Source organism: Neobacillus notoginsengisoli (assembly GCF_003515685.1).
Classification (GTDB): domain Bacteria; phylum Bacillota; class Bacilli; order Bacillales; family Cytobacillaceae; genus Bacillus_D; species Bacillus_D notoginsengisoli.
In genome coordinates, this window is sequence record NZ_QWEG01000005.1 from 1 (window position 1) to 57671 (window position 57671).

57 protein-coding genes and 1 pseudogene (1 of these 58 running past the window's edge) are annotated in these 57671 nt (G+C 43.7%); 50 read left to right on the plus strand and 8 right to left on the minus strand.

What is annotated here, in order from left to right; all coding sequences use genetic code 11:
• The 3 genes from D1B31_RS24710 to D1B31_RS08450 all read left to right on the plus strand — a co-directional run.
• On the plus strand, positions 1-188 hold a 188-nt coding region (locus D1B31_RS24710), incomplete at its 5' end, for a hypothetical protein (RefSeq protein ID WP_204563005.1).
• 430 nt (positions 189-618) lie between these two features.
• A complete protein-coding gene (locus tag D1B31_RS08445; protein ID WP_118920344.1) occupies positions 619-759 on the plus strand; it encodes a YrzI family small protein in 141 nt (46 codons plus the stop codon).
• A gap of 19 nt (positions 760-778) precedes the next feature.
• Entirely contained in the window at positions 779-919 is a 141-nt protein-coding gene (locus D1B31_RS08450; RefSeq protein ID WP_118920345.1) for a YrzI family small protein, read from the plus strand.
• A 438-nt stretch (positions 920-1357) separates the two neighbouring features.
• On the opposite strand, the gene D1B31_RS24195 is transcribed toward D1B31_RS08450, so the two are convergent.
• Positions 1358-1519: a hypothetical protein gene (locus tag D1B31_RS24195; RefSeq protein ID WP_158587499.1), complete on the minus strand. Its 162-nt coding sequence runs from the start codon at positions 1517-1519 to the stop codon at positions 1358-1360.
• 206 nt (positions 1520-1725) lie between these two features.
• Here D1B31_RS24195 and sigK point away from each other — a divergent pair, with 206 nt between their 5' ends.
• The 3 genes from sigK to D1B31_RS08460 all read left to right on the plus strand — a co-directional run bounded on the left by sigK (position 1726) and on the right by D1B31_RS08460 (position 4692).
• A complete protein-coding gene (gene sigK / locus D1B31_RS08455; protein WP_118920346.1) occupies positions 1726-2457 on the plus strand; it encodes an RNA polymerase sporulation sigma factor SigK in 732 nt (243 codons plus the stop codon).
• Positions 2458-2603: 146 nt separating this feature from the next.
• Entirely contained in the window at positions 2604-2756 is a 153-nt protein-coding gene (locus D1B31_RS24610; RefSeq protein WP_192894758.1) for a hypothetical protein, read from the plus strand.
• A gap of 136 nt (positions 2757-2892) precedes the next feature.
• On the plus strand, positions 2893-4692 hold the full coding sequence (locus D1B31_RS08460) for a M3 family oligoendopeptidase (RefSeq protein WP_118920347.1): 1800 nt from the start codon (positions 2893-2895) through the stop codon (positions 4690-4692).
• A gap of 47 nt (positions 4693-4739) precedes the next feature.
• Here the strand turns inward: D1B31_RS08460 and pssA are convergent, their stop codons facing one another.
• The gene (gene pssA, locus D1B31_RS08465) at positions 4740-5279 is read right to left on the minus strand and encodes a CDP-diacylglycerol--serine O-phosphatidyltransferase (protein WP_118920348.1); all 540 of its coding nucleotides are present in this window, start codon (positions 5277-5279) and stop codon (positions 4740-4742) included.
• 192 nt (positions 5280-5471) lie between these two features.
• On the opposite strand from pssA, the gene D1B31_RS08470 reads away from it, so the two are divergent.
• A complete protein-coding gene (locus D1B31_RS08470; RefSeq protein ID WP_118920349.1) occupies positions 5472-6251 on the plus strand; it encodes a phosphatidylserine decarboxylase in 780 nt (259 codons plus the stop codon).
• A gap of 84 nt (positions 6252-6335) precedes the next feature.
• On the opposite strand, the gene D1B31_RS08475 is transcribed toward D1B31_RS08470, so the two are convergent.
• A complete protein-coding gene (locus tag D1B31_RS08475; protein WP_118920350.1) occupies positions 6336-6476 on the minus strand; it encodes a sporulation histidine kinase inhibitor Sda in 141 nt (46 codons plus the stop codon).
• Between the two features lie 638 nt (positions 6477-7114).
• On the opposite strand from D1B31_RS08475, the gene D1B31_RS08480 reads away from it, so the two are divergent.
• From D1B31_RS08480 to D1B31_RS08515, 8 genes are read left to right on the plus strand one after another with little or no spacing between them, the layout of a single operon-like run.
• Entirely contained in the window at positions 7115-7636 is a 522-nt protein-coding gene (locus D1B31_RS08480) for a YqeG family HAD IIIA-type phosphatase (RefSeq protein ID WP_118920351.1), read from the plus strand.
• Positions 7633-8745, plus strand: a complete 1113-nt coding sequence (gene yqeH, locus D1B31_RS08485) for a ribosome biogenesis GTPase YqeH (RefSeq protein ID WP_118920352.1) — start codon at positions 7633-7635, stop codon at positions 8743-8745. The genes D1B31_RS08480 and yqeH overlap by 4 nt, the downstream gene beginning before the upstream one ends.
• Before the next feature lie 17 nt (positions 8746-8762).
• On the plus strand, positions 8763-9602 hold the full coding sequence (gene aroE, locus D1B31_RS08490) for a shikimate dehydrogenase (RefSeq protein ID WP_118920353.1): 840 nt from the start codon (positions 8763-8765) through the stop codon (positions 9600-9602).
• Positions 9596-9886, plus strand: a complete 291-nt coding sequence (gene yhbY, locus D1B31_RS08495) for a ribosome assembly RNA-binding protein YhbY (protein ID WP_118920354.1) — start codon at positions 9596-9598, stop codon at positions 9884-9886. The genes aroE and yhbY overlap by 7 nt, the downstream gene beginning before the upstream one ends.
• A gap of 24 nt (positions 9887-9910) precedes the next feature.
• Positions 9911-10480, plus strand: a complete 570-nt coding sequence (locus D1B31_RS08500; protein ID WP_118920355.1) for a nicotinate-nucleotide adenylyltransferase — start codon at positions 9911-9913, stop codon at positions 10478-10480.
• The gene (yqeK, locus tag D1B31_RS08505) at positions 10470-11042 is read left to right on the plus strand and encodes a bis(5'-nucleosyl)-tetraphosphatase (symmetrical) YqeK (protein WP_118920356.1); all 573 of its coding nucleotides are present in this window, start codon (positions 10470-10472) and stop codon (positions 11040-11042) included. Before D1B31_RS08500 ends, yqeK begins: the two co-directional genes overlap by 11 nt.
• Entirely contained in the window at positions 11039-11395 is a 357-nt protein-coding gene (rsfS, locus tag D1B31_RS08510) for a ribosome silencing factor (RefSeq protein WP_118920357.1), read from the plus strand. The genes yqeK and rsfS overlap by 4 nt, the downstream gene beginning before the upstream one ends.
• Positions 11392-12144 carry a class I SAM-dependent DNA methyltransferase gene (locus D1B31_RS08515; RefSeq protein ID WP_118920358.1) on the plus strand — a complete coding sequence of 251 codons (753 nt, stop codon included), beginning with the start codon at positions 11392-11394 and terminating at the stop codon, positions 12142-12144. Before rsfS ends, D1B31_RS08515 begins: the two co-directional genes overlap by 4 nt.
• Before the next feature lie 78 nt (positions 12145-12222).
• On the opposite strand, the gene comER is transcribed toward D1B31_RS08515, so the two are convergent.
• Positions 12223-13044, minus strand: coding sequence for a late competence protein ComER (gene comER, locus D1B31_RS08520; protein ID WP_118920359.1), 822 nt, complete (start codon positions 13042-13044; stop codon positions 12223-12225).
• 83 nt (positions 13045-13127) lie between these two features.
• On the opposite strand from comER, the gene D1B31_RS08525 reads away from it, so the two are divergent.
• The 3 genes and pseudogenes from D1B31_RS08525 to D1B31_RS08535 all read left to right on the plus strand — a co-directional run bounded on the left by D1B31_RS08525 (position 13128) and on the right by D1B31_RS08535 (position 16764).
• Entirely contained in the window at positions 13128-13745 is a 618-nt protein-coding gene (locus tag D1B31_RS08525; RefSeq protein WP_118920360.1) for a helix-hairpin-helix domain-containing protein, read from the plus strand.
• A 73-nt stretch (positions 13746-13818) separates the two neighbouring features.
• Positions 13819-14259: pseudogene (locus tag D1B31_RS08530) on the plus strand (ComE operon protein 2); the annotation flags it as partial.
• Positions 14260-14409: 150 nt separating this feature from the next.
• Entirely contained in the window at positions 14410-16764 is a 2355-nt protein-coding gene (locus D1B31_RS08535) for a DNA internalization-related competence protein ComEC/Rec2 (RefSeq protein ID WP_118920362.1), read from the plus strand.
• A gap of 36 nt (positions 16765-16800) precedes the next feature.
• Here D1B31_RS08535 and D1B31_RS08540 read toward each other — a convergent pair whose 3' ends face one another.
• Positions 16801-16935 carry a YqzM family protein gene (locus D1B31_RS08540; protein ID WP_118920363.1) on the minus strand — a complete coding sequence of 45 codons (135 nt, stop codon included), beginning with the start codon at positions 16933-16935 and terminating at the stop codon, positions 16801-16803.
• A 309-nt stretch (positions 16936-17244) separates the two neighbouring features.
• Here D1B31_RS08540 and holA point away from each other — a divergent pair, with 309 nt between their 5' ends.
• Positions 17245-18264, plus strand: a complete 1020-nt coding sequence (gene holA / locus D1B31_RS08545) for a DNA polymerase III subunit delta (RefSeq protein WP_118920364.1) — start codon at positions 17245-17247, stop codon at positions 18262-18264.
• 63 nt (positions 18265-18327) lie between these two features.
• Here holA and rpsT read toward each other — a convergent pair whose 3' ends face one another.
• Entirely contained in the window at positions 18328-18588 is a 261-nt protein-coding gene (gene rpsT / locus D1B31_RS08550) for a 30S ribosomal protein S20 (RefSeq protein WP_118920365.1), read from the minus strand.
• A 237-nt stretch (positions 18589-18825) separates the two neighbouring features.
• On the opposite strand from rpsT, the gene gpr reads away from it, so the two are divergent.
• A complete protein-coding gene (gene gpr, locus D1B31_RS08555) occupies positions 18826-19950 on the plus strand; it encodes a GPR endopeptidase (protein ID WP_118920366.1) in 1125 nt (374 codons plus the stop codon).
• Between the two features lie 53 nt (positions 19951-20003).
• On the opposite strand, the gene D1B31_RS24200 is transcribed toward gpr, so the two are convergent.
• Complete coding sequence (locus D1B31_RS24200; RefSeq protein WP_158587500.1) at positions 20004-20162, minus strand: hypothetical protein; 159 nt, start codon at positions 20160-20162, stop codon at positions 20004-20006.
• Positions 20163-20635: 473 nt separating this feature from the next.
• Here D1B31_RS24200 and spoIIP point away from each other — a divergent pair, with 473 nt between their 5' ends.
• The 21 genes from spoIIP (at position 20636) to mtaB (ending at position 50085) form a co-directional block, all read left to right on the plus strand.
• Positions 20636-21820 carry a stage II sporulation protein P gene (spoIIP, locus tag D1B31_RS08560; RefSeq protein WP_118920367.1) on the plus strand — a complete coding sequence of 395 codons (1185 nt, stop codon included), beginning with the start codon at positions 20636-20638 and terminating at the stop codon, positions 21818-21820.
• A gap of 15 nt (positions 21821-21835) precedes the next feature.
• The gene (locus D1B31_RS08565) at positions 21836-22165 is read left to right on the plus strand and encodes a DUF3679 domain-containing protein (RefSeq protein ID WP_118920368.1); all 330 of its coding nucleotides are present in this window, start codon (positions 21836-21838) and stop codon (positions 22163-22165) included.
• A 173-nt stretch (positions 22166-22338) separates the two neighbouring features.
• Positions 22339-24177, plus strand: coding sequence for a translation elongation factor 4 (gene lepA / locus D1B31_RS08570; RefSeq protein ID WP_118920369.1), 1839 nt, complete (start codon positions 22339-22341; stop codon positions 24175-24177).
• Between the two features lie 310 nt (positions 24178-24487).
• Entirely contained in the window at positions 24488-26248 is a 1761-nt protein-coding gene (gene fdrA / locus D1B31_RS08575) for an acyl-CoA synthetase FdrA (RefSeq protein ID WP_118920370.1), read from the plus strand.
• A 113-nt stretch (positions 26249-26361) separates the two neighbouring features.
• Positions 26362-27636, plus strand: coding sequence for a YlbE family protein (locus D1B31_RS08580; RefSeq protein ID WP_118920371.1), 1275 nt, complete (start codon positions 26362-26364; stop codon positions 27634-27636).
• A 136-nt stretch (positions 27637-27772) separates the two neighbouring features.
• Positions 27773-28711 carry a carbamate kinase gene (gene arcC / locus D1B31_RS08585; RefSeq protein ID WP_118920372.1) on the plus strand — a complete coding sequence of 313 codons (939 nt, stop codon included), beginning with the start codon at positions 27773-27775 and terminating at the stop codon, positions 28709-28711.
• Between the two features lie 98 nt (positions 28712-28809).
• The gene (locus D1B31_RS08590; protein WP_118920373.1) at positions 28810-31452 is read left to right on the plus strand and encodes a sensor histidine kinase; all 2643 of its coding nucleotides are present in this window, start codon (positions 28810-28812) and stop codon (positions 31450-31452) included.
• A complete protein-coding gene (locus D1B31_RS08595) occupies positions 31449-32162 on the plus strand; it encodes a response regulator transcription factor (RefSeq protein ID WP_118920374.1) in 714 nt (237 codons plus the stop codon). The genes D1B31_RS08590 and D1B31_RS08595 overlap by 4 nt, the downstream gene beginning before the upstream one ends.
• A gap of 216 nt (positions 32163-32378) precedes the next feature.
• Entirely contained in the window at positions 32379-32996 is a 618-nt protein-coding gene (locus tag D1B31_RS08600; protein ID WP_118920375.1) for an RraA family protein, read from the plus strand.
• Positions 32997-33213: 217 nt separating this feature from the next.
• Positions 33214-34467 (plus strand): MFS transporter, encoded by a 1254-nt coding sequence (locus tag D1B31_RS08605; RefSeq protein WP_118920376.1) that lies wholly within the window; start codon positions 33214-33216, stop codon positions 34465-34467.
• Positions 34468-34600: 133 nt separating this feature from the next.
• Positions 34601-35839, plus strand: a complete 1239-nt coding sequence (locus D1B31_RS08610; RefSeq protein ID WP_118920377.1) for an amidase — start codon at positions 34601-34603, stop codon at positions 35837-35839.
• Between the two features lie 400 nt (positions 35840-36239).
• On the plus strand, positions 36240-38891 hold the full coding sequence (locus D1B31_RS08615) for a sensor histidine kinase (RefSeq protein ID WP_118920378.1): 2652 nt from the start codon (positions 36240-36242) through the stop codon (positions 38889-38891).
• 16 nt (positions 38892-38907) lie between these two features.
• Positions 38908-39600, plus strand: a complete 693-nt coding sequence (locus D1B31_RS08620) for a response regulator transcription factor (protein ID WP_275670712.1) — start codon at positions 38908-38910, stop codon at positions 39598-39600.
• 122 nt (positions 39601-39722) lie between these two features.
• Complete coding sequence (gene hemW, locus D1B31_RS08625) at positions 39723-40871, plus strand: radical SAM family heme chaperone HemW (protein ID WP_118920380.1); 1149 nt, start codon at positions 39723-39725, stop codon at positions 40869-40871.
• Positions 40872-40977: 106 nt separating this feature from the next.
• Positions 40978-42009, plus strand: coding sequence for a heat-inducible transcriptional repressor HrcA (hrcA, locus tag D1B31_RS08630; protein WP_118920381.1), 1032 nt, complete (start codon positions 40978-40980; stop codon positions 42007-42009).
• A gap of 385 nt (positions 42010-42394) precedes the next feature.
• Entirely contained in the window at positions 42395-42988 is a 594-nt protein-coding gene (gene grpE / locus D1B31_RS08635) for a nucleotide exchange factor GrpE (protein ID WP_118920382.1), read from the plus strand.
• Between the two features lie 40 nt (positions 42989-43028).
• The gene (gene dnaK, locus D1B31_RS08640) at positions 43029-44867 is read left to right on the plus strand and encodes a molecular chaperone DnaK (RefSeq protein WP_118920383.1); all 1839 of its coding nucleotides are present in this window, start codon (positions 43029-43031) and stop codon (positions 44865-44867) included.
• A 546-nt stretch (positions 44868-45413) separates the two neighbouring features.
• Positions 45414-46541 (plus strand): molecular chaperone DnaJ, encoded by a 1128-nt coding sequence (gene dnaJ / locus D1B31_RS08645; protein WP_118920384.1) that lies wholly within the window; start codon positions 45414-45416, stop codon positions 46539-46541.
• Between the two features lie 16 nt (positions 46542-46557).
• The gene (gene prmA, locus D1B31_RS08650; protein WP_118920385.1) at positions 46558-47499 is read left to right on the plus strand and encodes a 50S ribosomal protein L11 methyltransferase; all 942 of its coding nucleotides are present in this window, start codon (positions 46558-46560) and stop codon (positions 47497-47499) included.
• Positions 47500-47988: 489 nt separating this feature from the next.
• A complete protein-coding gene (locus D1B31_RS08655; RefSeq protein ID WP_118920386.1) occupies positions 47989-48735 on the plus strand; it encodes a 16S rRNA (uracil(1498)-N(3))-methyltransferase in 747 nt (248 codons plus the stop codon).
• 6 nt (positions 48736-48741) lie between these two features.
• Positions 48742-50085, plus strand: coding sequence for a tRNA (N(6)-L-threonylcarbamoyladenosine(37)-C(2))-methylthiotransferase MtaB (gene mtaB / locus D1B31_RS08660; RefSeq protein ID WP_118920387.1), 1344 nt, complete (start codon positions 48742-48744; stop codon positions 50083-50085).
• A gap of 98 nt (positions 50086-50183) precedes the next feature.
• Here mtaB and D1B31_RS08665 read toward each other — a convergent pair whose 3' ends face one another.
• Entirely contained in the window at positions 50184-51110 is a 927-nt protein-coding gene (locus tag D1B31_RS08665) for a Na/Pi symporter (protein ID WP_338036460.1), read from the minus strand.
• A 219-nt stretch (positions 51111-51329) separates the two neighbouring features.
• On the opposite strand from D1B31_RS08665, the gene rpsU reads away from it, so the two are divergent.
• From rpsU to D1B31_RS08710, 9 genes are all read left to right on the plus strand, one after another.
• Positions 51330-51503 (plus strand): 30S ribosomal protein S21, encoded by a 174-nt coding sequence (gene rpsU, locus D1B31_RS08670; RefSeq protein ID WP_015595024.1) that lies wholly within the window; start codon positions 51330-51332, stop codon positions 51501-51503.
• Positions 51504-51520: 17 nt separating this feature from the next.
• Positions 51521-51964, plus strand: a complete 444-nt coding sequence (locus D1B31_RS08675) for a GatB/YqeY domain-containing protein (RefSeq protein WP_048825597.1) — start codon at positions 51521-51523, stop codon at positions 51962-51964.
• A gap of 151 nt (positions 51965-52115) precedes the next feature.
• Positions 52116-52754: an NfeD family protein gene (locus D1B31_RS08680; protein ID WP_118920389.1), complete on the plus strand. Its 639-nt coding sequence runs from the start codon at positions 52116-52118 to the stop codon at positions 52752-52754.
• A 15-nt stretch (positions 52755-52769) separates the two neighbouring features.
• Positions 52770-53759 (plus strand): flotillin-like protein FloA, encoded by a 990-nt coding sequence (gene floA / locus D1B31_RS08685; protein WP_192894764.1) that lies wholly within the window; start codon positions 52770-52772, stop codon positions 53757-53759.
• Positions 53760-53802: 43 nt separating this feature from the next.
• Positions 53803-54255, plus strand: a complete 453-nt coding sequence (locus D1B31_RS08690) for a hypothetical protein (RefSeq protein ID WP_118920391.1) — start codon at positions 53803-53805, stop codon at positions 54253-54255.
• 91 nt (positions 54256-54346) lie between these two features.
• Complete coding sequence (gene yqfC / locus D1B31_RS08695; protein ID WP_118920392.1) at positions 54347-54646, plus strand: sporulation protein YqfC; 300 nt, start codon at positions 54347-54349, stop codon at positions 54644-54646.
• Positions 54646-55833 carry a sporulation protein YqfD gene (yqfD, locus tag D1B31_RS08700; RefSeq protein ID WP_118920393.1) on the plus strand — a complete coding sequence of 396 codons (1188 nt, stop codon included), beginning with the start codon at positions 54646-54648 and terminating at the stop codon, positions 55831-55833. Before yqfC ends, yqfD begins: the two co-directional genes overlap by 1 nt.
• 3 nt (positions 55834-55836) lie before the next feature.
• Positions 55837-56796 carry a PhoH family protein gene (locus D1B31_RS08705; RefSeq protein ID WP_118920394.1) on the plus strand — a complete coding sequence of 320 codons (960 nt, stop codon included), beginning with the start codon at positions 55837-55839 and terminating at the stop codon, positions 56794-56796.
• 553 nt (positions 56797-57349) lie between these two features.
• Positions 57350-57671, plus strand: the beginning of a protein-coding gene (locus D1B31_RS08710) for an HD family phosphohydrolase (RefSeq protein WP_118920395.1). The gene runs 1856 nt beyond the window's last position; 322 of the gene's 2178 nt are visible here — the first part of the coding sequence; its start codon is at positions 57350-57352; its stop codon lies beyond the right edge, outside the window.

The following is a 57671-nucleotide window of genomic DNA, read 5'->3' on the forward strand; positions in this document are numbered from 1 at the left end:
ACCTCACGTACGGTTTGATGAGGGGGAACAGGAAAAGGACTTGCCCACTTGTCTGGCTTAGTAAGGTGGAACACCCTGAAACCCGAGGACAAGAAGGGCAAAGTCTAATTCCTGTTTTCTACTCTACAGACAAGCTGCATGGCCTAAACTCCGATGCGTACCAATGCGGTTTCCCGTTTTCTTTTTAAATGATTGTCTCTGCAGAAACTAACCAAGTTCCCATAACTGGGTAATATATGAAAAATTTTCTTAATAAAGGGTTTACAAACACATGAATAGTGGTTATAATTACCGATGGAAGCAAAAATTACCTAACCTGAAAGGAGGCATTACCATGATCAAGTTTTACAACCACTTTCAAAAAACTTCATACAAAAATCATGCATGTTCTGCCTTCAGGGATTGGATTTCTTAACAGATTTTTTTAACATCAGCCATATCCATGCCGCGGGAGAACTGTGCCTGCGGCTTTTTTATGCCTAAATTCCCATACCACTGGGGCACTTTCTTATCAGGAAGGCTTCCAGTGGGAATTGGGGGACCGCAGGGATTATCAATTTCTCTGCGGCTTTTTTTGTGCCCATTTGGATATGAAATGACTATTAGGAGGTGAGACGAATGGTATTAAACATTTTCTTTTTGACAGTGACAATTAAAAAGCGAGTTATGAACCCGGAAGAAATCATGAAACGGGAACGCATTCAGAAAATTACTGAGGAGAACAAGGACCGTCAATTTTCGATGTACCGCCCGTTTTAATTAAAGGTGGTGATACACAATGACCCTTCATATTTTCTTTTTTATCATTACGATTCAGAAAAGGAAATACAGTCCGCGAGAACTAATCAACATGGAACATGTACAGAAAATTACCGAGGAAAATAAAAATCGGATGTTCAGTCTTTACAGGCCATTTTAATACTAATTGACGGAAAGGTGGTAATTTTAGATGGAAAGAGTATTCATATTGCAGAAAAGAAGAGGTTGCCTTTGGATTTTGAAGGATACTGGGTAATTAAAAGGTTCCAAGAGGAGGAACGACTATGCCGATTCATTGTTTTTTCTTACCATTCATCTTTCGGCGGAAGCAAAAGCGATAATGGCGGAAAGGGTCCAACACTGTACGGTATACAAGGTTTATACTATAATAAATATTAAGGTATTAAAAATGGACAGAGCGAGGGATGCTGGTTATGTTCTTAATGGTAATGGTACTCATTCTTACAGGCGCAATTGGCTGTATTATCGCGGCTGAAGTAAGCACAGAGGATTAAAAACACTTTATAAAGGGGCTGCAGAAAATCAGTTTATCTGATTATCTGCAGCCCCTTTTCCCAGGTGCGATTTGGTGAATCAATCAGTTTCGGCGCCGAGGTCTAAACAATAAATAGACAATCAGCAAGACGGCCGCCGCAGCTGCGACCAGCCGGGGAGCAGAAATGTCCCCAAAAATAATTTGGGCGGATGCTGCTGTTACAACAAGTATCAATACTAAAATTAGAACTACTTTTTCAGGCATAACGATCCCCTTCTTCTCTCTCTTATTTCTTTATTTTACCTGTGTGGATTGCCAAAGTCCATTTTGCCAAAATCCATGAAAGTTTTTTCGATAAATAGAAAAATGGGCGAACTTAGTAAAATACGGAAATTTTTAAGGACAGACACTTTCCTTCTTCTTAAAACATAGAAATTAGTTATAAGCTTAGCAGAAAGCGGGGAGAAAGTATGTCCGGTATTCTGACCGCCCTCGGATATTTAGTAAAAGAGTTTCTTTTTCTTGTTTCCTATGTAAAGAATAATGCTTTTCCGCAACCGCTGTCTTCTGCTGATGAAAAAAAATACCTCCAGCTTATGGCTGCCGGTGACTCCAATGCCCGGAATCTCCTCATCGAGCACAATCTTCGCCTTGTCGCCCATATTGTCAAAAAATTCGAGAATACTGGCGAGGATTCCGAAGATTTGATATCTATTGGAACAATTGGGCTTATTAAGGCGATTGAAAGCTATTCAGACGGCAAGGGGACGAAGCTTGCCACATATGCCGCAAGATGTATAGAAAATGAAATTTTAATGCATTTAAGAGCGTTGAAGAAAACCAAAAAAGATGTATCCCTTCATGACCCAATCGGCCAGGACAAAGAAGGAAACGAAATTTCGTTAATAGATGTGCTTAAGTCAGAATCCGAAGACGTAATTGAAACAATCCAATTGAATATGGAGCTTGAAAAAATTAAGCAGTATATTAGTGTCCTTGACCCTAGGGAAAAAGAAGTCATTGTCGGAAGGTTTGGCCTGGATATGCAAAAGGAAAAAACCCAGCGGGAGATCGCGAAGGAGTTAGGTATTTCCAGGAGTTATGTATCCAGGATTGAGAAAAGGGCGCTGATGAAAATGTTCCATGAATTTTACAGGGCCGAAAAGGGAAGGCGGAAAAAGGGAAAGGCAGCCGACACATAAGGTGCCTTTTCCTTTTGTGTTTTAGTCTGGCATCCGGTTTAAATTCCCCGTGAAATGACAATGTCAAATCCTCAAAGAATTTATCATTCGCCCATACAGCCTGCGGATAGGTACATACCCTGTAGTATGGGAAAGGGGTGATATCCATGTATGTTGGCTATCCATATTCGCCTTTTCCGGTTGGTTACCCTTACGGACCGGCAGCCGGCGGGTATGGTTTTGTGTATGCGCTTTTGATCATTCTTTTTATAATCATCCTGATCTTCGGGGGATGGTGGTATTTTTGCGGGAGACCGTGAAACTAAATGGGGCCTGCCATTGTTAGGCCCTTTTCACGTTTCTGAAAATAGAAATTTTCTGATTTTAAACTTATAATGAAAAGGCAGATGAGTAAGCCGTTTCACAATCAGGCAATACAGAACAGGGGGATACATAATGACAGTTTCTGCTTTTTCGGAAGTTTGGGATTTGGATGTTATTTTTCAGGGTGGCAGCCATTCACCGGAATTTGTGGAGCATCTTGATGTAACAAAGCAATTGATTGATTCATTCAGGGCTGAAGTGGAGGAGTGGAATCCAGAAGAAGACGGCGATTTTGCCGGGACACTATTCCACCTCATTTCTTCCTTTGAAAACACGGCGAAAAAAATCCGCCAGGCCGGGGCGTTCCTATCCTGCCTGAAGGCGCAGAACACAGAGGACAAAAAGGCTTTAGAATTTGACTCCACCGTCATCGGCCTTAGCGCTTCTTTCCAAACTGTGCTTTCTTCCTTTGATGGAAAGCTTGCCGCACTCAGCCAGGAACAATGGGACGATGTGCTTAAAAATGAGCAAATAGAAGAATTGGCTTTTATATTGACAGAGCGAAGGGAAAGGACGAAGGAAAAGCTGTCTCAAAAAGAGGAAGCCGTCATCAATTCGCTTGGAATTGATGGCTACCACGGCTGGGGCCAAATGTATGATCTTATTGTCAGCAACATAAAAATACCGTTTACAGAAAACGGAGAGGTAAAGCAATTATCTGTCGGCCAGGCGGCAAATAAGTACTCCAACAGTGATCGGAATGTGCGAAGGGAAGTCTTTATTGAATGGGAAAAAGCCTGGGGAGAACATGCCGATTATTTGGCAAAAGTCCTTAATCACCTCGCAGGGTTCCGTTTAAACGTGTACAAGTTGAGAGGCTGGGATGACTACCTTAAAGAGCCCCTTGATTTGAACAGGATGAAAAAGGAAACTCTTGAAGCGATGTGGAATGCGGTTGAGGAGAATAAACAGCCACTAAAGGAATATTTGGAGCGCCGCGCAAAATTGATGGGAGTCGAAAAGCTTAGCTGGTATGACCTTGATGCCCCGTTTGGAAGCGCGGAGTCAAAGGTTCCTTACCAGGAAGGCGCACAGTTCATACTCGAGCAGTTTGCCCAATTCGGCAATGAATTGACTTCTTTCAGCAAAAAAGCCTTGGAGAACAGTTGGATTGAAGCCGAAGACAGGCCGGGTAAAGCTCCGGGCGGCTTCCATACTTACTTCCCAGAATCAAATCAATCGCGGATTTTTATGACCTATTCCGGGACTTCATCAAATATTTCAACACTTGCCCATGAACTTGGCCACGGGTTCCATACGTATGCGATGAGGGATCTTCATCTATTAAACCGAAATTATGCGATGAACGTGGCGGAAACTGCTTCGACTTTTGCCGAAATGATTGTTTCGGATGCTGCGGTTAAAAAGGCGAAGACAAAGGAAGAAAAACTTGCCCTCCTGGATGAGAAACTGCAAAGGTCAGTCGCTCTCCTCATGAATATCCATGCCCGATTCCTATTTGAAACAATGTTTTATGAGGAGCGGAAGCAAGGGTTTGTCAGTGCTGGCCGGCTGAATGAATTAATGGAGCAGGCGCAGAAAGAAGCTTATCTAGGAGCGCTTGACGAGGTTCATCCATCCTTCTGGGCGTCAAAGCTTCATTTCTTTATAACAGGCGTTCCATTCTACAATTTCCCTTACACTTTTGGGTTTTTGTTCTCAATGGGGATTTATGTGCGAGCCCTTGAGGAAGGAAGCGGATTTGAGGAAAAGTATATCGCTTTATTAAAGGACTCGGCATCCATGCCTGTGGAAGAATTGGCCGAGAAGCATCTTGGTGTGGACCTCACAAAAGTGGATTTTTGGAAAAAAGCGGTGGACCTTTGCACTGAAGATGTAAAAGAGTTCCTCGAGCTGACTGAAACAAACTAATGCACAAAGAAAACCCGGCAGTTTTCGCTGCCGGGTTGGTTGTTGCCTTAAACCTTTTTAAGTTTAAATGGGCTGACCATAAGAAATGCTAAAATCATGACAATAAACAGGAAGCTTTGCGGGGGAATATAGGGAATCGCAAGAAAGCTCAATGTTACAAGGCAGCCGGCCGCTGTAATCGGAAGCCCTGTAAAATATCCGTTGCTTTCGGTAATATTGAACCGCGCGAGACGAAAAGCGCCGCAAGCAATGTAAAATACCGTGAAGAAGGAACCTGGTCCTCCAAATTCAAATAAAATTCCTTGGTATATTAATAGTGCGGGCGCTACCCCGAATGATATAATATCACTCATGGAATCCAATTGTTTCCCCAATTCCGATTCTATATTGAACTTTCTGGCAACCATGCCGTCGAACCGGTCAGCAAGAGCAGCAATAAAAATGAGAAGAAGACTGAGCCTTAAATTTCCATGAAGAGTAAAAATAATTGCAAAACCGCCCAGTGATAAGTTCATCAGCGTCAGGACATTGGCTGTTTGTGTCTTAAGCTTTTTAACCGTCTGGTCTACAACATCTAATAAAAACATTTCCTCACTCCTTTTCGGTGATCCTTATTTGTTTAAAAGGGACCCCGGTATAAAAGAAACAAAGGCTATGGCCAAGGTTCCTGTTCCGACCAACTTTGGAATAAATAGAATCATTATCCTATCTTACTTATATTTTAAGTCTTTTATGACGGTTCGTAAAGAGTATATTTACACTATTTGGAGGTAAGTACATTGTTCAAGCCTTTCTATCGGCTTCTGATCGAGTTAACAAACGGCAGATGGTCTTCCATTCTTCTAAAAAAGTTTGCCCGCTCACCAAGAAGCAAGCGTGTTGTCAACCGCTTTGCCAAAGCCTATCGGTTAAATACAGAAGAAATGGAAACAGAGCTTTCCGGGTTCCCAACCTTGCATGATTTATTCATCCGAAAACTGAAGCCGGGAGCACGCCAGGTTGATCCTGGGGAAAGTTCGGTGGTAAGCCCTGTCGATGCAGTCATTGAAGATGTCGGATATATTACCCCTTTAAGTGAAATGGAAGTGAAAGGGAAAATCTATTCGATTGTTGACATGCTGGGTGATAAAGAAACAGCAAAAAAATATATGGACGGAGTCTACATGATTTTTTACTTAAGCCCAAGCCATTACCATCGAATCCACAGCCCAATCAACGGTAAAGTGGAAAGGCAATGGACACTCGGAAAAAAATCATACCCTGTCAATAAATGGGGCCTTAAATACGGCGCGGATACACTTTCCAAAAACTATAGAATGATTTCTGAAGTACGGACTGACAGCGGAATGGTTGCGATTGTAAAAGTAGGAGCGATGTTTGTCAATTCAATTGAAACGACCCATACAGGCACTGATTTGAAAAAAGGTGAAGAAATAGCCTATTTCAGCTTCGGTTCAACCATTGTCCTGCTTTTTGAAAAAGGCTGTTTTTCTCCGGATCCTGCTATTTCAATTCCCCATCCGATCAAAATGGGCGAGAGAATTGGCGTGTTCCGATAAGATTATGCAGCGGCGCTTAACTGCGCCGCTGTTCATATTAATAGAAGTTATGGGTATAAAAAAGACCCCCTGGGGGGCCTTGTATCAGGAAGATACCCTGACTTTATGGGATAACGACCGGCGCTGGATTTCTTTTTCGATAAGGCGAATAAAATCAGGGCTAAGTTTCAGTTCTCTTGCTTTAAAATACGATTCAATCAGCAAATCATCTGACAGTTTGCGCATGCCAGAATTCACCCCCCTGAAAATTGTTGGTCTAAATTTATTTCGGATGGAATATAAATGTAAGTTCGTGATGTTTATATCACTAATTTAACAAAAAAGATACAGGAGAACAATCGTTCTTATTGTCCACAGCTATCGGTGGATAACCTGTGACTAAGTTGTTTATAATCTAGAAAAAGATGATAGTGGCAAGAAGGATAATGTGAATAAAGTTATCCACAACTTGTAAAAACGCCCTTTTTGTCGAAAATTATTTATTGAAAAACCCGGTTTTATTCAAATTTCTGGGCTGATGGGTAAATGTTATATAGTATAGATACAAGGAAATTGCCGATATTTGTTCGTTTAAGAAATAGGCTTTGTTATAGGCCAATGTTGATTTAAACCTACGTTGATTGTAGCGAAGGGCACCGACTCCTGCGGGATGTAGCGGCAAGGTGGAGACCCCGCAGGCGCTGACGCGCCGAGGAGGCTCCACTGACGCCCCGCGGAAAGCGTGTGCCCGTAGCGGAAATCAACAGCCAAATTTTATAGAGCCATAAATATATGGTTTTTAAATTTCTTTTTGAAACCTTACGCGAAATTGGTTATGATGAAAACATTGCCAACTTTACGAAATGAAAAATGAGGTGTGTACCATGTTGAATCTTTTCCTGCCCTCAGAGCATGTAAAGAGTATTTTTGCGATTACACCTGAACAACTAAAAGAGAAGGGGATTAAAGGGATCATTACTGACCTTGATAATACCCTTGTTGAATGGGACAGGCCAAACGCAACGCCGAAACTGATTGAATGGTTCGATGAAATGAGAAAGAACGATATACTAGTGACGATTGTATCCAACAATAATGAACAAAGAGTTAAATCATTTTCGGATCCATTAGGCATACCGTTTATTTTCCAGGCAAGAAAGCCGATGACAAAGGCTTTCCGGAAAGCGATTAAACAGATGGGTCTTAAGAGAGAAGAAGCTGTCGTCATAGGAGACCAGCTGTTGACAGACGTATTTGGAGGCAATCGGGGCGGATTCCATACGATCCTCGTTGTTCCGGTTGCCAAGACGGATGGCTTTTTCACTAAGTTCAACCGAAAAATAGAAAGAAGAATCCTGAATTTCTTTAGAAAAAAAGGGATGATCAATTGGGAGGATTCACTGTGAATACTGACCATGAAAAAGAAATTTGCATTGGTTGCGGAGTTGCAATCCAGACGGATGAACCAGGGGAACTGGGCTATGCGCCGGCTTCTTCCTTAGAGAAGGAGCAAATCATCTGCCAGCGTTGTTTCAGATTGAAGCATTATAACGAAGTCCAGGATGTCAGCCTCACGGACGATGACTTTCTGAAAATATTGAATCAAATCGGTACGACCGATGCTCTAATCGTAAAAATCGTGGATATTTTTGATTTTAACGGAAGCTGGATTCCCGGGATGCACCGTTTTGCCGGGAAAAATAAAATCCTTCTGGTTGGAAACAAGGTTGATTTACTCCCAAAATCAGTAAAGCAACAAAAGCTAATCAATTGGATGAAGCATGAATCAAGGGATTTGGGACTGCAGGCCGAGGATGTGTTCCTCATCTCAGCAGCAAAAGGAAAGTTCATACGAGAAACAGCGGCAGCCATTGATTCCCACAGGCAAGGGAAGGATGTTTTCGTTGTTGGCTGTACAAACGTAGGGAAATCCACATTTATCAACAGGATTATCAAGGAAGTGGCCGGCGGTCAGGATGTCATTACGACATCGCACTTTCCGGGAACGACACTTGATATCATAAAAATTCCATTGGAAGATGGCAGGTCGCTGATTGATACCCCTGGAATTATCAACCATCACCAGATGGCCCATTATGTAGGGAAACAGGATCTAAAAGTCATAACCCCAAAAAAAGAGATTAAACCAAGGGTTTATCAGTTAAATGAAGCTCAAACCCTTTTCTTCGGAGGGCTGGGAAGGCTTGATTATCTTTCGGGGGGCAGGAGGTCGTTTATCTGCCACTTTTCGAACGAGCTTGATATCCACCGGACGAAAACAGAAAACGCCGATGCATTGTATGAGCGCCAAGCTGGAGAAATCCTCACCCCTCCGAAAAAGGAAGAATTGAAGTCCTTCCCTGAGCTCGTAAAGCAAGAGTTTACGATTAAAGAAGCTAAAACTGATATTGTTTTTTCTGGCCTTGGATGGGTTACAGTGAATGAACCAGGCGCAAAAGTTGCGGCCTACGTTCCGCGTGGCGTGCAGACAATCCTCAGAAAATCGCTTATATAGATTCAGGGGGAGAAACGTTGAAAAAGTTTTTTGGCGTAATTGGGAATCCGATTGCCCAATCCATTTCGCCTCAGATGCACAATAATCTATTTGTTTATTACGGCATTGATGCCCATTACCATCCATTCTTAGTTGAAAGAGGAAAACTATCTGAAGCAGTACAAGGATTAAAGGCGCTTGGCGTGGCTGGTTTTAATGTGACGGTCCCATTTAAAACGGACATCATTCCTTTATTGGACTGGATTGACCCGCTTGCGCTTGAAATCGGCGCTGTAAACACCGTTGTAAACAAAGATGGAATACTTTTAGGCTACAATACAGATGGCCCTGGCTTTCTAAAAAGCCTCGAGGAAGAGCTGACACTCCCGAAACAGCCGGCCATTTTAATCATCGGGGCTGGCGGTGCGGCGCGCGCGATTTTTTTCACGCTTGAAAAAATCGGACCGTCAGCAATTGATCTATGCAACCGAAGCCTGGAAAAAGCGCAGTCCCTTGCCGCTGAAGCAAAATCTCATGTTCCTTCGAATGCATTGACTCTGGATGAAGCCGAGCGCAGGCTAAACGACTACGATCTTATCATCCAAACGACGACAGTTGGCATGTATCCGGAAATTGGCCAGCTTCCTCTTGACCCTGGCGGTATGAATAAACCTTTTTCTGCTGCTGATATTATTTATAATCCATATGAGACAGAATTCCTTAAGCGGTGCCGGCTTCGGGGAGCTAAAACCGTTAATGGCATCGGCATGTTCGTCTATCAAGGAGCACTTGCGTTTGAATTGTGGACAGGTGTTGAACCGGATAGCGAGAGAATGAGGCGAACTGTATTAAATCAACTGGGAGGTGCAACATGTTAACAGGAAAACAAAAAAGATTCCTCCGCTCAAAAGCCCATCACCTTTCACCGATCTTCCAGGTGGGAAAAGGCGGCGTGAATGAAAATATGGTTAAACAGATTTCTGACGCTCTTGAAGCTAGGGAACTGCTGAAGGTCAGTATCCTGCAAAATTTTGACGGGGACAAAAACGAAGCAGCAGAAAAACTAGCGCTTGGAACGAAAGCGGAACTTGTCCAATTAATTGGGAATACGATTGTCCTTTATCGGGAGTCTGTGGAAAACAAGCAAATTAAGCTCCCTTAATGAGCATAATAAGGAGGCGGCTTCGTGAAAAAAATCGGCATTCTGGGGGGAACCTTCAACCCTCCCCATCTAGGCCATTTAATCATCGCCAATGAAGTTTGCCATGCTTTAAATCTGGATGAAGTTTGGTTTTTGCCTAACCAAGAACCCCCTCACAAAAAAAAGGCGGGCGGGGCCAGTGATGAAGATCGTCTAGCCATGCTTGAAAGTGCGATAAAAGGGAATAAGTTGTTTAAGGTAGAAGCCATTGAGCTTGGCCGGGAAGGCCCTTCGTATACGATAGATACGATGAAAATTTTGGTCGACAGAAATCCGGACGCTGAATTTTACTTTATTATTGGCGCGGACATGGTTGAATATCTTTCGAAATGGCGCCAAATTGATGAGCTCCTGAATCTTGTCACTTTTGTAGGGGTACAAAGACCCGGATATGGATTAATAACTACATATCCAGTCCAGATTGTGGATATCCCCGCGATTGATATCTCATCCAGTATGATTCGGGAAAGATTGCATCAAGGCAGGACAGTGAACTATTTACTTTCTGAAGGCGTAATCAGGCAAATCAGGGAGAAGCATTTATATGGAACGTGAGGCAGCTCTGCAAATTGTTAAGGAACAATTAACGGAACATCGCTATATTCATACAGTAGGTGTAATGGAAACAGCCATCACACTCGCAAAAAGGTATGGGGCCAATCCAAAGCAAGCGGAACTGGCAGCAATTTTTCATGACTATGCGAAATTCCGGCCAAAGGAAGACATGAAAAAAATTATTATCGAACAAGGGTATCCCGAGGACTTGCTTGATTACAGCCCCGAACTGTGGCATGCTCCCGCCGGTGCCTATCTGGTGGAACATGAAGCGGGAATAACCGATTCGGAAGTACTTGATGCCATCCGATACCACACATCGGGAAGGCCGAGAATGCGGTTATTGGAAAAAATAATCTATCTGGCTGATTATATTGAGCCAGGGAGAAGTTTTCCCGGAGTGGAAGACACACGTATAATTGCAAAATCCGACCTTGACGGGGCACTGATCCACTCAATAAAAAATACGATTTCGTTTTTGCTTAAAAAGAACCAACCTGTTTACCCGGACACCTTTTTAACTTATAATGACCTCGTTAAAAACAGGAGGACTGATGAATGAGTAACATTGAGTTATTGCAAATAGCGGTTAAAGCCGCAGATGATAAACGGGCGGAAGACATTTTGGCCCTAAATATGAAAGGGATTTCCCTTATAGCCGATTATTTCATGATTTGTCACGGGAATTCCGATAAACAAGTACAGGCAATCGCAAGGGAAATAAAAGAGAAGGCTGCGGAGAATGGATTCGAGGCCAAAAGAATGGAAGGCTTTGATGAAGCGAAATGGGTGCTAATTGATCTTGGCGACGTTGTTGCACATGTTTTCCATCGAGATGAACGTACTTACTACAACCTGGAAAGGCTATGGGGAGACGCGCCATTGGAAGATATCTCGAGTGTCATTCAACAATGAGTTACGGTCACTTTGCCTATTTGTATGACCAATTAATGGAGGATGCTCCGTACGATGATTGGGCTGGTTTTGCTTTGAAAAACTGGCAAAAGCACGGACCAAAAAGCGAGAAATCATTCCTGGATTTAGGCTGTGGAACCGGTGAAATCTCTTTAAGGCTAGCCGATTCAGGTTTTCATGTTACAGGAGTTGACCTTTCTCCGGACATGCTTGCTGTCGCGAGGGAAAAGGCGGATAACACCGGCTCTTCCATTCGGTTTGTTGAGCAGGATATGTCTGAGTTAGAAATGGATGATAAGTATGGCATAATCGGCATTTTTTGCGATTCGCTCAATTATCTGGAGTCGGAGGAACAAGTACGCAAAACTTTCGGAAAAGCCGTAAAGTATCTTGTTCCCGGCGGATTACTTATGTTTGACGTGCATTCAATCGAAAAAGTAGCAAATGGGTTCATCAATCGTTCTTTTTCACTGAACGGTGAAAATGTAGCCTATATATGGGATAGCTTTAGCGGGGAAGATCCAAATAGCGTTGAGCATGAAATCAGCTTTTTTGTGCGGGATGAACAGGATGGCAAATATGACCGCTATGATGAAATTCATTATCAGCGTACCTTTCCCGTTGAAACTTACCGTAGCTGGCTTGAAGAGGTTGGCTTGGAAGTTGTTTCCATCACATCTGATTTTCTTACAATTGAACCCGCCGAGGAGTCAGAACGTGTTTTTTTCGTTGCCAAAAAATCGAAATAATAAATGGCCATTTCTAAAAGAAATGGCCATTATTTTTTTCTTGCTAGCAGGAGATTGATGATCGCTGTCGAATATTGTTTAGGAGCGGTATTGTTTTTCTACGTGTTCAAGATCCTCCTTAAACTTTGCGTGTGTCGCCCGGAATAAATCCCGGAACATGTCGCCTAAGCCGTTTTCAAGCACCTTGATTCCTTCACCAGTTATCCCGCCTTTAACACAAACCTTTTCTTGAAGCGCCGGTAATGTGTAATGCCCTTTCCTTAGGAGTTCACCCATCCCAATTAGCATCCCACTAGCCATATTTGTTGCTCTTTCTTCGTCAATATTCGTTTCATTTACAGCAGCTAAAACAAATTCCTGAAGTAGATAACTGAAAAAAGCGGGCCCGCAGCTGACGATATCAGAAGCTACCCTCACGTATTGCTGTTCAATTTCTATTGGTTCGGATATTTTCCTAATCAATTCGCCCAGTTTCGTTTTCCAATCCGATGAGCATTTTTCCCCATAGGTTACTAACGTCACCCCAGCCAAGGCCCTGTTGGTAATGCTTGGAATCATTCTAATCACCGAGCAGTCTGCGGTTGTTTCCAACTGATCTGTCCGAATAGGGCTTGTGATTGACACAAGACATTTTTCCTCTGCAAGAAAGGAGGCGATTTCCATCAGAACGCCCCGGCTTTCTAATGGCTTAACACACAGGAAAATGATATCTGCAAAATGGGCAACCTCAGCCGCTTTCTCTGCGACATGTATGCCCGGATAAACTTTTTTCAGTGCTTCGGCCTTTGCTAATGTCCGATTAACGGCCATAAGTGAACCTTCTTCAACCGCTCCGCTGTCAAGGAGTGCTTCTGCAAGAATCCGCCCCATATTCCCAGTCCCGATAATCCCGATTTTCATGAAGTTTTTCCCTCCTAGCCAAACGAATACCCACTATAACGTTATGAAGAGAACAAGCAACTTATACCAAAAGGAGAATGCCGATGAAAGCCTGGTTACTGGAAAACAAATATTATGCCGCTGCTGCACTTATTGTTTTGGCCGTTTTTGTTTACTTTTCGCAAAAAGATTCCCTGACGGAACCTCCCGGAGAAAATGAAATTCTTCAGGCTCAAGCTGCCGATCGTGAGAATGAAGGATTGGGGGTGAAAGAGGAAAATGACATACCTGAAATCATCCTCGTAGATGTAAAAGGCGCCGTGAAAAAGCCTGGTGTGTATAAAGGTGAAAAGGAAGAGCGGGTTGTCGATCTCATTCAACGTGCGGGAGGCCTGGCGGAGCATGCGGATGCGAGCCAGGTCAACTTTGCGCAGAGGATTGAAGATGAAATGGTGATTGTCATCCCGCTGCAGGGTGAAGTGGAACCAGCTGCCGTTCCGCTAGCATCCACGGGGGAAAAGGGTGGCGATAAAATTAATATTAATAAAGCGGATGTGGCTGAATTGCAGAATATACCCGGGATTGGCCCGGCAAAAGCCGTGGCTATTATTGACTATCGAGAAAAGAATGGGCCTTTCAAGAATCCAGAGGAATTAAAAGAAGTCAGCGGGATAGGTGAGAAAACTTTTGAAAAACTGGAGGGTGCCATAACTGTCCGTTGACCGTCAAAGAAGGAAGAAGGTAAACTAGAGAAGGCGGAAAGACTATGATGACAACCTATTAGGGGGAGAGAATGTGGAACGAATTTCATGGGATCAGTACTTCATGGCTCAGAGCCATCTGCTTGCCCTTAGGAGCACATGTACGAGGCTAATGGTAGGAGCTACAGTTGTAAGGGATAAAAGGATTATTGCGGGTGGTTATAATGGCTCGATTGCTGGAGGGGAACACTGTACCGACAATGGCTGTTACGTCATTGACCACCATTGTGTCAGGACCATCCACGCTGAAATGAACGCACTTCTTCAATGTGCAAAGTTCGGGGTGCCCACAGAAGGGGCGGATATTTATGTCACCCATTTCCCTTGCCTGCAATGCTCAAAAGCGATTATCCAAGCTGGTATTAAAACAGTATATTACGCAAGTGATTACAAAAACCATCCTTATGCGGCAGAGCTTTTTGAAAAAGCGAATGTAAAAACAGAAAAAGTCGAGCTGGAGCAAACAACGATTGACTTTACTCAAATTATTTCGCCTGCGGGCATCGTACAAGAGTCTAAATAATCATCCTTCACTAGGCATCCCTTTTCATGGGGATGCCGACCTTTAACCTCACAGCCAATAAACAACTTTTAAAAGCTAATATCCCCTTACTTGGAGGTATGTATGAAAGGAAAGCTGATCCTCCTGGCTCCTCCTGCCCTGTTGGGCACTATGCTGCCACTTCACGGTCCTCATACCATCATCGCTTTATTTTTTCCCTATCTAGTCCTCTTAAGTAAATACAAAAAGTTTTCATTTAAACAAATTCTTTTTGTATGCGCTTTATTTCTTGTCTTTGCTTTAACCGGGAAGCATTCCGTTGAGAACAATAAAACTTCTTTCTTTGGAAACGAGCGGAATTTCTCCCTTGTTTTTAATGAAGGAGCGGCAATTGACGGCGACCGGTTCAAAGCCATTGCAAAAGACCTTAGGACAGGGGAAAAAATTGCAGTCACCTATAAAGTTGCGAGTGAACATGAAAAGGAGAACCTGCAAAAGGCTAATTTTTTTGGTAGGCTGTGTGGTGTAAACGGGAGCATGAAACAACCGGCGTCTGCTAAAAATCCTGGTGGTTTTGATTACAATCTTTATTTGAAGGAACATCAAATTCACTGGATATTAACATTGGATACAGCTCCCTTAGGCAATTGCAGCGTCCGAAATGCAAGTATGGTTGAAAAACTTCGTATGATCCGCCAGGAAGGAATATCTCATATTACTGCTCAGTATCCATCAGAATCGGCCTCACTCGTTTCGGCGCTTATTTTCGGTGAGCAAACCCTTATTTCTGAAGATGTCATGGCCGCCTATAAGAAAATCGGAATCACCCATTTGCTAGCCATTTCTGGCATGCAGGTCACCGTCCTAGCAGGCTTGGTTTTCTTGCTGGGTGTACGGTTAGGAGTAACAAGAGAAAGAATGTCCATTTTGCTGTTGGCTGTCCTGCCTGCTTATGCGGTTATTGCTGGTGCCTCTCCGTCCGTCATCAGGTCTGTTCTAATGGCGGGAATCCTGCTGCTTACAGCCTTTAGATCCTCTTTCATCAGTCCTGCAGGTGCCCTGTCCCTGTCTTTCATGGCTTTTATCCTTATTGATCCTTATTCACTTTATGATCCGGGCTTTCAGTTGTCATATCTCGTTACGTTCTCACTTCTATTTTCGTCGGGAGCATTAAGAAATAAAAACTATGTCGGTTTAGAGATGTTGGCTGTGACAGCCCTCATCTCACAACTGGCTGCTTTGCCGATCCTACTTCTTCATTTTTTCGAATTGCCTCTAATCAGCATTGCGGCAAACATCATATTTATTCCCATTTACTCATTTATTTTAATGCCCGCAGTTTATCTGCTTTATCCTTTCTCTTTTGTTAAAGGATTGGCAGGTTTTGCGGGGGGAGTTTTAAACGGTGCCGTGATGCTGTCGGATAGGCTAGCTTTGTTCCTCGCAAAAATTCCATTACAAATGAATCCTGGAAAACAGACAGTAGCTATATTAGTTTTCTATACAGCGTCAGTTTTTTATTCATTCATAGCATGGGAAAGAGCCAAAACACAAAAAGTTGCGTATTTGGCTTTAATGCTTCCGTTTTTGCTGTTAATGATTCAGGAAGCCGGGGAGCTTGTTTCGAATCGGGCAGGAGAGGTGACGGTGATCGATGTCGGCCAGGGGGACAGTATTTTCATTTCCCTTCCGAATGGCAACGGAAACTACCTAATAGATACAGGTGGGAGCGTTGATTTTGCAAAAAAAGAATGGCAACGCCTCCGAAAGCCATATGATCCGGGAAGAGATACCGTTATTCCTTTCTTGAAGGCAAAAGGAATTGTGAAATTGAACAAACTGATCTTGACTCATGGTGACGAAGACCATATCGGCGGGGCGGCCGCTATAATGGAAAATATAAAAATTGACGAAATTCTATTACCCGCCTATAAGGAAAAATCGGAAGGCGAGGAGGAAATCATTAATTTGGCAGATAGGATAGGGATAAATATTAAGGAAGTGGCAAGGGGGGACGTCTGGAAGGCAGGGAATAGTACATTTTATGTTCTATCTCCAATACGGGACTATACGGGGGACAGAAACGGGGGGTCAATTGTTATTTATTCCGAATTTTCCGGGAACGGATGGCTTTTTACCGGCGACCTTCCGGAAGATGCCGAGAAAGAGCTTGTCCGCTTATATCCAGCAATGAAGGTGGATGTGCTAAAAGCCGGACACCACGGAAGCAAAACCTCTTCTTCGGCGTATTTCCTAAAGCATTACAAGCCGGCTGTCGCGTTGATTTCTGCAGGGGAGAATAACAGGTTTGGCCATCCCCACAAAGAAACAGTTGAGCGGCTTGATGAGGCTCGGGCGAAAATTTATAGGACGGATTTGCATGGGGCAATTACTTACTCTTTTAAAGGGAAATCCGGAACCTTTTCTACATTTTTGCCATACACTGGAGCATTGAATGAAAAGAAAAAGGCAAAATAAAAAGGCCGCGGCGGGCGGCCCTAAAGAAGGCATCCATTAAGATCCGAGTGCATGGATGACTGTCGCGATAATGAACATTGTTGCGAAAAATCCAAAAGACACAATAAAGCCTACCCCTGAGTCAATTGCATCGTTTCGTTTGTCCCGGACATTTTGTTCAAATTCGTTCACAAGCTACCCCTCCCTATTTTCCATAATAGTATAAGCGATACATTTAAAAAAATCCAGTTTTGCCGCCCTTCTTGCTTTTTGACAGGAGTTAACACCAATAGTTTATTTGTCTGGAGCGAAACCTAAAAGTAATAAGGCATTCCGCCGGCAAGATGAGGCCCGGGACTGATCAGGCCGGCGTTCATATAAAATGGGAATCGGGCAGAGAAAACCGGTTCCCCTTTGAATGCTTGTAAAATCGGACAGGCTTCTTTAGGATATAGATATAACAAATTAGTAACGAATTAGGGTTTGGGGAGATAAGAATATATGGCTATCGAGCTGTGGAAACAAATAAAAAACAAGCAATTTTCACCAGTTTATTTATTGTACGGAACGGAATCTTTCCTGATGAAGGAAACCGGCCAGCTATTGCTGGAAAATGTTCTTGGCGATGAAAGGGATTTTAATTTCTCGACATACGATTTAGAAGAAACGCCAATAGAAGCTGCTCTCGAGGATGCGGAAACCTTTCCGTTTATGGGGGATAACAAGGTTATTTTTATCCGAAATCCATTCTTTTTGACGTCGGAGAAACAGAAGGATAAGGTCATCCATAATCTATCTAGGCTCGAAACTTATTTGAATAAGCCAGCACCATATTCCATTGTCGTTTTTTTTGCTCCTTATGAAAAGCTCGATGAACGGAAAAAAATTACAAAGGAACTGAAGCGGCGCGCGAATGTGGCCGAGATGAAAAAGCTCTCAGAATCGGATTTGAAATCCTGGGTGGATGGCCGTGCCAGAAAAAGAGGGATCGAGCTTGACAGGGGAGCGGTGGAGACAGTTATTGCACTCGCGGGTACAAATCTGTTCATGCTCTCAAATGAGTTGGACAAGCTGGCACTATATGCAGGAGAAGGAGGAAGGGTGGATGCGCAAACAGCTGAATTGCTTATACCTAAATCACTGGAGCAAAATATTTTCAGTTTGACAGACAAAGTGGTTCAGAAGAAGCCTGCCGAAGCTCTCCGTATTTATTACGACTTGTTGAAACAAAATGAAGAGCCAATTAAAATCCTCGCTTTGCTGGCAGGCCAATTTCGCCTGATATACCAAATTAAAGAGCTGAGCCGGAAAGGTTATGGGCAGCAGCAAATAGCGGCTATAATAAAGGCTCATCCATACAGGGTTAAAATGGCCGCAGGGCTGGCATCGAAATTTTCAGACGGCGAGCTAGCAAGCCTGATTGGACAAATCGCCGAAGCGGACTACCAAATGAAAACCGGTGGAGCCGACAAATCTCTACTTGTGGAAATGTTTCTGATGAAGCTCGGCAAAACATCGTAATCAATTAAAAGTAAGTTATGAAGGTAAAAAAAGCCTGCTTCCGAATGGGAGCAGGCTTACCTCTTATAGAGCGTTAATTTTCTTCGCTAGGCGGGATTTTTTGCGGGCTGCAGCATTTTTATGGATAAGGCCTTTTGTAACAGCTTTATCAAGCTTGCTTACAGCTTCAACAAAAACTTCTTTCGCGGCAGCTGCATCGTTCACTGTTACAGCAGCTTCAGCTTTTTTAACAGCAGTACGCATCGAAGATTTCACAGCTGTATTTTGAGCGTTTTTAGCTTCGTTTGTTTTCACACGCTTAATTGCAGATTTAATGTTTGGCATTCCATTCACCTCCTAAAAAAAAGAACCGAGACACTTCTATGAACTCGAGTTTCACTTCCATAAACATAAATAGGAACAAAAGATATTTTATCAAACGCTTGCCCATAATGCAATACTCCACTCGTAAATTGTGTAAAACTGTTTCCCTTGACAGCCTGAATGGCCCAGCTCGTTTTGGGAAAAGATAGGGAATAGTTTTGCCATTGGATTAAGCAAAGGAATGGGAGGTAATTGAAAATGGATAATGAACTTGATTTGAGTCAGTACGCTGTTAGGACAGATTTAGCTGTCGAAGCTAGGGAAATGGCAATAGCAGGAAGGCAGAGTACTATAGGGCAGGAACAAAATGTGTCCCAGATTGAAGGAGTTATTATCAAGGAAAAAGAAGTTGACGGCATGAAGGTTTCGCTTGTTGAAGTAACGGATGCAGGAGAAGAGGCATTAGGTAAAAAAGCAGGCCGGTACTTAACGATTGAAGTTGCCGGCATTCGGCAGCAGGATACTGAGCTGCAGCAAAAAGTGGGGAATGTTTTTGCGAGGGAATTTGCAGGCTTCCTTGAAAGCGCCGGAATTGGAAAGGAGGAATCCTGTCTTGTAGTCGGGCTTGGGAACTGGAATGTAACGCCAGATGCGCTTGGCCCAATCGTTTGTGAAAACTTGCTTGTCACTAGGCATTTATTTAATCTGCAGCCGGAAAGCGTCAAAGAAGGCTACCGATCCGTAAGTGCCCTTGCACCAGGGGTCATGGGTCTGACCGGGATTGAAACGAGTGATATCATCTTTGGGGTCGTAGAAGAAACGAAACCTGGTTTTGTCATTGCCATAGATGCCTTAGCGTCGAGGTCAATTGAAAGGGTTAACGCAACTATTCAGATTTCCGATACGGGCATCCATCCCGGGTCTGGAGTAGGAAATAAGCGGAAGGAACTGAGCAAAGACACACTCGGTATTCCAGTTATTGCAGTAGGAGTCCCGACCGTCGTAGACGCTGTTTCGATTACAAGTGATGCGATCGATTTTGTCTTGAAGCATTTCGGAAAGGAATTAAAAGAAGGTGGGCGGCCGGCAAGGTCCCTTGTCCCCGCCGGGCTGACTTTTGGCAAAAAAAGAGTGCTGAGCGAAGAAGATCTTCCAGATGAGGAACAGCGAAAAACTTTTCTTGGCATCGTCGGAACCCTGGAAGAAGAGGAGAAACGCCAACTCATCCATGAAGTCCTGGCCCCGCTTGGCCACAACCTCATGGTCACCCCAAAAGAAGTCGACGTTTTCATAGAAGACATGGCCAACCTAATCGCAAACGGACTCAACGCATCCCTCCACACCAACATCGACAAAGACAACGCCGGCTATTACACGCGATGAGGCAGGGGACGGTTCCACTGCCTCACTATTTACGATAAGAACCTGATTTGTTGTTATGCAGAACCCGGATGGGTGACAACAAGCGCTCGAAAACTGGTTTCGTTGTCACTCAAAGCCGGATGCGTGACAACAAATTCTCGAAACCCGGTTTTGTTGTCACTCAAAGCCCGGTTGCGTGACAACAAATTCTCGAAAACTGGTTTCGTTGTCACTCAAAGTCCGGATGGGTGACAACAAGCGCTCGAAACCCGGTTTCGTTTTCCCACACAACCCGGATGCGTGACAACAAATTCTCGAAAACTGGTTTCGTTGTCACTCAAAGTCCGGATGCGTGACAACAAATGCTCTGAAACCGGATAAGTTGTCACTCAAAGCCCGGATGCGTGACAACAAATTCTCTGAAACCGGATAAGTTGTCACTCAAAGCCCGGATGCGTGACAACAAATTCTCGAAACCCGGTTTCGTTGTCACTCAAAACCCGGATTCATGACAACAAGTGCTCGAAATCCGGATAAGTTGTCACTCAAACCCAGGATGAGTGAAAGTCACCGGTTCATTCCTCTTTGATTCAGTACAAAAATAACCTAAGAAAATTAAAGTTCTACCATCTCTAGCGAACTCATATGATTTACTAGAACAACGGCCAACTTCCGCTTGTTCATGAGTGTCCAGGGAGGTGGAACGATGAAAAAAAGGGTAAATACCGCACTGATTCTATCAGGGACAAGCCTGGTGAAGGCTGCAGCGCTCATGGCGCTTTTAGTAATATGCACGTTTTCGGTCAGCGGCCTTCTCGGTTCCGTCAAACCGGGCAATAGCATTACTTCGTTACCATTAAACCAATCGTCCGAAAAAATGAGGGGAGAGCTTCTCTATCAATTTATCGGTTGGGAGAATCACTATTTCACCGAATTGAACGGAAAGGGAGCAAGCCCGAAGCTCACCAACCTGTTTCTCGGCTTGTTTGCAAACATTAATCTTGATGATCCAAGGAGTCTGTTAGGAAGGGAACTTCCGGGATTCTACCTATTCGATAGTAGAATAGTCGTAGCCGGTGAAGGAACCAATTATACCAATATGCCAATAGAATCCGCCCCGCCACTCGAGATCATGTTGGCTGAACGGGAGGCCGCCCTCCAAAACCTGAATGATATCCCCGCTCCCGAGGACAATAACGGAGCACCGCCGGTTAGATGGAAAGAAGGAGTCTTTATTTATTTTTCGCATAACAGGGAATCTTACCTTCCATATTTAAAAGGAGAGACTGACCCTAACCGTGCGTATCATTCAAAAATTAATGTGACACAATTAGGGGACCAATTAAAGAAAAGCCTCGAAGCAAGAGGGATTGGAACGCATGTGGACAAAACAGATATTAATAAAAACTTAGTGAACAAAGGATTGAAATTCGGAAACTCTTATATGGAATCAAGAAATGTCGTCAAGGAGGCCATGGCAAGAAACAAAGAACTTCTATATTTCATTGATGTCCATCGGGATGCGCATAGAAAGAAAGATACTACAAAAGTTATTAACGGAAAAAGTTACGCAAAACTGGCTTTCGTCATTGGCGGAGAAAATCCACATTACCAACAAAATCTTAAGTTAGCCAAAGAAATCCATCGGCTTCTTGAGAAAAATTACCCAGGCTTGAGCAGGGGCATTATGTTAAAAGAGGGTGCAGGCACTAACGGTAAATTCAACCAGGACTTATCAGGAAACGCCATATTGGTGGAATTTGGAGGCGTTGACAATACCTTTGAGGAGCTGAACCGTTCAGCTGATGCGCTGGCAGACGTATTTGCCGACTATTTCTGGCAGGCGGAAAGTGTCGAGAATCCAATCAGCCAGCCAACCGATAAAAAATAGGAGGAGGTGCTGGCCTTGAAACTTTTTATGCTGAAAAGCCTGCTGCTTGCATCTATCATGTTTGCATTGGCGCTTGGCGGAATGCAAGTGGCAAATGACGGGATCAGCCGTATGAGGGGGTATGATGATCCCGGTTTCGAGGAAGCAGTCTCTTTGAATAAAACGCAAAATGGCGAGCTGCAGGTCTCCATCATGGGCGGTGAGCTGAATAAAAGCACAATGGAAGAAAAGAAAAAGGAAATAGAAAAAACGCAGGTGTTTAACTTGTTTTCATCAATGGGCAAGGCATTGGCAAATATGATTTCCGGAGCGGCCCGGGGAATCCTCGATCTTTTGCGAAATTAATCCTGGCTACTGTAACCAAAATCCGGCTCCCAGCCGGATTTTTGTTTTAGCTGTCTTGTCTTAAGCCAGTCACCGCTGAACGAGCCGCTTCCGCTCTTCTTTATTGAAACTTGATTTTTGTGCTGTTATAATCAAAAATAGTCTACATGTGCGTAAAACAGGAGTGAACCCCATTGAATAGAGAAGACAGATTGAAAAGGCAATCGAAAATCAGGAACTTTTCGATTATTGCCCACATTGACCACGGGAAGTCGACACTTGCCGACCGGATCCTTGAAAAAACAAATGCATTGACTTCAAGGGAAATGAAGGACCAGCTCCTTGATTCCATGGACCTTGAAAGAGAGCGCGGCATTACAATCAAACTCAACGCCGTTCAGCTGAAATACAAAGCGAAGGATGGCGAGGAATACATTTTCCATCTTATCGATACCCCAGGGCACGTCGACTTCACCTATGAAGTTTCACGAAGCCTGGCTGCATGCGAAGGCGCGATTCTTGTCGTTGACGCGGCCCAGGGAATTGAGGCCCAGACGCTTGCGAACGTTTATCTTGCTATAGACAATGATCTTGAAATTTTGCCGGTCATTAATAAAATTGACCTTCCGAGCGCGGATCCTGAAAGAGTCAGAACTGAAATTGAAGATGTTATTGGCCTTGATGCTTCAGAGGCGGTCCTCGCTTCTGCAAAGGCTGGAATCGGGATCGAAGAGATTCTAGAACAAGTTGTCAAAAAAGTGCCGGCGCCTACTGGTGACCCGGAAGGTCCATTAAAAGCGCTAATTTTCGATTCCCTATATGACGCCTATCGCGGCGTTGTGGCTTATATCAGGGTTGTCGACGGGACTATCAAGGTCGGCGATAAAATCAAAATGATGGCGACCGGTAAGGAATTTGAAGTAAATGAAGTTGGTGTATTCGCCCCGAGAGCCGTTCCTCGAGACGAATTGACAGTGGGTGATGTAGGCTTCCTTACAGCTTCCATAAAAAATGTCGGTGATACCCATGTTGGTGACACGATTACAAACGCCAAAGGCGGTGTGACCGAGCCGCTGCCCGGGTACAGAAAATTGAACCCAATGGTTTTCTGCGGACTGTATCCAATTGATTCTGCCAAGTTCAACGACTTAAGGGAGGCACTTGAAAAGCTTCAGCTCAATGACGCCGCCCTTCAATATGAACCTGAAACCTCACAGGCGCTCGGCTTTGGTTTCCGAGCAGGTTTTCTGGGCCTTCTACACATGGAAATCATTCAGGAGCGGATTGAACGGGAATTTAAAATCGACTTAATTACAACCGCACCAAGCGTTATTTACAATGTAATGACGACGGATGGAAAAGAATTGAGGGTAGACAACCCTTCCGATATGCCGGACCAGCAAAAAATCGATCATGTGGAAGAGCCATATGTAAAAGCAACTATGATGGCACCGAATGAATATGTCGGTGCAATCATGGAGCTGTGCCAGAACAAGCGCGGTGTTTTCATTGACATGCAATACCTTGATGAAAAGCGCGTCAGCATTGTTTATGAAGTTCCGCTTGCGGAAGTCGTCTATGACTTCTTTGATCAATTGAAATCCAATACGAGGGGATATGCGTCCTTCGACTATGAACTCATTGGCTACAAGCCTTCCAAGCTGGTCAAAATGGACATCCTCCTGAATGCTGAAAAAGTGGATGCGCTCAGCTTTATTGTTCATAGGGATTTTGCATACGAGCGTGGCAAAGCAATTGTTGAAAAACTGAAAGGCCTGATTCCAAGGCAGCAATTCGAAGTGCCTGTTCAGGCTGCTATAGGACAAAAGATTGTCGCTCGTTCAACAATAAAGTCTATCGGGAAAAACGTATTGGCCAAATGTTATGGCGGGGACATTTCAAGGAAACGAAAACTTCTTGAGAAACAAAAAGAAGGTAAAAAACGGATGAAACAAGTCGGATCTGTTGAAGTCCCACAAGAAGCATTTATGGCCGTCCTCAAAATGGATGAAGGCGGCAGCTCGAAAAAATAATCAACCCAAAGGCAGGAAAGCTGATTTGCAGCTGTTTCCTGCCTTTTTTTGTACTTTTAAAAAAACAGCGGCTCGGAACATTTACGGTAAACGGTTTTTCGTCCAGAAGTGAATTTGACGCGATTTTACGAGAAGAGGAAAAGTTTAATTATTTTGTAATGTAACCCCTTGCAATTTTATTCGATTGTAATACGTGAAAGCTTATACTTTTAGTGGAACCTGGGCGCATTTGGTTAACCGAGGGTTTTTTTGCGGTCAAAAACGCCTTTTTAGGACATATCAGAAAAAATTATACCGGGGTGATAGGAAAGTGATTTATACAATAATTAAAAAGAATTCCTACCAGGATTCGATCAACCTTATGTTACTGACAAACGCAATATCAGCGACTGAAGGCGTAAACAAAGCCCAAATCATGATGGGAACTCCTGCGAACAAAGATATTTTCAAAGGGGCTGGATTGTATACAGAAGAACTTGAAGCAGCACAACCGAATGACATGGCTATTGTCGTCGACACTGATGATGAAAAGCTGATCGATGTTGTTTTGGAAAAAGTTGATGAATACCTGCAAAACCAGGCAACAACAAACTCAGGCAATGAATATGAAACAGTAAGAACCTGGGACAAGGCAGTCAAATCTATGCCAGACGCGACTGTAGCATTGATTTCCGTACCTGGTACGTACGCTGCGGAAGAAGCCGAAAAAGCACTTGACCTTGGGCTTCACCCGTTCATCTTCAGTGATAACGTCTCAATGGAAGATGAAGTGCGCCTAAAGAAAAAAGCACACGAAAAAGGCCTTCTTGTCATGGGTCCGGACTGCGGTACTGGAATTCTTGATGGTATTCCGATTGCTTTCGCAAACGTTGTAAATAAAGGAAAAATCGGCGTTGTTGGAGCATCCGGTACTGGTATCCAGGAAGTGACTGCGATCATCGACCGTCTTGGCGAAGGGGTGACCCACGCAATTGGAACAGGTGGACGCGACCTAAGTGATCAGGTTGGCGCAATTACAATGATGGACGGAATCCGCGCATTGGAAAGCCACAGGCAGACAGAAGTAATTTGCGTAATCTCCAAGCCGCCTGCAAAAGAAGTCCGTGATGAGGTTGTTGAGCTTCTTCATGCAGTATCAAAGCCGGTTGTAGCTATTTTCCTTGGCGAAAAGCCGACACAATACGAAGGGAATGTATACCAGGCTTATACACTTGAAGAAACAGCCCGCATTGCGGTTGACCTTGCTAAGGGCAACGATGTAAAGCCTAATTATGATGAAGGTTCATACGAAGTTGAAAATGTTGTTTTGAACTCAGAACAAAAAGCGATTAAAGGCCTTTACTCGGGCGGTACACTCGCATCGGAGGCAGCTGTATTAATTTCAGACGCTCTTGGCCTTGGAACAGATATTAAAAATGAAGATGGTTATGTCTTGAAAACTGATCATCAAGTAGTCGTTGACCTCGGGGACGATAACTATACACAAGGCAAGCCGCACCCAATGATTGACCCTGAAACAAGAGCGAAGTTCATTGAAGAAGCAGCGAAAGATGAGCACACTGCAGTCATCCTCTTAGATTTCGTACTTGGCTACGGTTCACACAACGATATGGCGGAAGCGCTCCTTCCATCAATTAAAAAAGCTGTTGCCTACGCAGGAGAGCAAGGCCGTAAGATTTACGTTGTTGCTTCTGTTTGTGGAACAGAAAATGATCCGCAAGATTACCAAGAGCAAAAGAAAAAGCTTGCTGAAGCGGGAATTATCATCAAAGACAGCAACAACCAGGCTGTACGCACAGCTCTATCAATTGTCGGCTTGAAAGTCAACGATGTTGAAAAAGCACATGTTGATGCTGCCAAGCCGACAAAGGAATACAATTTTGAAGTATCTAAAGAAATGGAAGCACTTGTAAACAATAAACCTAGCGTCATCAACGTAGGGTTGAAGAGCTTTACAGATTCCATCACAACTCTCGGCGGACGCGCGGTCCAGTTCGATTGGAGGCCAATCGCAGGCGGAAACGAGAGAATGAGAAAAATCTTAAACCTCTTAAACAACTATAGAAACTAGGAATACATGAAACAATTTTGCCGAAAGTGGTTTTCGCACCAGGTTCCTAGTGTGGAAACCCAACAGGCAAGCTTAAAAGTATAACTATTAATAACAGACTGGGAGGATTTCTAATGCAATTCAAATCGATTGATGAAGCAAACAGAGCGGTAATTGACAAGATCACTGGTTCAGCACCATTTCTTGTCGATGTTGTTCCTGCAAAAGAAAAAATCAAAGAACTAAACGAAGGTAAAGTCCTTCTTCATGCCGGCCCGCCAATCAAGTGGGAAGACATGACTGGACCAATGCAGGGCTCCTGCGTCGGTGCTTCACTTTTCGAAGGCTGGGCTGAGAACGAACAAGAAGCAAAGCGTCAGTTGGAAAATGGCGAAGTTACCTTTATTCCGTGCCATCATGTGAATGCAGTTGGCCCGATGGGGGGTATCACTTCTGCCAACATGCCTGTTCTTGTCGTTGTAGACAAGTCTGAAGGAAATGAAGCCTATTGCACAATGAACGAAGGAATTGGAGCAGTGCTTCGTTTCGGCGCGTATTCCGATGAAGTAATCAACCGCCTGAAATGGATGAAGAATGTTTTGGCGCCGACTCTTTCAAAAGCATTAGAGCTTTCTGGAGAGGGTCTTAACATCAACGTTATGATTGCCAGGGCGATCACAATGGGTGACGAATTCCACCAGCGTAATATCGCGGCTTCGCTTATTTTCCTTAAAGAAATCAGCCCGTACATTGTACAGCTTGATATCGATGACAAGGAAAAGAATGAAGTTATCCAGTTCCTTGCCGACACTGACCAATTCTTCCTGAATATTGCGATGGCGACAAGTAAGGCCGTTCTTGATAGTGCAAGAAAAATTGAGCATGGTACAGTCGTTACTGCAATGACCCGTAACGGAAAAGAATTTGGCATCCGTATCAGCGGCATGGGGGATGAGTGGTTTACTGCTCCTGTTAACACACCGCAAGGCCTATTCTTTACAGGATATTCCCAGGAACAAGCAAACCCGGATATCGGTGACAGTGCGATTACCGAAGCTTTCGGTGTTGGCGGTATGGCAATGATTGCTGCTCCTGGCGTAACACGCTTCGTAGGGGCTGGCGGCTTCAAGGACGCACTTTCAACAAGTAATGAAATGATGGAAATTTGTATCGATCAAAACAGTAACTTCACAATTCCAACTTGGGACTTCCAAGGGGCCTGTCTTGGAATTGATGCAAGGAAAGTAGTCGAAACGGGCATTGAGCCTGTTATCAACACTGGAATTGCCCACAAGCAAGCAGGTGTTGGGCAAATTGGAGCAGGTACTGTGCGCGCACCAAAGGAATGCTTCGAAAAAGCGATCGAGGCGTATGCAATCAAGCTTGGCCTTATTGAACCAGAAGCTTAAGAGATGAAACCAACAATACAACTGGATGCAGAGGAATATGAACAAAATATTCCTCTTTTCCTTGTGTAAAACCGAAACGGGAAGCTCCTAGCAATTTTACTTCTTTTATCAATTTATAAACGGAGGAAATAATCATATGTCACAAAAAGTAGTTATCGCTCTCGGCGGAAACGCCATTTTACAGCCTAAACAAGAGGCAACTTATGAAAATCAGCTTGAAAACGTACGCATGAGCAGCGAAATCATTGCTCGTATTGTAAAGAATGGCCACACTGTCATTGTTACTCATGGAAATGGCCCGCAGGTTGGAAATATTCTCCGCCAGAATGAAGAAGCGAAGGATGTCGTTCCTCCTTTCCCGCTTGATGTGTGCAGCGCTGAGTCACAAGGCTTCATTGGTTATATGATGGATCAGACACTTAAAAATGAATTAAACAAACTAGGCCTTGACAATCCAGTAGTCAGCATGCTGACACAAACCGAAGTTTCAAAGGATGATCCGGCTTTCGAAGACCTATCAAAACCAATTGGCGTTTTCTTCTCTGAGGAAGAAGCCAAGATATTGGCTGAGGAAAAAAACTGGGTTGTAAAAGAGGACGCTGGCCGCGGATGGAGGCGGGTTGTTGCTTCTCCAATGCCAAAGGCAATTCTTGGATCCGACATTATTAAAAAACTGACAGATGAGCGTGTCATTGTTATTGCCGCGGGTGGAGGCGGTATCCCTGTTGTTAAGAACGAGGATGGGACGCTGACTGGCATTGAAGCGGTTATCGACAAGGACCGCAGCGCCTTTAGGCTCGCTGAAGAAGTACAATCAGATGTGTTTATGATATTGACGGATGTTCAAAATGTTTACGTAAACTACGGAAAGCCGGACCAGAAAGCCCTTACTCACGTTACACTCGAAGAGGCAAAGAAGTATGTGGAAGAAGGCCAATTCTCGGCTGGAAGCATGGGACCTAAAATGGAAGCTGCCATGAAATTTGCTGAACAAGGCGGTCGGGCAATCATATGCTCGCTTGACCAGGCGGACCTTGCGATGGAAGGAAAAGCCGGAACACAAATCACGCTATAAACACACTTCCTTTAAATTGCGGTATCTGCTTGCGCTAAGATGTACATTAAGCAAGGGCAGATACCTTTTTCTATTTCGTTGTCAGGAGGAGGGTAGAGATGAAAAAATCCCGCTCATTTAAAAAAGAACTCATTTATTCGTTTTTACTCATCTCATTTTTTTCAATTACGCTTTTAGGGATTTTTCAAGTCTATCAATTATCTTCCTTAGTAAGAGAAAACCAAAAAAGTCAGGCAACAACGACAAAATACCTTGCTGATTATATTGGCAATTATGTTACCGAGCATAAAAAGGCCATTCAGACGAAAGCGCATAAAACTGCGCGCCATTTTGAAAACAAAGAAATGGATTTGATTGAACAGCAGTTGAAAGATATTAAAACAAACTATCCCGGATTTGTTAATTTGTACGTCGGAGATAAGAAAGGACAGTCCATCCTCTTTTATCCGGACGTCTATACAGATGGAGCTAAACGGGAAAACCTAAACTTCAGTGACCGCTCCTATTATAAGGAGTTAGTAAGAACAAAAGATACGGTTGTTTCTCCTGTATTACATGGGAGGGGCGGAACGGATTTATTATTAGTTACAATTGTTTCCCCTCTTCTTGACCACAACGGGGAAATGATTGGTTATGTTCAGGGAGCATTGGATTTGAATGCTTTAAGTGAACATATACAGAGAAGGAATTTTGGTGAGGAAGGGTATGCGGCTGTCATTGATAAAGATTGGAACGTCGTCGTGCATCCTCACGTTGATACACGCAGGGAATTGGTCAATCTTTCGAAATCCGAGATTAACCGTTTTATAGAATCAAGAGAGAAAGCCGGAGGAAGAAGTTTTTTTAAATCTATGAATCCAAATGAAGATATTTACATTACTTATGAAAAAATACCACCACTCGATTGGACGGTCTGGGTGGCAAAGCCGACCGATGCCGTTACAAAAACGTATAAAGATGCCCTCAGGACCATTTTAATTTTCCTCCTGCTAACCGCATTGGTATTGATTGGGGTAAGCCTTGTCTTGACGAACCGGCTTGAGAGGTCTATCCAAAAGCTGCTTGGCTATATAAAAGACTATACGAGGGACTTATTAGGAAAGCGTCCAAAGTCCAAGAGCATTCGAGGGCCGAAGGAAATGGAAGAGTTGTTTTTTTATTTCAACCATATGATTGATGAGGTTGAGAAAAACAGGAAGGAGTTATTAATACTGAACAAAGGCCTTGAGGCCAAGGTGCAGGAACGAACCGCCACCCTAGAGAGAAAGAACTCTGAGCTAAAGGCGATCAATAAGCTGATTACATCCGTTTCCACTGATAGAGATTTAGCTCAATTCATCCAATATTGCCTTCTGGAGATAGAACAGTTCATGAACTACTCCCTCCATGTTTGTTTCAATGACCTCGCCGTCACGAATAGGATGATTCATACAAATCAAAATTTGATGATGTACTTAAATGAGCATATGACTGGTGTTCAGCAGTATATGGAACCAATCCATATTGAAAAGAACAAAAGGGGCTTCCTCGTTGTCGACCTCACTGAACAGCAATCCATATCGGCCAGTGACCAGGAATTTTTGCGCACGTTTGCCGGATCGCTGGCTGTCATGCTGCAAAATAAATTTTTATTTGAAGAAACCCGCAATAAACATGCAGTTCTTGAAGCGGTCCTCGAAAGTATGTCAGATGGCCTTATTATGGTAAATAACAAAAAAGACGTTGAATATGTCAACGAGTTTTTCCTGAATGTAGTGGAAGTTGATGATGGGTTCGTTCATGTAGCAGATGAAGTAACACAGAGAAACGCCAGCCTGGACGATGTTTACAATCGATTTGTACATTTGTTTAATGTGGATAGGGAAGAGCTTAACGAGTTACTCTATGATAAAAAGATTGAACTAAAGCTTCACTATAAAGAGAAGAGCAAAAAGCCGAAGTATTATTTATTACATAACTTTTCTGTCTTGCTCGATGAAGAAAAAATGGGTGAAGGTCTGTTGCTTCGGGATATTACAAAGGAAGAAGAAATTGATACACTAAAAAACAATCTGATATCCCTCGCGTCCCATGAATTTAAAACACCTATTACGACGATAAAAGGAAGCGTGGAAACGCTGCTGCGCTCCGAGGTCGAGTGGGAACCTGAGTTTAAACAGGAATTGCTCGAAGGGGTTCATGAAGATATTGAGAGAATTCAGCACCTTATCAATGATTGGCTTGATATTTCAAAAATCGATTCAGGTGCTATGAACGTTGAACCTAACACGATACGCGCCGACCATGTCATTGAACTTTCGATGGAGTCAATTCCGAAAACTCTGAAGCACGATGCCATCCTTGAATTTAACAACTATGTAGAGGAAGGATTTACTTTTTACGCAGATAAAATGCGTGTTCAGCAGGTGTTAATCAATTTAATTACGAATGCGATTCGTTATAATGATTCAAACCGTAAAAAAGTGGATATTACACTCGATAAGGAAAATGGATATACAACAATTTCTGTTGCCGACAATGGAATCGGCATTTCAAAAGACCATCTTGAAAAAATCTTTAACCTCTTTTACCAGGTTGATCTCACTGCTACGAGAAGAACCGGCGGTACAGGGCTGGGACTGGCCATTTGCGCCGGCATTATGGAGGCCCATGAAGGAAGAATTAAAGTCGTAAGCGAACCTGGAATGGGAAGTAAATTTATCATCTATTTTCCTGATAGGAAAGGGGAAGATTTAATATGAAAAACCAGAGGATATGCGTTGTTGACGATGAGATGAAAATCCTTCGTTTCGTTTCGGCCAACCTTAAATCAATCGGCTATGATGTAACAACTGCAAGCTCAGGGGCCGAGCTTTTTGAAAAATTCGATCTGTTTTCACCTGATTTAATTTTACTTGATATCATGATGCCGGGCCAGGACGGATTCTATGTTCTTGAAAAGCTTCGTAAGTTCTCGGATGTCCCCGTTATTATGCTGACCGCCCGGAGCAACCCAAAGGACAAGGTGCAGGGGCTCAACATAGGGGCCGATGATTATTTAACAAAGCCCTTTTCCCTTGATGAACTATTCGCGAGGGTGAACGCCGTACTTAGGAGAAGCCAGGCCAGCCAATCTGAACTGAACACGAATCAAAAATCTGTCGTCCGTACAGGTGAACTGGCGATTGATATGGGCAGCAGCCGTTGCTGGATTCATGACAAAGAATTTAAACTGACTCATACCGAGTTTTCAGTTATGGAAATGCTCGCTTTAAATCTCGATAAGGTCGTCCCTCATGAAACGATTCTTTCAGAAGTATGGGGGCCGCAATATCGAGATGATATTGATTATTTAAGAGTTGGTATAGCAAGAATTCGCAGAAAATTGAAGGATGCCTTATCAACAAAAGAAGAGTACATTGTCACCTATCCCGGCCTTGGCTATATGTTAAGGAGCATACCCATCGAATAACGCGTTCCATTTTGCATTGAATATTAATGTTTTTGTAATAGAAACGCTCGTGAATTTATTCGCTTGTAATGGAAGCTACTCTATAGTCTAAGGGTATATGAACAATTTAAATATAATTTACCAACTATTTGTAAAGGATATTCTAGTAAGTAACTAGCTTCCCTTTGAAAGTTTTAGGTGACTATATTTGGATTTCTTAAAAAAAGGAGAATAACTATGGAAGATATTGTGATGAAATTCCGGGATATCCCGACTACTTGTGTCTCTGATGTGATGGACGGTCTATATAACCTCCATTCTTCGATTAAACCGTTAAAAGAAGATTATAAATTGGCTGGTAGAGCCTTTACTGTTAAAACTCCAGTCGGAGACAATCTCGCAGTATTTAAAGCAATCCGCGAAGCGAAACCCGGAGATATTTTGGTGATTGATGCCAAAGGCGATGAATATCGCGCGATGGCTGGCGATTATGTTGTCGGTATGGCAAAAAAAATTGGAATCGCCGGCTTTGTCTTAGATGGGGCAATTCGCGATATCGTTGGAGTAAAGGAATTGGATTTACCTGTCTTTTGCAAAGCTACGACAGTAGCTTCCAGTAAAAAAGCAGGGTTCGGGGTATTAAACGTGCCAATCTCGTGCGGTGGAATGACCGTACAGCCAGGTGATATTGTCGTTGGTGATGCGGACGGGGTTGTTGTAATTCCACAAATCATTGAACAGGAAATACTCGAAAAGTCATTAAAAAAATTCCAAGAGGACAAAGAGACTGAAGCAATCATTTCCGGTGATCGTGAGGCAATTATCAAGCATCTCGATCAATTGTTAGGGAAATAAGTATCCGCTTCTTGTTATCCCCCATGTTACCCATGGGGGAAGGATTGAAATAAGCATGCCATTTTCAGTTAATAATCTACATTTTAATGTTTTTGCAATGCAAACCTTTTCAATTTTATTCGAATGTAATGAGTTGTGTCTTATAGTTAGTTAGGGTTAAGTTTATTTCAAAATATTTGCTGTCGATCACAAATTAACAGACAGGAGGAAAATTTAGATGGCAAAACAAGAACAAATTAGTTCACATGATTCGAAAAAATTAATTCCATATTGGGTAAAAGTTGTTATAGTTTTCTTCTTTGGATGGATTGCTCTTTATGCTACTAGAACCATTCTAAACCCAATCATGAACGAAATCCAAGTGGAATTTGGGTTGAGTGCTTCACAACTTGGATTAATCAGCAGCCTCTTCTTCCTAGGCTATGCGGGACTTAACGTTCCATCTGGTATACTAGGGGATAAATTTGGCAAAAAACGTGTGCTTGTACCTGGATTTATTCTATTCGGTATCTTTGCTGCAATCACGGGCATGATGCCTACGTTCTTCCTATTCATTTCCTCATGGTTAATGGTTGGTATTTTCCAAGGGTTTTACTATGGACCGCAATACGGGCTATCAACTGAAGCGATTCCAAGAAATCGTATTACAGTGGGAAGCGCCTTCATCAACAGTGGAATGGCATTTGGTACGTCACTCGGTTATTACATCTCAACCTATACGGTCGATGTGTATGGAATGAACTGGAGAACTCCGTTCTTCATTATGGCAGTATTTGTTGTATTAGTAGGTTTAGCGATTATTTGGGTGATTAAAGACAGACCGAAAACATTAAGCGAACGTACAGCGGAGCAGGCTGGAGAGAAGTTCGAATTCAGCTCATTATTTAAAAACTGGAACTTAATAATGAATTACATTACAATTTTCACTTCTATCTATGGGTTCTTTGTTATCATCACATGGCTTCCATATTATTTGGAGCATGCACGAGGCGTAACAGGCGGTTCAATTGCTTTCGTTTCATCTCTAGTACCGTGGGCTTCCATTCCTGCCGCAATATTTTTCAGCTGGATTGCCGATAAAATGGGTAAACGCCGTCCGGTTCTGTTAATCATGATGCCTATGACTGTTTTGTGTGTCATTGCCATCGTTGCGTTTGATAGTATGGCGGTTCTTTACGCAGCATTAATCGGTTATGGAATTTTTGGTAAACTTAGCACCAATCCGATTCTGTTAGCCGTTACTGCTGATAACGCACCAAAAGGCTCATTAGGCACAGCATTTGGCCTATATAACTTTATTGGTATGTGTGGTTCCATTCTGGCTCCATATATCACAGGATACCTAACTGATTTAACAGGCAGCCTGAATTCAGGATTTTACTTTGCAGCTGGGCTTTTGGTAATCGGTACAATTGCAAGTTTCTTACTTAAGGAAGACAATAAGCCGAAAGTTGACCCAGCGACTGTATAATGTTTGCTCCACCTTTAGGGCTGTATGTCTCCAACGGAGGCAACTGACCCTAAAGGTTCGATTTATTTAAAACTAACAATCAGTGGATAACCCTGCTGCTTGAAGTCTCATTTTATACAAGGAGTGTCGAATTATGTCTATTAACACTATGCTCAATAACCCGCGTTTAAGTGTTTCTGATGAGCCTCCATATGATTTACTGCAGTCTTTTGTCAGAGATAACCATATTGCGCTGGAGGGATCTGGTGAAGGTCCTTTAAAGGGTTTGGTTTTTGGTGTAAAAGATGTTTTGAAAATTAAAGGCAGTACATGGGGGAATGGCCATCCTGAATGGTTAAGGACTTCTGATCCGGACGATTTCACCTCAAGTGCCATAACAAAATTACTAGAAGCAGGAGCCGATTTAGTAGGAAAAACGGTCTGTGACGAGTTGTGCTATAGTATTAGTGGGGAAAACTGGAATTATGGCTCTCCCGTCAATCCTCATGACCCTAGGCGCCTGACTGGTGGTTCTTCAAGCGGTTCTGCCTCTGCCACTGCGGGCGGCTTGGTGGATTTTGCCCTTGGGAGTGATTGTTTAGGGTCTGTTCGTGTCCCAGCAAGCTATAACGGAGTTCTTGGGATTCGTCCGACCTATAAGCGCGTTCCTACTGACGGAGAGGCTCCTTACTGTGAAAGCATGGATGTGCTGGGCTTTGTAGCGAATACACCTGACACTTTCAAAACAGTAGCTAGAGAAATGCTGGGTAACGATAAGGAAAATGTCCAATTCAAAAAGCTGCTTATAGCTGAAGATTGCTTCAATGCTGTGAATCAAGATGTTGCGGATGCCCTTAATCCTGCAATAAAGCATATTGGCAATGCCCTCACCTCGGTTGAAAAAGTTACTGTTAGCCCGGAAGGTTTAGATAAATGGGTAGAGATATTTAGAATCATTCAAGGCTACGAGGTATGGCAAAGCTATGGCGGCTGGGTGAGGAAATATCGCCCGAGACTGTCCCGTGGTCCAAAGGAAAGGCTGGAATGGGCTTCAACGATTACTTTGCAGGAATATAGAGAAGCTTACGCGCAGCGTCAAGGAATTATTGATCGGGTCAATGAACTCATTACACCAGATACTTTGCTATGTCTGCCAACAGCGGCATCTGTAGCGCCGTTGAAAAGCGCGCCATTAGACGAAATCAACGCGACTCGTTTGCAATCGACTTATCTGCTTTGTATCTCGCCATTGACCGGCACTCCACAAATTACGCTGCCAATGGTTAAGCAGCATGATGTGCCTCTTGGCATTTCTTTAATAGGCGCACAGGGAACAGATTTAACACTATCAGAGTTCTCAGCAGATTTGGTTGACAGTTTTTCGGCTAAGTAGGAATTTATAGCTTATAATTAGATGCTTTGCGTGGAGCCCTCGGCTATAAAAAATGTCCGAGGGCTTGATGCGTTTTCGTTATTAATCTATCTATATGTATTCCTATGCCCTTTCAATATAGGAGTTGCTTTTTTAACGATTGTAATGAAAGGCCGTATCTTCCCCTATTTCATCCTCGTATATCATTCCCGTATCAATTACATGCTTCATCTGTTTATCTGCATCGTCTGAATAAACGGCAGTTGTCCAATTGTAAGTATTGATTCGTTATCTTTAATGAGTAGAAATCTGTTACACTTAATAGTGGAAAATTGCTTAAGGTGACAGTTCATTCGGGGGTTTCCCGTTTATCCTAGTTTTTATTACCAATGAGTTGATAGCTGCCGTAAGGAGAATTAAAATGAATAAAAAGTCACGTTCGTTCAAAAAAGAACTAATCTATTCCTTTTTATCAATTACACTTGTCTCGATCATTCTTCTCGGGATATTTCAAATCATTCAATTATCCTCCTTGATTGAAGAAAACCAAAAAAGCCAAGCTCAAACGACAAAGTTCCTTGGAGATTACATTATTAACTATGTGCAAGAGTATCAAAGAGCCATTGAAGCAGGGGTTCCGGATATAAAAGAGGCATTTGCAACAAGGGACATTGCAAGTATTAAAAATCAGCTTAGTATCATTAAAGAAAAATACCCGGGCTTTGTCAGTCTGTATATGGGAGATGCTAATGGTGAGTCACTCGTTTTTTATCCGGAATTAAATAGTTATGGGAACCCTGTTAAAAACCAAAATTTCAGTGACAGGGAATATTATAAAGAATTGCTTGAGAATAAAGAAACGGTCATCTCTCCCGTGTTCCCCGGAAGAGGCGGTTCGGACAAGCTTCTCATTACAATTGCCGCCCCTATTTTAGGGGAAAAAGGAAAGTTAGATGGATACGTATTGGGGGCGTTAGATCTTACCGCATTGGAAGAGCATGTGAAAAATCGTAATTTTGGAAAAGAAGGCTATGCTGTTATTTTGGACCACAACAATAATGTGATCATCCATCCTGACATGAAAACAAAAACTGAATTAGTGAATCTATCTGACGACCCGATTGTTGAATATATTAATGCCCAGCCTACCACGCATGGGGGGGAATATTTTAATAACAGTAGCTACGGAAAAGTATTCATCACCTACGAAAAATTAGAAGAGGTCGACGGTTGGACAATTTGGATTGGTAAGCCAGCTACAGTTCTGACTAACACGTATAAAAACGCGATCATTACAATTATTGCATTTATCATTATTATCGCTGTCATTATGGTTGGAGTCAGTTTGTTTTTTGCTAATCGCCTAGAAAAGTCAATTAGGAATTTACTTGATTATATTAAGGATTATACAAATGGTTACAGAAACAGGTTTAATGTGATAAAGATAAGTGGCCCGAAAGAAGTTGAAGAGCTTTCGATCCATTTCAGCGGGATGATCGAGGAAGTAGAGAAGAATCGAGATGAACTCATTAAACTGAACACTGAACTCGAGACTAGAGTACAGGAAAGAACAGCTAGTTTAGAAAGTCGAAACACAGAACTAAGAGCTGTCAACAAATTGATTACTTCAGTCTCTTCCGAAAAAGATTTAGCCCATTTCATCCAGCATTGCTTACAAGAAATCAAACCATTAATGGATTATTCGATACATGTGTTTTTTCAGGATTTGGCTATTACAAGTGGGGAAATTTTTGCAAAACAAAATTTATTAGACTACCTAAAACAGAGGATGGTAGGTGTACAGCAGCATATTGAACCGATTCAAATTGAAAAGAACCATCAAGGGTTTTTAATTGTGGATCTTCGGAGAGAGCAGTCTATTAAGGCAAGCGACCAGGAGTTTCTCAATACATTCGCGGGTTCTTTAGCTGTTATGCTGCAGAATAAGTTTTTATTTGAACAAATCCGCAATAAGCATGCAGTTCTTGAAGCTGTTTTAGAAAGTATGTCGGATGGCTTGATGCTTGTAAACAATCAAAAAGAGATTGAATATGTTAATGATTTTTTCTTCAATGTTGTGTCGCCTGGCGATCTCTTTTTGAATAACCCGGACATTCCCGATGGTGAGTCCGCCCGTCTCGAGCTAGTTAACCTCGATGATGTATTCAACCGATTTGTAGAGTTATTTGATGTGGATAAAAAAGAATTACAGGCGTTCTTCACAGATGAAAAAGGTGACATAAAACTAGAATATGAGCAAAAGTCCAAGAAGCCGGTTTTCTACATTCTTCATAAATTTTCTGTTATGCTTGATGATGACATTATCGGTGAAGGTCTCATGCTGCGGGACATTACGAAGGAAGAAGAAATTGATACTTTAAAGAACAATTTAATTTCGCTAACCTCTCATGAATTTAAAACCCCAATTACGAATATTAAGGGCAGTGTAGAAACATTGCTTCGTTCCGAAGTGGATTGGGATCCTGAATTTAAGCAGGAGCTTCTCGAAGGCGTTCATGAAGATATTGAAAGGATTCAACATCTGGTCAATGACTGGATGGATATATCAAAAATTGAATCGGGTTCCATGTATGTTGAGCGGGACTTCATTTCCGCTGACCTCGTGATTGAAAAGTCAATGGAGCAAATTCCTTTGGGGCTAAGAGAGAATGCAGTACTTAGCTATCATAACAATCTCAAAAAGAATTTCCTTTTTTATGCTGATAAATTACGTGTCCAACAGGTTCTAGTCAATTTATTTACGAATGCATTGAGATACAATGATGCTGAAATAAAGAAAATTGAAATAATTCTGGACAGGTGCAACAATTACATGACAATTTCAGTTTCTGATAACGGAATTGGCATTTCCGAAGACCATATTGAGAAAATATTCAACCGTTTTTATCAAGTTGATGCTTCGGCAACAAGGAGGAGCGGCGGCACAGGTTTGGGTCTGGCAATTTGTGCGGGAATCATGGAAGCTCATGAGGGAAAAATAGAAGTAAAGAGTGAGCCGGAGCGTGGGAGCAGATTTATACTCTATTTTCCCTTCATGAAGGGAGAGAAGTAAAATTATTAATCAAAAGATTTGTGTTGTAGATGATGAGCCGAAAATTTTACGGTTTGTTTCGGCAAACTTAAGATCGATTGGCTATGAGGTAGCGACGGCGGCTTCAGGGGAAGAGTTATTTGATAAATTTGACCTTATTTCCCCAGACCTAATCCTCCTTGATATCATGATGCCCGGGCAGGATGGGTTTGAAGTAATGGAAAATTTGAGGAAATTTTCGAACGTTCCTGTCATTATGTTAACGGCTCGTAGCAATCCAAAGGATAAAGTCCAGGGGTTAAATGTCGGGGCAGACGATTATTTAACAAAACCTTTTTCATTAGATGAGCTTTTTGCCAGGGTAAATGCGGTCTTAAGAAGGAGCCAATCAAATCCCGTAAATTCGGCTATCGCCAATAGCCCTGTTGTCCGGACTGGAAAGCTTGCCATGGACCTTGGCAGTAAACGGTGCTGGTTGGGTGAGGAAGAATTAAAACTGACACAGACAGAGTATGCAGTTATGGAGATATTGGCATTAAATCTTGATAAAATTGTCCCTCATAAAACATTATTATCAAAAGTATGGGGGCCGCAATATCAGGATGATGTTGAATATTTGCGTGTTGGCATCGCCAGGATTCGCAGAAAAATCAAAGATCTAGCCGGAGAAGAAAAAGAGTATATTGTAACGTATCCCGGCCTTGGCTATATGCTTAGCAGCCAGTCATAGTGCAACAATGCTATATTCTTTAGAAGCAGGAAACGCACAGTTTCCTGCTTCTTCTTTTTTGGAATGCTTATAGTATAATGGTTTAATGTGTTTAGGCTTAGATTATAAATGAGGTGTTAATTTTGAATGAAACATCGCCGCAATCGGCGTATATCCATATTCCTTTTTGCCATCATATTTGCCATTATTGTGATTTTAATAAATTTTTCTTGAAAGGCCAGCCTGTGGATGAGTATCTCGATGCGCTGGATAGAGAAATGATGCTTACATTTGAAAGAGTACCCGCGGGGGAAATGAGAACGATCTTTGTGGGAGGGGGCACCCCGACTGCCTTGAGCGAGGGCCAGCTGGAGAAACTAGGTGAATCAATTAAAAATCGATTCCGTTTTGGAAACGATGTTGAGTTTACTTTTGAAGGGAACCCAGGTGATCTTTCCCCTGAAAAACTTGCTGTTTTAAAAAGCCTTGGGGTAAACAGGCTAAGTCTCGGTGTCCAGTCGTTCAATGACCAATTGTTAGAGAGAATTGGCCGCAGCCACCGTGCAAAAGATGTTTATGAAACAGTTGAAAATGCAAAAAATGCAGGATTTGAAAATATCTCACTTGACCTCATTTATGCTCTTCCTGGGCAGACATTACACGATTTTAAAGAAACACTTAAAACGGCTCTTTCACTGGACTTGCCCCATTTTTCTGGTTATTCACTTATTGTTGAGCCGAAAACTGTTTTTTACAATTTAATGAGAAAAGGACAGCTTCCTTTGCCGGGTGAAGATACGGAAGCGGCCATGTATGAAGTTTTAATGGATGAAATGCTGAAACATGGGCTGCATCAGTATGAGATTAGCAATTTTGCCAAAAAAGGATATGAAAGCAAGCATAACCTTACCTATTGGAAGAACGACGAATATTATGGATTTGGCGCAGGGGCCCATAGCTATGTTGCTGGTATCCGGAAGTCGAATATCGGGCCGCTCAACAAGTATTTAACGAAAGTAAGTGGAGGGGAACTCCCGGTACTCGAGGAGAATAAGGTAACAAGGGAAGAGGCGATGGAAGAAGAGATGTTTCTTGGCCTTCGTACGAATGGGGGAGTGCGAAAGGACGTTTTTAAGAGGAAATTCGCTGTAGAAATGGATCAGGTTTTCCCGAGCCAAATTGAAAAGTTGTCGAAAAATGGCCTCATTGAAAAGTCTTCGGACCGCATCTGCTTAACACGAAAAGGAAGACTGCTTGGAAATGAAGTTTTTCAAATGTTTTTATTGAAATAGCGCGTGGTTTTTTGAATCGTAATCATTGACACGACCTGGCTGTTTTGATACTTTATTAGTAGAATTAGCACTCGGGATAAATGAGTGCTAACAGAGGTGATGAACGTTGTTGACTGATCGCCAATTATTGATTCTACAGGTCATTGTTGATGAATTCATCCGGTCTGCGCAGCCTGTTGGATCGCGGAGTTTGTCGAAGAAGGGGAATATCTCATTCAGCTCCGCGACGATTCGAAATGAAATGGCGGATCTTGAGGAACTGGGCTATATAGAAAAAACCCATACATCGTCAGGGAGGATCCCTTCAGAAAAGGGTTACCGCTATTATGTGGATTATCTTTTGTCTCCTGAACAAATTGATGAACGTGATCTATCGAAGATAAAGTCGGTCTTTGCTGAAAGGATCTTCGAGTTCGAGAAAATCATTCAGCGCTCAGCGATGATCCTGTCCGAGATGACGAGTTATACGTCCATAATGCTTGGTCCTGCGGTGGATGAAAATCGGCTGAGGAAAATCCAGATTGTCCCGTTAAATAAAGAAACGGCCATCGCAATCATTGTGACTGATACCGGCCATGTGGAAAATAAGACGATTCAGCTTCCGGCTACGATGGATGCTGGCGACCTTGAAAAAATGGTAAACATTCTTAATGAGAGACTGGCGGGGGTTCCGCTTGTGGAATTGCGGGATAAATTGTATAAGGAAGTGGCGGTTTTGCTGAGGCAGCATATCAGCAACTACGATATCATGCTCCATATGATTTCGGACACGTTGAATATGCCCGTCAGCGAGAAGTTGTTTTTTGGCGGGAAAACAAACATTCTCAGCCAACCGGAATTCAATGATATTTCAAAGATTCGCAGTCTTATGTCCATGATTGAACAAGAGCAGCCTGTGTATGAATTAATCAAAAACAGCCCTGCCGGAATTACGATCCGGATTGGACGTGAGAATGATAACCTTGCGATGGAAAATTGCAGCCTTATTACGGCGACATACGCAATGGGTGAAGAGAAACTTGGGAGCATTGGCATCCTTGGACCTACCCGGATGGAGTACTCTAGGGTAATTAGTTTGCTGAAAGTCATGAGCCGGGATTTATCAACAGTCCTGACTAAGCTGTATCAAACAAAATAGAACGGGAAATATTGAGTATGGGCGGATGCCTTATCCCGCCCTTTTTCTTGGCGTTTTTTACATATTTATTCAAGCTGAACTAAAGAATTGTACATAGTTGATTGGAGTGGAAGGCACGTAGACTCCTCAAAAATCCTCAATTATGCTATCGCATAATTTCGTGCGATGTTAGTTCAGGGAAGCTGGTTGTCCTGCGGGATGTAGCGGCAAGGTGGAGACCCCACAGGCGCCAAAGCGCCGAGGAGGCTCCACTGACGCCCCGCGCGGCGCTGTGTGCCTCGTGACAGGCAAAAACCGCCTGCCCTGCGATGACTATTCTCAGAAGCTTTCCTTTGTGGAGCGCAAATCAACGGCAACGTTCAAAAATTAAGTTGGTTTATAATAGATGCCTTTAAGGGAGGTGAGCAAATTGACAGAAGAAAAGAAGACTGATGTTACCAACATGGAAGAAGAGCATAAAGAGGCGGAGTTTGCAAATGAAGAAACTGTAGCTGACCGCACCGAAACTCCAGAAGAGACTGATTTTGCAGCTGAAAAGTCTGCTGAACTTCAACAAATGCTGGAGGAAGTTGAAAACCGGTATGTTAGGCTACAGGCTGATTTTGATAATTACCGGCGCCGGGTTAAATTAGACGCGGAAGCTGCCGAAAAATACAGGGCCCAGAGCCTAATTACAGATATTCTTCCAACCCTGGACAATTTTGAAAGGGCATTGAACCTGGAAGTCGAAGGTGAACATGCCGCATCACTGAAGCAGGGGGTGGAAATGGTTTTCCGAGGATTGCTGGATGCATTAAAGAAAGAAGGGCTCCAGGCGATTGAGGCGGTTGGCAAACCGTTTGACCCTAATTTTCATCAGGCAGTTATGCAGGTGGAAGATGATGCGTTTGATTCAAATACAGTGGTTGAAGAATTTCAAAAAGGGTATTTGTTAAAGGATAAGGTAATCCGCCATTCAATGGTAAAAGTTAATAAATAGACTGCCTGTCTACATATATGGAATTGGAGGAATAAGGATTATGAGTAAAATAATTGGAATCGATCTTGGTACGACCAACTCATGTGTTGCCGTCCTTGAAGGGGGAGAACCGAAAGTAATCCCGAACCCTGAAGGGAATAGAACGACTCCATCTGTCGTTGCTTTTAAAAATGGCGAGCGCCAGATTGGTGAGGTTGCAAAGCGCCAAGCTGTTACGAATGCTGATACAATCATGTCTATTAAAAGGCATATGGGAACAACCCATACAGAAGAAATAGAGGGCAAGAAATATACGCCCCAGGAAGTTTCCGCAATCCTGCTTCAGTACTTGAAGTCCTATGCGGAAGATTACCTTGGAGAAGAGGTTACGAAAGCGGTCATCACCGTTCCTGCTTACTTTAATGATGCTGAGCGCCAGGCAACAAAAGATGCCGGCCGGATCGCGGGCCTTGAAGTAGAAAGGATCATCAACGAGCCGACAGCAGCAGCACTTGCTTATGGCCTTGATAAAACGGATGAAGACCAGACAATTCTCGTATACGACCTTGGAGGCGGTACGTTTGACGTATCCATCCTTGAGCTTGGCGATGGCGTGTTTGAAGTAAAAGCGACTGCTGGTGATAACCGCCTTGGCGGAGATGATTTCGACCAGGCTATCATTGACTATCTCGTTGACCAGTTCAAAAAAGAAAACGGAATCGACCTTTCACAGGATAAAATGGCCGTTCAGCGCTTGAAGGATGCGGCTGAAAAAGCAAAGAAAGATCTTTCCGGCATTACTTCAACTCAGATTTCACTTCCATTCATCACTGCAGGAGCAGCCGGACCGCTTCACCTTGATGTACAATTGACAAGGGCAAAGTTCGATGAATTGACTGCTGGACTTGTAGAACGGACAATGGGACCAACACGCCAAGCACTAAGCGATGCCGGCATGTCCGCTTCTGAAATCGACAAAGTGATTCTCGTCGGCGGTTCAACAAGGATTCCTGCTGTACAGGAAGCGATTAAGCAAGCAACGGGCAAAGAACCGCACCGCGGTGTAAATCCGGATGAGGTTGTCGCAATGGGTGCGGCCATTCAGGGCGGTGTCATCTCCGGTGATGTGAAGGATATTGTCCTCTTGGACGTTACTCCTTTGTCACTTGGTATCGAAACGATGGGCGGCGTCATGACAAGGCTAATCGAACGCAATACGACAATCCCAACTTCCAAGTCGCAGATCTTCTCGACTGCTGCTGACAACCAGACAGCGGTTGATATCCATGTCTTGCAAGGGGAACGTCCAATGGCGGCGCAAAACAAGACACTTGGACGCTTCCAACTGGCTGATATCCCACCTGCACCACGCGGAATACCGCAAATTGAAGTTACATTCGATATCGATAAAAACGGTATCGTAAATGTCCGTGCGAAGGATCTTGGCACGAACAAAGAACAGCAAATTACGATCAAGTCTTCAACAGGCCTGAGCGATGAAGAAATCGAGCGCATGGTCAAAGAAGCTGAAACGAATGCGGAAGCGGATAAGAAGGCAAAAGAAGAGGCTGATCTCCGGAACGAAGCCGACCAGCTTGTCTTTACGACTGAAAAAACGCTTAAGGACTTGGAAGGTAAAGTTGATGCTTCAGATGTGGCCCAGGCCAATGAAGCAAAAGACGCCCTTAAGGCTGCAATCGAGAAAAATGATTTGGACGAAATGCGTACCAAGAAAGACGCACTTCAGGAAATTGTCCAAAACCTTTCTGTAAAGCTTTATGAAGAAGCAGCAAAGCAGGCGCAGGCTCAACAGGGCCAGGACGCAGGAGCTGAAGGCGGCGCACGCCAGGACGACAACGTAGTCGACGCCGAATTCGAAGAAATCAAAGACGATAAATAAGAAAAGCGGAGGCGGCTCGCACAGGGGCGACAGGCTTAAGACGAGCCGGCCAGAAGGCGTTCTTTGCCTTCTTGCCGGATTGGCTTAAGACCCCGAGCCCCTGGCCGCCGCAGCTAGACAAAGAAAAGCGGAGGCGGCCGTTTAGCGCCGTATGGACTGGAGGGCTCCGAACGAGATAAAGGAAACACGATGAACGGAGTGAATCGATGTTGACTTATCGTAAGGAGGAGACCGAAGTCCACTAGGCGCTGGCCGCCACAGCTAGACAAAGAAAAGCGGAGGCGGCTCGCCCAGGGGCGACAGGCTTAAGACGAGACGGCCAGAAGGCGTTCTTTGCCTTCTTGCCGGATTGGCTTAAGACCCCGAGCCCCTAGCCGCCGTAGCTAGACAAATAGAAAAGCGCAAGCGACGTATTTTTAGAAAAAGTCAAAGTCACGATTACTGGCTTTGGCTTTTTCTGTGGCTTGCCATCTCTATCTTTATATTGTTTAACAGCCATCTGGATGGTACAATTATTTTTATGTGAGATTTTTCGGGAGTGGTTACATGAGCAAAAGGGATTACTATGAGGTTCTGGGCGTGGGCAAAGGTGCTTCTAAGGACGAGATCCGAAAAGCCTACCGCAAGCTTTCAAAAAAGTATCACCCGGATATAAATAAAGAACCTGATGCAGACGAAAAGTTTAAAGAATTATCAGAAGCATATGAAACGCTGAGCGACGACCAAAAGCGTGCCCATTACGATCAATTCGGCCACACCGACCCTAACCAGGGCTTTGGTGGAGGTGCTGATTTTGGCGGGGGCTTTGGCGGTTTCGAAGATATTTTTAATTCGTTCTTCGGCGGAGGCGCAGCAAGAAGGCGGGATCCAAATGCACCTAGGCAGGGTGCCGATCTTCAATATACGATGACCGTATCCTTTGAAGAAGCTGCTTTTGGAAAAGAAACCGACATTGAAATACCGAGGGATGAAACATGTGACACTTGCCAAGGCTCCGGTGCGAAACCGGGAACGAGCCCGGATACATGCGGGCATTGTCATGGAACTGGCCAGCTGAATGTGGAGCAGAATACACCTTTTGGCCGTATAGTCAATCGAAGGGTGTGTACTTACTGTAATGGAACAGGCAAGGAAATTAAGCATAAATGTTCAACCTGTGGCGGTGAAGGCAAGGTAAGGAAGCGCCGTAAAATCCATGTGAAAATTCCTGCGGGCATTGATGATGGCCAACAATTGCGAATGGCGGGACAAGGAGAGGCAGGCATTAACGGAGGACCTCCGGGAGACTTATACGTTGTCTTCCATGTCAGGCCGCATGAATTTTTCGAGCGTGACGGGGATGACGTATATTGTGAAATGCCGCTGACCTTCGTCCAGGCTTCATTGGGTGACGAAATTGAAGTTCCGACGCTGCATGGCAAGGTTAAATTAAAAGTTCCTTCTGGAACACAATCGGGTACTAAATTCCGGCTTCGCGGGAAAGGAATTCCGAATGTGCGGGGTTACGGAACAGGTGACCAGCATGTGATCGTCAGAATTATCACCCCTACAAAATTGACAGATAAGCAAAAACAGCTTCTCCGTGAGTTTGCTGAGATCAGTGGGAAGGCACCACTTGGAGAGCATGAAGAAAGCTTTTTTTCAAAAGTAAAACGCGCCTTTAAGGGCGACTGAGATAGGGGCAAACGCAATGAAGTGGTCTGAAATCAGCATCCATACGACAAATGAAGCAGTTGAACCGATTTCCCATATCCTTCATGAGGCAGGGGCAAGCGGAGTCGTAATCGAGGATCCATTTGAGCTGGTCAAGGAACGGGAAGATCAGTTTGGCGAAATCTATCAACTCGACCCTCGGGATTATCCGGAAGAAGGCGTAATTGTGAAAGCGTACCTTCCGATAAACAGCTTCCTAGGAGAATCAGTTGATGCGATTAAGGAAGCAATCAACAACCTGATTATCCATGATATCGATATCGGCCTGAATAAGGTAACCATCTCCGAGGTCAATGAAGAGGAGTGGGCGACAGCCTGGAAGAAGTACTACAATCCAGTTAAAATATCCGAACGATTCACGGTTGTGCCTACTTGGGAGGAGTATACTCCCGTTCACAGCGATGAATTGATCATTGAACTCGATCCAGGAATGGCTTTCGGAACGGGTACCCATCCCACCACTGTGATGTGCATACAGGCACTGGAGCGAACAGTTTTGCCTGGAGATGAAGTGATTGATGTCGGAACAGGGTCAGGTGTATTGAGCATCGCCGCGGCTTTGCTAGGGGCCTCATCTATAAAAGCATTTGACCTGGACGAGATCGCGGTAAAAGCAGCAAGGCTGAATATCAAGCTTAATAAAGTCCAGGACAGAGCAGTCGTTGCCCAAAACAATCTGCTCGATGATATTCCCGACCATTCGGCAAATGTCATTGTCGCCAATATTTTGGCCGAGGTGATTGTACGGTTTACTGCTGATGCGGCGCGTGTCATCAAGCCGGGCGGCACATTTATCACGTCAGGAATCATCCAGGCGAAAAAAGATTTGGTCGTGGATGCACTCATACAAGATGGATTTAGCATCAAGGAAACAATGGTGATGGAAGACTGGGTTGCGATTATTGCTCAAAGAAACTAAAGTAAATGAAAGCGGCGTCCGTTTTTGACATACGGATGCCTTTTTCATTGTTAAGGAAATTATAAAATATGTCCTTGTGGAAAACTCAAAACAAGTTGTTGTAATCCAGCTCCACAAAGGAAAGCTTCGGGAGCATAAGCATCGCACGAAGGAAAAGCGTTAGCTTTTTCGAGGAGCGCCTAGCCCCTCGAGGTCACAAGCCATTCCGGCCAAAAGGTGAAAGACCGAACCTTTCGTCCGGCTCGTCTTGTGCTTGGCTACGCTTCGCTCGCATTAAGGGCGACTAAGGCTTTGCTGTCGCAAAACCAAGTCTTCCTATATCGGGGCTGACCAAAAAGGAAAGCTTCTGGGATTAATCATCGCAGGGACAGGCGGTTTTTGCCTGTCACAAAGGCGCTTGCGCATTTTGTTCTGTTTCTCACATATTTAAGTGACTTTAGCAGCAACTTTTAGTAAAATAGAAATATTGCTTGCAGAGGGGTGCATTTTGTGCAGCGCTATTTTGTAGATAAGCAGGAGCAAAGCCAATTTATTCTTGAAAATGATGACCGCCACCATATAGTGAAGGTAATGCGGATGAATCCTGGGGATGAGATTATTTGTGTTAATCCAGACGGCAGGAGCGCCATTTGCAAAATTGCAGAAATTACCGATGAAGCAGTCGTGGCCGATATAGTAAAATGGAATGATGAAACAGTTGAATTGCCAGTCCGTGTAACCATTGCATGCGGCCTTCCAAAAGGGGACAAGCTTGAGTGGATCATCCAGAAGGGAACGGAAATGGGGGCGTACAGCTTCATTCCATTTGCAGCGAAAAGGTCAGTTGTCAAGTTGGATGAAAAGAAGTCTGGAAAAAAAACAGAGCGATGGCAAAAGATAGCGAAGGAAGCTGCCGAGCAATCCCATCGGAATCAAGTGCCCGGAGTTTCGGCACCGATAGATTTCCATACTCTTCTAAAAGAGAGTAAAAACTACGATTTCAAGGTTGTAGCTTATGAAGAAGAAAGCAGGTCCGGTGAAACGGCTAATTTTGTACAAACCCTCAACCAACTTCAGACAGGGGATTCATTGTTCATTGTATTTGGCCCCGAGGGAGGACTTTCGGAAAAGGAAGCCAGGCTCCTCGAGGACCATGATTTTAAGCTTTGCGGGCTTGGCCCGAGAATATTAAGGGCAGAAACCGCCCCGCTTTATGCGCTGGCGGCGATTTCCTACCAATTAGAACTAATGAGGTGAGTTTACATGCCTACAGTCGCGTTTCATACTCTTGGATGCAAGGTGAACCACTATGAAACTGAAGCAATCTGGCAATTGTTTAAACAGGAAGGCTATGAACGGGTTGAGTTTGAATCAACTTCCGATGTCTATATAATTAATACTTGCACAGTAACGAATACTGGAGATAAAAAGAGCCGCCAGGTCATCCGCCGTGCAATCAGGAAAAATCCCGATGCGGTTATTTGTGTAACTGGCTGCTATGCCCAGACTTCTCCAGCGGAAATCCTCGCGATTCCCGGGGTGGATATCGTTGTCGGGACACAAGACCGTGTTAAGATGCTAGAGTATATCGAGCAATACAAGCATGAAAGGCAACCGATTAACGGTGTACGCAACATTATGAAGAACCGTGTTTATGAGGAACTTGATGTTCCCGCATTTACTGACCGGACACGGGCTTCCCTGAAAATTCAGGAGGGCTGCAATAATTTCTGCACCTTCTGTATCATTCCGTGGGCACGCGGCTTGATGAGGTCTCGCGATCCGAAGGAAGTTATTCGCCAGGCCCAGCAGCTCGTTGATGCAGGCTACAAGGAGATTGTATTGACCGGTATTCATACTGGCGGATATGGTGAAGATATGAAAGATTACAATCTTGCCTCCCTTCTTAGTGACCTCGAAGCTCAGGTGAAAGGTCTGAAGCGCCTCCGTATATCTTCAATCGAGGCTAGTCAAATTACGGATGAAGTGATTCAGGTAATCAACGATTCGAATCTTGTTGTCCGCCATCTCCATATTCCTTTACAATCCGGCTCGGATACAGTACTGAAGCGGATGCGCAGGAAATATACGATGGAGTTCTTTGGCGAGCGTATTGAACGGCTAAAAGAGGCCCTTCCCGGCCTTGCGGTCACTTCTGACGTTATTGTTGGTTTTCCGGGTGAAACGGATGAAGAGTTCATGGAAACATACAATTTCATTAAAGAACATAAATTTTCTGAGCTTCATGTCTTCCCATATTCAAAGCGGACCGGTACCCCTGCCGCCCGAATGGAAGACCAGGTTGATGAAGAAGTGAAAAATGAGCGCGTCCACAAACTCATTGCACTTTCAGATCAGCTTGCCAAGGAATATGCTTCTCAATCCGAAGGGGAAGTACTTGAAGTGATACCTGAGGAAGAATTCAACAATGAAGGGATGTATGTCGGCTACACCGATAATTACCTGAAGGTTGTTTTCCCTGCAACTGAAGACATGGTTGGCAAATTAGTGAAAGTAAAAATCGCTAAAGCCGGCTACCCTTATAATGAAGGACAATTCGTCAAAATTATGGATGAAACAACAGAACTGAAAGAAGCTGTTATTTAGAGTAATAGTGTAAGGAAGGCTGCCCGGCGTTTAGCTGGGCAGCCTTCTAAATTGTTTGAAAGCGCTCGCTCCGATTCTCCCTTCATTTAGCTTTTCTGTCAGCGCGCATGAAGGTACATAATCATCCTTCCGAACCGTTCAGCAAACGGGAGAGCCATTAATGAGGTCAGGACGTTAAAGATCACACTGATATGGGCCAACTGTACATCGGGGGATTTTGCAAGATCGGGCCCAAGGCTTCCGAGCACTGGGATAAGAGGAATAAACAACATGACTCCAATGACATTCAGCCATACATGGGCAAAAGCGGCGAGCCTTGCTTCCTCTCCGCCCCCTATCGAAGCGAGAAGGGCAGTAATGCAAGTTCCGATATTTGCCCCGAGCATAACAGCGATTCCCGCTTCAAGCCCTAAAACGCCCGAGGTAAGGAATCCCATCGCAATTCCGGTCATCGCTGTACTGGATTGAATTACAGCGGTCATACAGGCGCCTACAGCAATTCCGATCAACAGATGCTCATTTAATGACATGAGCAGCCTCGAAACAGAATCAACTGAAGTGAGCGGCACTGCCAGCATTTCGAACCCCTTCATTGCAGTAAAAACGGATGCAATCCCTAGAAGAACCATGCCAAGACTCCGCCATACCACATTCCGGGCAAGAATGAATAATCCTCCGGCAATGGCGATCGGAATTAGAATTCTGCCCAGGTCAAACGTGATCAATTCGGTTTTAAAGGTTGTCCCGATATTTGTCCCTAGGATGATTCCGATCGACTGTGGGAAGGTCAAAATCCGTGCGGATATCAATCCGATTGCCAAAACCATCACCGTCGAACTGCTTTGCAATACAGCCGTGACCAAGGTGCCTGTAACCATTCCTTTTGCCGGACTGCTAGTCAGTTTTTTTAGGAGTACTTTAAGCCTGTTCCCGGAAATATTAAACATCCCGATCCTGATGACGGTCATGCCTAGTATAAATAATCCAATACATAAACTGAATAAAATAATATATTTCAACAGCATCCACTCCCGTTATCATTCTATTGCCTGTCCAGTGGAAGCATGATAGGAATTTCCGGTTTATGGCTATAAAATTGCCTAATGTCCAAAATAACAATGGAGGAGAGGGCAAGTACCGTTAAATTCAGTTGACCTCTTGAAAAGGTTGTATTATAATGGCAAAGTACATGGAGTTCCATGTGTTTGATGTGAGTGTGTTGTGTTCGGAGGGAGGGAAAGAGAATGTCTAAAACCGTCGTTCGTAAAAACGAATCGCTTGAAGATGCTCTTCGACGCTTTAAACGTACTGTATCTAAATCAGGTACTATCCAAGAAGCTAGAAAGCGCGAATTCTACGAAAAGCCTAGTGTAAAGCGTAAGAAGAAGTCTGAAGCAGCTAGAAAACGCAAGTTCTAAGAGAGGGTCGGATCATATTGAGTCTACTCGAGCGTTTGAATAATGACATGAAACTAGCGATGAAAAGCAAAGACAAAGACAAGTTGACTGTTATCCGGATGATTAAAGCTTCCCTGCAGAATGAAGCCATTAAGCATGGGAAAGAACTCACCGGGGAAGAAGAGCTTACTGTCCTTTCTCGCGAAATGAAACAACGGAAAGACTCCCTTCATGAATTTGATAAAGCAGGTCGCCAAGATCTTGTGGAAAAGTTGCATCAGGAAATAGCAATAGTTGAAATTTATATGCCTCAGCAGCTTTCTGAAGAAGAGCTTGAAGGCATTGTAAAGGAAACCATTACTGAAACCGGTGCAAGTTCTAAAGCTGAAATGGGAAAAGTGATGGCTGCCATTATGCCGAAAGTAAAAGGCAAGGCGGATGGATCGCTTGTTAATAAACTTGTGCAACAACACCTTTCATAATTCAACTGACATCAATGGCCGCAGGCGTAAGCCTGCGGTTTTATTTTCGTTTGGAAACTGGGAAAACACAGAAAATTTTTCTAAATGAAACTTTATCTAAGTTAAAGCGTACATACTAAGGTAGGGAGATTTAGAGGGGGGGAGGATTGTAATGGCAGAATTTATAACGGATCCCATAGTCGTAACTGTATTATTGACAATAGCAGGTATGGCTATGGTACTCGAACTTTTTTCGCCAAGGATGGGACTGCCGGGCCTGGTCGGGCTTTCCGCCTTGCTCGTGTTTTTTTATGGACATTTCATGGCCGGTCTGGCGGGCTTTGGGACCCTGGCTCTTTTTGTTGCAGGAATTGTCCTTATTTTTATGGAGTTTTTTCTGCCGGGCGCAGTGGCGGGAACACTTGGCATAGCCGCTTTAGTCGGAAGCCTGTTCCTTGCCGGGGGCAGTACGTTTCAAATGGGTGTTTCTTTACTCATATCCATTTTTTTCTCAATTGTTTTTTTCATCCTGCTCATTAAAGTGTTTCACAAAAAAATGGCGCTTTTCAACTCGATGGTCCTGTTTGATACAGCCCGCAAGGAAGATGGCTATGTTTCGAATATAAACCGGACAGACCTTCTCGGAAAAGAAGGAGTTGCCATGACAGTGCTGCGACCGTCCGGAACGGCACTGTTTAACAACGAACGGATTGATGTCGTGACAGAAGGAGCCTTTATTAAAGCAGATGCGAGAGTAATGGTTATTGAAGTAGAAGGCCCGCGGGTAGTTGTGAGAGAGATAAAAAATTAAGGAGGAACTAAATTGTTGACAAATGAAACTGTTTTTCTTTTTGCCATCATTGCTGTAGGTTTTATTCTATTAGCCATTTTATTGTCATTCGTACCTGTCATGCTTTGGATTTCGGCACTTGCCGCCGGTGTGAGGGTCAGTATTTTTACCCTTATTGGAATGAGGCTCCGCCGCGTAACACCGCACAGGGTTATCAATCCGCTTATTAAAGCCCATAAAGCCGGGCTGAATGTGACAACAAACCAGCTTGAGAGCCATTATCTTGCGGGCGGTAACGTAGACAGGGTCGTAAACGCCTTGATCGCAGCACACAGGGCCAATATTGAGCTTTCCTTTGAACGAAGCGCTGCCATTGACCTGGCAGGCCGTGACGTACTCGAGGCAGTGCAAATGAGTGTTAACCCGAAAGTTATTGAAACGCCTTTTATCGCCGGCGTTGCAATGAACGGGATTGAGGTAAAAGCAAAAGCAAGGATCACGGTGCGGGCGAATATTGACCGCCTTGTCGGGGGAGCCGGTGAAGAGACCATCGTTGCCCGTGTCGGGGAAGGTGTAGTGTCAACCATCGGTTCTTCCGAAACTCACAGCAAGGTACTTGAAAATCCTGATTTGATTTCCCAGACAGTCCTTGCAAAAGGGCTCGATGCAGGAACGGCTTTTGAAATCCTCTCAATCGACATAGCGGACGTTGATATCGGCAAAAACATTGGTGCAGAGCTTCAAACCGAACAAGCCGAGGCGGATAAAAAAATTGCCCAGGCAAAAGCGGAAGAGCGCCGTGCCATGGCTGTTGCCAGCGAACAAGAGATGCGCGCGAAGGTAGAAGAAATGCGCGCTAGGGTTGTCGAGGCCGAGGCTGAGGTTCCGCTTGCAATGGCGGAAGCACTGAAAACAGGAAATATTGGGGTCATGGATTATATGAATTTCAGAAATATTTCTGCTGATACAGATATGAGAGACTCAATTGGCAAAATGGGCAAAGACAAAAAGGAAGATGGCCAGTAAGCAGCCATAACTGCTGCATTCAGAGCAGGGAAGGAGGCACATTTTGGAAAGGATTTTTGAGAATCCCATTCTTTTATTCATTGTTATTGCCTTTATTTCTTCTCTTTTCGCAAAATCCAAAGGGAACACTGAAAATAAGCGGCGTACCTTTCCGGACTTGAGAAAGGAATTTGAAGAAACATATCGCGAAATGACCCGGCAGGAAGAGCCGGATCCAGGAAAAATGCCTCCTTTAAGGAGGTCGGAACCTGTGTATAAAGCACATGTTGAACAAGCTGTCCAACCAGTGAAAGCTGTAAAGGAAAAACCTGTTTCCAAAGCAATAGCAAAGAGAACCCAGGATAGTCTCAGGCCTTCTCTAAGCCAGGAGCAAAAGAAGCATCCTGAACCGCCACCTTCAATTGAGCCGGTTAAGGAGAAAAATCTCGCGGATGCGATTGTGTGGGCTGAAATCCTCGGGCCTCCCCGGGCAAAGAAGCCATATTCTAAACGGTAGTTGCCCCTATCAAGTCCGCCGGAAAAGAAAAACAAGTGCTAGAACCCTCTTTCATTTCATAAATATGATGTGAAAGGGGGTTCTTTTTTTTATGGCGAAGAAATGGGGCCATTCACTCCGAAAATGGATAGCGGTAAAAATGGATCTTCCTCAGGATGTCATGATGGATTTACCGAGGATCACAATGATTGGCCAAATCCATATTTATATAGAAAATCACAGAGGACTCCTAACCTTTACAGACAAGGAACTTAGGCTGCTGCTAAAAAAGGGGCAGCTTTTGATAAAAGGAAAAGCGTTTGTCATTAAAACGATTTTGCCGGAAGAAATCTTGCTTGAGGGAAAAATTGACCAGGTTGTCTATATAAACGATGAGACCGGGGGATCTTAATGAAAAATCAGTGGATGGATTTTTTTTCGGGAAAGGTGACTGTCAGGCTATCGGGCAGGGGAAATGAACGGTTTCTTAATACACTAGCCAGGAATGGCTTTCAGATATGGAATGTAAGGAGGGAAGGGCCTGATGTAATCCTGTTTACAATCAGGCTTCGTGACGCATTGAGAATCCGACGATACGTGAAAGGTTCTGAGTGTAAAATTTCTTTCATTAGGCGCAAAGGGTTCCCTTTTTTAGTGAGGCGTCTTCTTAGGAACAGTGGATTCTTAATTGGTGGTTTCCTGTTTTTATTTATGTTTCTATTATTATCAAATGTCGTTTGGGGTATAGAAATAAAAGGTGCTAAACCAGAAACAGAGTATCTGATCCGAAAAGAATTGGACAAGATTGGAATAAAATCCGGAAAACTGATTTTCTCTCTTGATAATGTCGATACAATCCAGAAAAAACTGACTAACCAGGTAGGTGCAATTACATGGGTTGGTGTGGAACTACGCGGGACAACCTATCATCTAAGAGTCGTTGAAAAAAACGAACCGAACGAGCAGGAAACCTTTACACCAAGGCATCTTATTGCAAAAAAAGAAGCTGTGATCGTCAACTATTTTATTGAAAAAGGGATTAAACTTTTTGACGTGAATGAGCGCGTTGTACCAGGCCAAGTTCTCGTTTCAGGCATGATTGGCCGGGAAGGTGAGATGCAGGCGATTGCCGCCAAAGGGGAGATTTGGGGCGAAACTCTCTACAAAGGATATGCAGAGCTCCCACTGTCTGCAACATTCCAAGTATTCAATGGACTGGAACAGCAAAAGCATTATTTGCGCTTTGGCAGCTTCAGTGTCCCTATTTGGGGATTTGGTAAAGTGGAATTCACGGATTACGAAACAGAAACGACTTCCGTCAATGTGAAACTATATAAATGGCAGTTGCCTATTGCGCATGTAAACAAGACAATGAGGGAGCGGGAAGAGGTCACTCGCGTGTACACAAAAGAGGAGGCAATGAAAAAGGCTTCTGAATTGGCAAGAAATGATTTAAAAAAGCGGATTGATGAAGATGCTATCATTAAGGAGGAAAAAGTTTTGCACCGCACCATTTCCAATGGTAAAGTTAAACTGTCAATCCTATACACAGTAATTGAAAATATTGCAATAGGACAACCCATTATTCAAGGAGATTAATGAATGGCAGAAAATCCAAAAATCATCCAAATCCAGCTAGAAAATCCAAATGAAGCAGTCACTCTTTTCGGAAACTCGGATGCGAATCTGAAAATTTTAGAACAGGAATTGCGGGTTTCAATTATCTCAAGAGGAGAACTGGTAAATGTGGCGGGGCCCTCAGATTATGCAGAACTGGCTGCATCTGTGATGGAAAAACTCGCATATGTAATCAGGAAAGGAATTAGCATCGGTCCGAGGGACGTTTTATATGCAATCGACCTTGCCAGAAAAGGAACGCTTGAGTACTTTGAAAATTTATTTGAAGAGGAAATCGCCAAGAATGCCAAAGGCAAATCCATACGCCCTAAAACAATTGGCCAGGGATACTATATCAATGCGATCAAAAAACACGATATGGTATTTGGGATTGGCCCCGCGGGTACAGGCAAAACCTATCTGGCTGTCGTGATGGCTGTTGCTGCTTTAAAGAACGGCAGTGTGAATAAGATCATCCTTACGAGGCCGGCTGTTGAAGCTGGTGAGAGTCTTGGTTTCCTCCCAGGGGATTTAAAAGAGAAAGTTGATCCTTATTTAAGGCCGCTTTACGATGCGCTGCACGACGTTCTAGGTATGGAGCATACTGTCAGGCTGATCGAGCGGGGAACAATCGAAATAGCCCCTCTGGCGTATATGAGGGGGCGCACTCTTGACGAGGCATTCGTCATTTTGGATGAAGCGCAGAATACAACCCATGCCCAAATGAAAATGTTTTTAACACGGCTTGGCTTTGGATCCAAGATGATCGTCACCGGGGATAAAACCCAAATCGATTTGCCAAAAGGAGCCAAATCGGGGCTGGTGGCCGCTGAAGAGATATTGCAAAACGTTAAAGGGTTATCATTTGTCCATCTTGAACAGAGCGATGTCGTCCGCCATCCGCTTGTCGGAAGAATTATTGAAGCATATGGCAAAATTGAGTAAAGCTGCCCAACTGGGCAGCTTTTCCTATTTTGCCCGCCATTATTGGAATTTTAAGTGAAATATTACTTGAAAACTGGTATGCTTTTAAAAAGACCAAAAGATGCCGGATTATTACTTACTAAAAAATAGGTTTTGTTATAGAAGTATGTTGATTTTTAACTGCGTTGATTGGAGCGAAGGGCACCGACTCCGATAGGATGAAGCGGCAAGGTGGGGACCCTATGAAAAGCGGAAGCGCCTTCGTGACAGGCAAAAACCGCCTGTCCCTGCGATGATTATTCTCAGGAGCTTTCCTTAGTGGTCAGGGGCGACAGGCTTAAGACCCCGAGCCCCTAGGCGCTGCAGCTAGACTGACAGGCGCTTTAAGCGCCGAGGAGGCTCCACTGACGCCCAGTGGAAAGCGTGTGCCTCGTGACAGGCAAAAACCGCCTGTCTCTGCAATGATTATTCTTAGAAGCATTCCTTTGCGTAGCGGAAATCAACAGCCAAATTAAACACATCCAAAAAATATAGAGAAACATATACATACCCACTTTGGGAGGGGGACTTCTATATGGACTTGCTTCAGAAGCGATTTCAGAGAATCAAGCAACTATTAAACCTTGCTTTTTTTCGCATCCTTTTTTTTGCCGCTCTGGGCGTTATCCTTTTCCTGTCCATGTACAGCAATGTCAAGCCCGAACAGCTAAAGCTTGGCCTATTTGACATTGCCGAAAAAACCGTTGTTTCCCCGATTACTGTGGAAGATAAAGAGAGCACAGAGGCAAAGCGGAAAGAAGAGCTGAATCGGGTACAGGCCGTCTATACGCTTAAAAGTGAGTATTCCAAGAATCAGGTTGATTTGGTCGGTTCTATTTTCGACTCTGCCATAAAAA

What these genes read in the sequence shown, in the direction of transcription:
- D1B31_RS08445 (WP_118920344.1), top strand. Translation starts at nt 619, where the DNA reads ATGGTATTAAACATTTTCTTTTTGACAGTGACAATTAAAAAGCGAGTT.
- D1B31_RS08450 (WP_118920345.1), top strand. Translation starts at nt 779, where the DNA reads ATGACCCTTCATATTTTCTTTTTTATCATTACGATTCAGAAAAGGAAA.
- D1B31_RS24195 (WP_158587499.1), bottom strand. Translation starts at nt 1,519, where the DNA reads ATGCCTGAAAAAGTAGTTCTAATTTTAGTATTGATACTTGTTGTAACA.
- sigK (WP_118920346.1), top strand. Translation starts at nt 1,726, where the DNA reads ATGTCCGGTATTCTGACCGCCCTCGGATATTTAGTAAAAGAGTTTCTT.
- D1B31_RS24610 (WP_192894758.1), top strand. Translation starts at nt 2,604, where the DNA reads ATGTATGTTGGCTATCCATATTCGCCTTTTCCGGTTGGTTACCCTTAC.
- D1B31_RS08460 (WP_118920347.1), top strand. Translation starts at nt 2,893, where the DNA reads ATGACAGTTTCTGCTTTTTCGGAAGTTTGGGATTTGGATGTTATTTTT.
- pssA (WP_118920348.1), bottom strand. Translation starts at nt 5,279, where the DNA reads ATGTTTTTATTAGATGTTGTAGACCAGACGGTTAAAAAGCTTAAGACA.
- D1B31_RS08475 (WP_118920350.1), bottom strand. Translation starts at nt 6,476, where the DNA reads ATGCGCAAACTGTCAGATGATTTGCTGATTGAATCGTATTTTAAAGCA.
- D1B31_RS08480 (WP_118920351.1), top strand. Translation starts at nt 7,115, where the DNA reads ATGTTGAATCTTTTCCTGCCCTCAGAGCATGTAAAGAGTATTTTTGCG.
- yhbY (WP_118920354.1), top strand. Translation starts at nt 9,596, where the DNA reads ATGTTAACAGGAAAACAAAAAAGATTCCTCCGCTCAAAAGCCCATCAC.
- yqeK (WP_118920356.1), top strand. Translation starts at nt 10,470, where the DNA reads ATGGAACGTGAGGCAGCTCTGCAAATTGTTAAGGAACAATTAACGGAA.
- rsfS (WP_118920357.1), top strand. Translation starts at nt 11,039, where the DNA reads ATGAGTAACATTGAGTTATTGCAAATAGCGGTTAAAGCCGCAGATGAT.
- D1B31_RS08515 (WP_118920358.1), top strand. Translation starts at nt 11,392, where the DNA reads ATGAGTTACGGTCACTTTGCCTATTTGTATGACCAATTAATGGAGGAT.
- comER (WP_118920359.1), bottom strand. Translation starts at nt 13,044, where the DNA reads ATGAAAATCGGGATTATCGGGACTGGGAATATGGGGCGGATTCTTGCA.
- D1B31_RS08525 (WP_118920360.1), top strand. Translation starts at nt 13,128, where the DNA reads ATGAAAGCCTGGTTACTGGAAAACAAATATTATGCCGCTGCTGCACTT.
- D1B31_RS08535 (WP_118920362.1), top strand. Translation starts at nt 14,410, where the DNA reads ATGAAAGGAAAGCTGATCCTCCTGGCTCCTCCTGCCCTGTTGGGCACT.
- holA (WP_118920364.1), top strand. Translation starts at nt 17,245, where the DNA reads ATGGCTATCGAGCTGTGGAAACAAATAAAAAACAAGCAATTTTCACCA.
- rpsT (WP_118920365.1), bottom strand. Translation starts at nt 18,588, where the DNA reads ATGCCAAACATTAAATCTGCAATTAAGCGTGTGAAAACAAACGAAGCT.
- gpr (WP_118920366.1), top strand. Translation starts at nt 18,826, where the DNA reads ATGGATAATGAACTTGATTTGAGTCAGTACGCTGTTAGGACAGATTTA.
- spoIIP (WP_118920367.1), top strand. Translation starts at nt 20,636, where the DNA reads ATGAAAAAAAGGGTAAATACCGCACTGATTCTATCAGGGACAAGCCTG.
- D1B31_RS08580 (WP_118920371.1), top strand. Translation starts at nt 26,362, where the DNA reads ATGCAATTCAAATCGATTGATGAAGCAAACAGAGCGGTAATTGACAAG.
- arcC (WP_118920372.1), top strand. Translation starts at nt 27,773, where the DNA reads ATGTCACAAAAAGTAGTTATCGCTCTCGGCGGAAACGCCATTTTACAG.
- D1B31_RS08590 (WP_118920373.1), top strand. Translation starts at nt 28,810, where the DNA reads ATGAAAAAATCCCGCTCATTTAAAAAAGAACTCATTTATTCGTTTTTA.
- D1B31_RS08595 (WP_118920374.1), top strand. Translation starts at nt 31,449, where the DNA reads ATGAAAAACCAGAGGATATGCGTTGTTGACGATGAGATGAAAATCCTT.
- D1B31_RS08600 (WP_118920375.1), top strand. Translation starts at nt 32,379, where the DNA reads ATGGAAGATATTGTGATGAAATTCCGGGATATCCCGACTACTTGTGTC.
- D1B31_RS08605 (WP_118920376.1), top strand. Translation starts at nt 33,214, where the DNA reads ATGGCAAAACAAGAACAAATTAGTTCACATGATTCGAAAAAATTAATT.
- D1B31_RS08610 (WP_118920377.1), top strand. Translation starts at nt 34,601, where the DNA reads ATGTCTATTAACACTATGCTCAATAACCCGCGTTTAAGTGTTTCTGAT.
- D1B31_RS08615 (WP_118920378.1), top strand. Translation starts at nt 36,240, where the DNA reads ATGAATAAAAAGTCACGTTCGTTCAAAAAAGAACTAATCTATTCCTTT.
- grpE (WP_118920382.1), top strand. Translation starts at nt 42,395, where the DNA reads ATGCCTTTAAGGGAGGTGAGCAAATTGACAGAAGAAAAGAAGACTGAT.
- dnaK (WP_118920383.1), top strand. Translation starts at nt 43,029, where the DNA reads ATGAGTAAAATAATTGGAATCGATCTTGGTACGACCAACTCATGTGTT.
- dnaJ (WP_118920384.1), top strand. Translation starts at nt 45,414, where the DNA reads ATGAGCAAAAGGGATTACTATGAGGTTCTGGGCGTGGGCAAAGGTGCT.
- prmA (WP_118920385.1), top strand. Translation starts at nt 46,558, where the DNA reads ATGAAGTGGTCTGAAATCAGCATCCATACGACAAATGAAGCAGTTGAA.
- mtaB (WP_118920387.1), top strand. Translation starts at nt 48,742, where the DNA reads ATGCCTACAGTCGCGTTTCATACTCTTGGATGCAAGGTGAACCACTAT.
- D1B31_RS08665 (WP_338036460.1), bottom strand. Translation starts at nt 51,110, where the DNA reads ATGCTGTTGAAATATATTATTTTATTCAGTTTATGTATTGGATTATTT.
- rpsU (WP_015595024.1), top strand. Translation starts at nt 51,330, where the DNA reads ATGTCTAAAACCGTCGTTCGTAAAAACGAATCGCTTGAAGATGCTCTT.
- D1B31_RS08680 (WP_118920389.1), top strand. Translation starts at nt 52,116, where the DNA reads ATGGCAGAATTTATAACGGATCCCATAGTCGTAACTGTATTATTGACA.
- yqfC (WP_118920392.1), top strand. Translation starts at nt 54,347, where the DNA reads ATGGCGAAGAAATGGGGCCATTCACTCCGAAAATGGATAGCGGTAAAA.
- yqfD (WP_118920393.1), top strand. Translation starts at nt 54,646, where the DNA reads ATGAAAAATCAGTGGATGGATTTTTTTTCGGGAAAGGTGACTGTCAGG.
- D1B31_RS08705 (WP_118920394.1), top strand. Translation starts at nt 55,837, where the DNA reads ATGGCAGAAAATCCAAAAATCATCCAAATCCAGCTAGAAAATCCAAAT.